The following is a 57,671-nucleotide window of genomic DNA, read 5'->3' as shown; positions in this document are numbered from 1 at the left end:
AACGCGCCGACCAGGACACCGGCCCGGCCGCGCCGTCGCCGGGGTGGCACGGCCGGGGGCGCCGTGGGCGGCGCGAGTGGCGCCGCCCACGGGTCGTACCGCAGGGCCGGGACCGCGGGCGCGGCCGGGGGTGGCTGCGCGGCGCCGTGTGCGGGCGGCCCGGCGACCGCTGGAGGGAGGTGGACGCCGTGCGCGGGAGTGGGCTGGGGGCGCTGCACCGGCGGTGCGGGCGCCCAGGGCCCGGGGCCGCCGTACGGCGGGGTGCCGTACGGGTCCGGGGCGTGCAGCGGACGCGCGGCGGCCGGCGGCTCGGCGGGCGCCGTGGCGTCCGCGGGGGCTGCGGCGTCCGCGGGGGCTGCGGCGTCCGCGGGGGCTGCGGCGTCCGGGCGGGCCGACGGTGGTGGGGCCGGCACCGGGTCGGCCTGCGGAGGCTGGGTGACCGGCCCGGTCCCGGTCCCGGGATCGGGATCGGGACCGCCCGGGCCGACCTGGACGGGCGGCGGCGCGGCGGGGGCTCCGGCGGTGGCCGGAGCCGGGCGGCTCCACCACCGGGGCGTGCGGGCGGTCGGCTTCCCCTCGGTCATGCGGAGGATTCAACCAGCCGGACGCGCGGAAGTCCTCCCGGCCCCGCGCATTCCTCGCCGCAACGGCCGCGCCGCACCACCGGGGGGTTGGGGTATGAGGGGGTTGCCGCTCACGGCCGTGACGCACGAGGCCCCGCCCGGGCGGAAGGCTCGGGCGAGCGCCGCCGCGCGCGCCGCGCGCGCCTGCCGGGCCGGTCACGGGCGAGGCCGTGGTCCGCCGGTTCGCCGGTTCGCCCGGGAGGACGAGGACCTGTCCGGCGGATCTTCTCGGCCCGCGACGACGGCTACGGCACCTCTCCCCCGTGGCCCTTCGGTCACGGGGGTGCCCCCACCGTTGTCGCATCGCGGTCGCATCGCGCGAGTACGACACGTACGAGCTGCGGTCCTCCGCCGTGCGAGGCGTCCCCTCGGTCCTGGCGGACCTGGGGAGACCCCCTGCACCAGACGACGCGGGCCGGCCGTCAAAGATCCGCCGGACAGGCCCTAAGGCCGGGGGCCGGCCATGGGGAGCGCGGGTGCGGGGGCGGGCGCCGGCTCGGCGTCCACTCCGGTCGGCGGCGCTTCCGGCACCACCCGGGGCGGCAGCGGGGCCCGCGTCAGCGACGGCGTGAAGACGGAGTACCCGGCCAGCGGGGCACGGCTGTGCGAGGCGGCGACCAGGGCGATCGGCGCCCGCATGGGCGTGGCGGCCAGGCTGCGGGCACCGCGCTCCGCGCTCAGCGTGGTGGCCGTGCGCCGGCGCGACTCGCCTGCTGCGGCGGCCGTGGTCGCGGCGGGCCGCGCCTGGTTGGCGGTCGAGGCCGTGCCCCGTTCGCCGGGGGCCTGGGTGGCACCGCTGAGCGTGGCGCCGCCGACCGTGCCGCTCAGGGCGAGCGCCGCCATGGAGAACGCGCCGGCCGCGGCGAACGCGAACCGCCGGCCCCGCGAGGCGGAACGGTCGAGGTCGTGGTCCCGGTGCGAGCGGGCGCCGTGGGCGGGAGCGAGCACGCTGGGCCCTGAACCGCCCGGCAGCGGGGCGAAGAGCAGCGGCGAGCGGCCCCCGCCGAGGCCGCCGGCCGGCGCGGTCAGGGGGGCGTCGCCACGGGAAAGGCCGCCGGGCCCGGAACCGCCGGGCATGCCGCCGGCGCCGCCTGCCGGGAGGCCCTGGAGACGGGCCAGCAGACCGTCGGACGGCGGCGGGGGAGCGGTGTCCGCGAAGACGCTCTTCAGCCTGCGCTGCGCGTCCGCCTCGGTCTTGCAGCTCCAGCACGTCGCGAGGTGCGACAGGACGCGCTCCCGCGCGTCGTGACCCAGCTCGCCGTCGACCAGCGCGGCGAGCCGGTCCCCGAGATGCTGCTCGACCGGCGTGAGCCCGTTGTCGCTGGAGTTCACCCGTGACCGACCCCCTCGGCCGCACCACCCGCCGGCACCGCCACGGCGGTCGTCGACACGGTCTGCGGCTCCGGCGCCCACGGCCCGGATTCCGTCGCCTCGCCCGGCTGCTCCGGCGGCTGCCCGGCCTGCTGCTCCGAACGCGCGGCCGGTGAACGGTGCTTGAGCGCCTTGCGCAGGTGCGAGCGTCCGCGGTGGATGCGGCTGCGCACGGTGCCCAGCTTCACGCCCAGCGTCGCGGCGATCTCCTCGTAGCTCAGCCCCTCGATGTCGCAGAGGACCACCGCGGCCCGGAACTCCGGGGCCAGGGTGTCCAGCGCCTGCTGCACGTCGGCGTCGAAGTGCGTGTCGTTGAAGTGCTGCTGCGGGGTGGGCTCGCGGCTCGGCAGCCGCTCCGCCGCGTCGTCGGCGAGGGCGTCGAACCGGATGCGCTGCTTCCGCCGCACCGTGTCCAGGAAGAGGTTGGTGGTGATGCGGTGCAGCCAGCCCTCGAAGGTGCCGGGCGTGTACGTCGACAGGGAACGGAAGACGCGGACGAAGACCTCCTGGGTGAGGTCCTCGGCGTCGTGCTGGTTGCCGGTGAGGCGGTAGGCCAGGCGGTAGACCCGTGCGCTGTGCGTGCTGACGATCTCCTCCCAGGAGGGAGGGGTCCAGGCCTGCGCATCCGCATCGGTGTCGAAGGTGGCGGTCTTGGCGGAGTCGGCGGCGGTGTGGACGCGGTCAGCGGTGTCGGTCACGGATTTCGGCTCGCCCGCCGGCCGACGAAAGCGCCTCAGCACTCCCAGGCCACCGCGCGCAGCCGCACCTCCCCTGTCGGCTCTGGTGGTGTCCAGTGGAGCCCCAACCATAGCCACCTCGCCCGTTAGCTCCGGATAAGCAGAATTGACCGGCTTTCGGTCCTGCTTCGCAGGTCTCTTTCCTCTCCCCACAACGCCCGGTCCCATCATCGGGTTCCCGGCCCAACGGATACAGTCACCGTTGCGTCGTCCACGGGGACAGGAGAGGGCCATTACCGGCAACCGGCAGACGAGCTGGGCGTTCGCCGACGCCTACGGCTCCGAGCTCGCCGAGAACGCGGAGAGCGCAGCCCTGGACTGGGCCCGCGAGCGCGCCCGCGACGCCGGCGTGCGCCCGGTTTCACAGGGCACGGGCGCCGCGCTCCGGCTGCTGGCGGCCACCGTGGACGCCAAGGCGGTCGCCGAGATCGGGACCGGGACCGGAGTCTCGGGCATCCACCTGCTGCGCGGGATGCGGCCGGACGGCGTCCTCACCACCGTCGACCTCGAACCGGAGCGGCAGACGTTCGCCCGGGAGGCGTTCCGCACCGCCGGCTTCGCCGGGAACCGGGCGCGCTTCATCCCCGGCCACGCCCTGGACGTGCTGCCCCGTCTCGCGGACGGCGGGTACGACCTGGTGTTCTGCGACGGAGCCCGGTCGGAGTACCCGGACTACCTGGGCGAATCGCTGCGCCTGCTGCGGCCGGGAGGGCTCCTCTGTTTCGAGGGCGTCTTCGCCGGCGGCAGCACCGTCGACTCCGGCGACCGGCGCCTCGAGGTCGAGCGGCTGCGCGAGCTGCTGCGGACGGTGCGGGAGAGCGTGGACCTGCTGCCGTCGCTGCTGCCGGTCGGCGACGGGCTGCTGTGTGCGGTGAAGCGGGCCTCCGGCCGCTAGTGCTGTGACCGGGAAGGTTCACCCGCTCGCGCCGCCCGGCACGGCGGCACCCGGAACCTCCGGCCGTACAGACGGCTCCGCCCCGGGGCCGCGCGGCGCGCGATGCTCCCGGGGCGGAACGGTGATGACTGGGTCAGCCGCAGACCTTCTTCAGCTCTTCGCCGAGCGCTACCGCTTCGTCGGGGGTCAGCTCGACGACGAGTCGCCCGCCGCCTTCGAGCGGAACGCGCATGACGATGCCCCGCCCCTCCTTGGTCACCTCGAGCGGGCCGTCGCCCGTCCGCGGCTTCATGGCCGCCATGCTCGTTCCCCTTCCTGAAACCAGCTCATCGTCAGCCGACGGCCTCTGCACAGGCACGTGTCACCGGCATCGAACACATTGCTTCTCCGCCATTATCCCGCATCGCACGACCCGATGACCAACTTCGGTCGGCAACCCTTCGGCAACGCGCCTACGCAAAACCACCCAATTCGGCGATCAGTCGCCCGGAATTCCGCCCTCTGTTCGCCGGGACCCCGCCTTTTGCCGTTCATCGGGCCGTACGAGTTTGACGCACGTCACATTCCGCGGAAGCCGCCGGGCATCGTTGCGCCTGTCGGAAGCCGGGTGCTCTGGGGGATGCTGTGCCCATGTCCGACACCGTGCTGTACGACGTGACCGAGGGACTCGCCACCGTCACCCTCAACCGCCCCGACGCGATGAACGCGCTCGACACCGCCACCAAGGAGGCCCTGCGCGACGGTCTGCGGCGGGCCGCGGACGACCCGGGCGTCCGTGCGGTGCTGCTGACCGGCAACGGGCGGGCGTTCTGCGTCGGGCAGGACCTGAAGGAGCACATCGGCGCCCTGCGCGACAAGGGCGGCGACGCCCTGACCACCGTCCACGACCACTACAACCCGATCACGCTGGCCCTCGCGGCCATGCCCAAGCCGGTCGTCGCCGGCGTGAACGGCGTCGCCGCGGGGGCGGGGGCGGGGTTCGCGTTCGCCGCGGACTACCGGATCGTGGCGGACACGGCCGCGTTCAACACCGCCTTCGCCGGGATCGCCCTGACCGCCGACTCCGGGATGTCCTGGACGCTGCCCCGCCTGGTGGGCCCCAGCCGCGCCCAGGACCTGCTGCTCTTCCCGCGGTCCGTGAAGGCCCCGGAGGCCCTGGAACTGGGCCTCGCCAACCGGGTCGTCCCGGCGGCCGAACTGGCCGACGAGGCGCGGGCCGTGGCGCGGAAGCTGGCCGAGGGGCCGACGGCGGCGTACGCGGCGATCAAGGAGTCGCTGGCGTACGGGGCGGAGCACTCCCTCGCCGAGACCCTGGAGAAGGAAGCGGAGCTGCAGATCCGTTCCGGGGGGACGGAGGACCACACCATCGCGGTGGAGGCGTTCGTCGCCAAGGAGACGCCGCGGTACGTCGGCCGCTGATCCCCCGCCGGGCTTCCGGGGACCTCGCCCGACGCGGGCCGGGAGCCCGGCCCGCGTCAGGCGGTTCCGCGGAAGGCGCAGTCGGCGAGGTGGTCGTCCACGAGGCCGCAGGCCTGCATCAGCGCGTACGCCGTGGTGGGGCCGACGAAGCGCAGGCCGCGCTTCTTCAGGGCCTTGGACAACGCGGTGGACTCGTCCGTCACGGCCGGCACGTCGCCGTGCACCTTCGGCGCCGGACGCCCCGCCGCCTCCGGCGCGAAGGACCACACCAGGGCGTCCAGCTCGCCCGGCTCCCACGCGGCGAGGACCTTCGCGTTGGCCGTCGTCGCCCGGATCTTGGCTCCGTTGCGGATGATGCCGGTGTCCGTGAGGAGCCGCGCCTCGTCCTCCTCGGTGAAGGCCGCGACCCGCGCGATGCGGAATCCGTCGAACGCCGCACGGAAGCCCTCGCGGCGGCGCAGGATCGTCAGCCAGGAGAGCCCCGACTGGAAGGCCTCGAGGCAGATCCGTTCGAAGAGGGCGTCGTCGCCGTGTACGGGACGGCCCCACTCGGTGTCGTGGTAGGCGACGTAGTCCTCCGCGGACAGTCCCCAGGGGCAGCGCAGGCGGCCGTCCGGGCCCGGCAGGGCCGCGCCGTCAGCGGCCATCGCCGTGCTCCTGCGCGCCCCGGCCGCCGGCGGCCTCGTGCTCCTCGCGTGCCTTGTCGAACAGCCCCCCGTGCCCGGAGGCGACCGCCTGCGCTCCCGCCAGCGCGGACTCCAGTTCCGCGATGCGCGCGTCACGCTCGGCGAGCTCCGCGCCGAGCCGGTCCAGCACGTCGTCGACGTCCTGCATGCGGTAACCACGGGCGGCGGTGGGCAGGCGCAGCGCGTCGACGTCGGCGCGGCCGACCGCGCGGGAAGCCGGCAACGGTTCGTGCAGGCGGTCCGGCGGCGCATCGGCCAGCCCGCCGCGCACCGCGTCCCCACGTCCGTCCCCGTCGAGGCTGCCCACCACGGCGAGCGTGATCGCGGCGATCACCACGACCAGCGAGATCAGCAGGAACCAGAACACGGCCATCTCCCCGAGGTTCTTCTTCGTCGCTCCGCGGCCGTTCCGCGGACCGTTGGCAACGATCGTCCCACGCCGCGCCGACAGCTACCCTCGGCGGCGGGTACCCGAGCGGTGACCTGCGGTGAGCCGGGGCACGCGGACGTGCGCGGCTCGGCCGGGACGAGAGGAGAGGATGGCGGATGCTGCGCCTGGGGACACGCGAGTTCGGCGAACACGAGCCGGTGATCATGGCGATCGTGAACCGTACGCCCGACTCGTTCTACGACCAGGGCGCCACCTTCCGCGACGGCCCGGCCCTGGACCGCGTGGAGCAGGCGGTGGCCGAGGGCGCCGCCGTCATCGACATCGGCGGGGTGAAGGCCGGCCCCGGCGACGACGTCACCGTCGCGGAGGAGGTGCGGCGCACCGCCGGTTTCGTGGCCGAGGTGCGACGGCGCCACCCGGACGTGGTGATCAGCGTCGACACCTGGCGGCACGAGGTCGGCGACGCCGTGTGCGCGGAGGGCGCCGACCTGCTCAACGACGCCTGGGGCGGCGTCGATCCGCTCCTGGCGGAGGTCGCCGCCCGGCACGGCGCCGGCCTGGTCTGCACGCACGCGGGCGGCGCGCGGCCGCGGACCCGCCCGCACCGGGTGACGTACGACGGCGACGGCGGAGTGATGGCCGACATCCTCCGCGTGACCCTCGGTCTCGCGGAGCGCGCCGTGGAGCTGGGAGTGCGGCGGGACGGCATCCTGATCGACCCCGGGCACGACTTCGGGAAGTCGACCCGGCACTCGCTGGAGGCCACGCGGCGGCTCGGCGAGATGGTCGGGACGGGCTGGCCGGTGCTGGTGTCCCTGTCGAACAAGGACTTCGTCGGGGAGACGCTGGACCGGCCGGTGAAGGAGCGGCTGACCGGGACGCTGGCCACGACGGCGGTCTCCGCGTGGCTCGGTGCGCAGATGTACCGGGTGCACGAGGTGGCGGAGACCCGGCAGGTCCTGGACATGGTGGCCTCCCTCGCCGGCCACCGCCCGCCCGCCGTGGCCCGCCGCGGGCTCGCCTGACGGCGTCCCGGCCGACCGCGGCGCCACAGCGCCGCCGTACCCGCACCCGTTGCCCGGCCCCGTGCCGTCGGCCGGGCGCGGACGGCCCTGCGGCGTGGCGCGGTGCCCGCCGGGCGAACGGCCTGGTCACCGGCGAGGCGTCACGCCGTCCGCCCGGGCGTACCGCGCCACGGGGCGCGCCGCGAGGCGCTACGCGCCGGCCTCCTTCGTGACGAGGGCGACCGCCTCGTCGACGTCGTCGGTCAGGTGGAAGAGGTCGAGGTCGTGCGGCGAGGCCTTGCCGCTGCCGATCAGGTGGTCGCGCACCCAGGCGACCAGCCCCGACCAGTACTCCGACCCGTACAGCACGATCGGGAAGCGGGTGACCTTGCGCGTCTGCACCAGGGTGAGCGCCTCGAACAGCTCGTCCAGGGTGCCGAGTCCGCCCGGCAGCACCACGAACCCCTGGGCGTACTTGACGAACATCGTCTTGCGGACGAAGAAGTAGCGGAAGTTCACGCCGATGTCGACGTACGGGTTGAGTCCCTGCTCGAACGGCAGCTCGATGCCGAGGCCGACGGAGGCCCCGCCGGCCTCCAGGGCGCCCTTGTTGGCGGCCTCCATGGCGCCGGGACCGCCTCCGGTGATGACCGCGAAACCCGCTTCGGCCAGCCCCCGGCCGAGCCGCACCCCGGCCTCGTACTCGGGCGAGTCCACCGGCGTGCGAGCGGAGCCGAAGACGCTGACCGCGGGGCCGAGTTCGGCGAGTGCGCCGAAGCCCTCGACGAACTCGGACTGGATGCGCATCACCCGCCACGGGTCCTTGTGGATGAAGTCCGAGTCGCCCGTGGTGTCCAGCAGACGCTGGTCCGTGGTGCCCGCCTGGACCTGACCGCGGCGGCGCACCACCGGGCCGAGGCGCTGCTCCTGCGGCCCGCGTTCCCGCCCGTCGCCCCCGGCGGACGACGGGGCGCGCCCGCCGCTGAACGACGCGCCGCCCCGGCCGCCGGGCGACGCCCGCGCGGCGGCGTCGGCCGCGTCGCGCGCGGCGTCCTCCACGTCACGGTCCTCGGCCCGGTCCTCGGCACGCTGCACGGCGCGCTCCGCGCCCCGCTCCGGCCCTCGCTCGGGACTGCCCATGTCGTGCTCCCTCCGCCTGCGGTGTTCCCGTTCAGCGTACGCAGTCGCAGGTGACACGCGGTGTCATTCCCGGTGACGCGCCGCCGTCGGGCTCCTGCCCGCTGCGGCGGTGTTCAGGCGGTGAGCCAGCTGCGCAGCCGCTCCTCGCAGTGCAGGATCAGGCGGGTGTCGACCCGTTCGTCCCGCTTGTGGGCCAGATTCGGGTCGCCGGGGCCGTAGTTCACCGCGGGCACGCCGAGCGCGCTGAACCGGGAGACGTCGGTCCAGCCGTACTTCGGGCGCGGCTCGCCGCCGACGGCCTGCAGGAACGCCCTCGCCGCCGGGTGGGAGAGACCGGGCAGCGCGGCTCCGGAGCTGTCCTCCACGGTCGGCTCCGCGACGCCGCAGCCGTCGAACACCTCGCGGACGTGGGCGAGTGCCTGCTCCTCGGAGAGATCGGGCGCGTAGCGGTAGTTGACCTTGACGGTGCACTCGTCCGGGATGACGTTGCCGGCGACGCCGCCCTCGATACCGACGGCGTTGAGCCCTTCGCGGTACTCCAGGCCGTCGATGACGACGCGGCGCGGCGTGTACGCGGCCAGCCGGTCCAGCACGGGCGCGGCGGCGTGGATCGCGTTCGCTCCGAGCCAGCTCCGCGCGGAGTGGGCCCGCTCGCCTCCGGTGCGCAGCGCCACCCGCAACGTGCCCTGACAGCCGCCCTCGACCTCGCCCTCGGAGGGTTCCAGCAGGACGGCGAAGTCGGCGGCCAGCCATTCCGGGTGGGCCTCGGCGACGTGCCCGAGTCCGTTGAGGTGGGCGGCGACCTCCTCGTTGTCGTAGAAGACGAAGGTCAGGTCCCGGTTGGGTGCGGGGACGGTGGCGGCGATGCGCAGTTGCACGGCCACGCCGGACTTCATGTCGCTGGTTCCGCAGCCCCACAGCACGCCGTCCTCGTCCAGCCGGGACGGGACGTTGTCCGCGAGGGGGACGGTGTCGATGTGGCCCGCCAGCACCACGCGTTCGGCGCGGCCGAGCGAGGTGCGGGCGACGACGTTGTTGCCGTACCGGTCGACCGTCAGGTGCGGCAGGGCGCGCAGCGCCTCCTCGACGGCGTCGGCGAGCGCTTTCTCGTCGCCGCTCACGGAGGGGAAGTCGACGAGCTGCGCGGTGAGCCGCGCGGCGTCCTGGTGCAGGTCGAGTGCGGTGGGCGACATGGCTCCCACTCTAATCTCCGGTGTCGGCGGTACCTTGGTCCGCGTGTCCGAGAAAGCCGAGTCCACCCCCGCCCCGGCGAAGTCACGCGGGCGTCGCGGCAGGTTCCTGCGCGTGCTGGCCGCCTGCCTGGTGCTCGCGGCGGTCGGCGGCTATCTGCTGACCCAGTACCTCACCTCCGGCTCGGGCCCGGCCCGCTGCACGGTGACGGCGGCGGGCGGAAGCGGCGACGGCGCCACGTACCGGATGCATCCCGAACAGGCGGCCAACGCGGCGACCATCGAGGCGGTCGCGTCGTCGCGCGGGCTGCCGGAGCGGGCGGTGACCATAGCCCTCGCCACGGCGATGCAGGAGTCGGGGCTGCGGAACATCGACCACGGGGACCGTGACTCGGTCGGGCTGTTCCAGCAGCGCCCGTCGCAGGGCTGGGGCAGCGTGCCGCAGATCATGGATCCCGTGTACGCGGCGGGGAAGTTCTACGAGCACCTGGTCGAGGTCCCCGGCTACTCGCGGCTGCCGCTGACCGTCGCGGCTCAGAAGGTCCAGCGCAGCGGCTTCCCCCAGGCGTACGCGAAGCACGAGGGGAACGCGTCACTGCTGACGGGCGCGCTGACCGGCCGCCACGCGGCCGCCCTCACCTGCACGATGGGGCCGGGCGGTCCGGACGAGCGGCCGGGCGACGCGGACCGGGTGCGGGAGAAGCTGGCGCGCGAGTTCGGGCCGGAGGTGCTCGGCGAGGACAGCGTCGCGGCCGGAACCGGCACGGGCGGCGGGCGCAGCGCCCCCGGATCGACCGCGGCGGACGGCGCACGGGCGGGTGAGACTCGGCGGGAGGTCGTGCTGCCCGCGTCCGCGTCCGAGCGGGGCTGGGAGCTGGCGCACTGGGCGGTGGCCCAGGCCGGTGAACTGCGCATCGCGGAGATCTCCTACGACGGGCGGGTGTGGAGCGCCGAGCGCGCCGAGGAGGGATGGCGTCCGGTCGAGGGGGACGCCGGAGCGCCGGACGCACGTGCCGCCGCCGTCACCCTGCGGGTCTCGCCCGGCACGACGTAGCCGTGCCGGATACCCCGAGCGGCCGCGGATCGCCGGAAGACGCACGGGGGCACGGACGTTCGGGCGGCCCCCCGCAGGAAGGAGCGGCAGGCGCCTGAATCACCGCTCCGGCGCTCCCGGACGGCGGGTGCGACGCATTCCCCTTTCCGGTGCGGCACAGGGGCTGTGACGTTTCCGCCGCATTCTTCACGCGACCCCGTATCGCCCTTTTCATCCGATACGGATAGTGCGACGCGTTACCAATCCTTTACCTGGTCCGGCCGCAACCTTCGGCCCTTCCGGCGCGATAGGCACTGCGTCCGGCCGGGCATCACCGCCCGTCCCGACCGTATGTGAAGAAGCAGCATCTTCTCCGTCAAAGGAGCATCATGTCCCTCCCCCTCACGCGCCGGATCGCTCGGGCCGCCCTTCTCACGGCAGCCGGTGCCGCTTCGGTCGTCGGCGCGGCCGGGTCCGCGAGCGCCGTCGACCTGCAGCAGGCCACCGACCTGGGCGGGCTGAGCAATCTGGACACCGCGGGTGTCACCGAGACCGCGGGTTCCACCGCCGGCACCGCCGCCGACCTGGCCGGTGAGGTGGGCGGCGACGCGCTGGAAGGCGGCATGCCCACCGGTCGCCTGGTGAGCGACGCCGGCGAGAGCGTGACCCCGCTCGCCGAGGAGGTCGTGGCGGACACGACGGAGACCGCGAACGGCGAGCTCGGCCAGACCGTGCAGCGGACCGCGCACGACGTGCTGCCGATGGAGGACCTGCAGAACGGCAGCCTGCCGACGCAGGGCCTCACCGGCGACGCCCTCTCCGGGGACGCCCTGTCGGGCGACGCGCTGGCAGGCGGTCTGACCGGCGACCTGCTGTCCGGTGGCGGCCTGCCCACCGACGGCCTGACCGGCGGCAACCTGACCGGTGGTGGCCTGCCGCTCGGCGGCGGCCTGCCCATCGGCTGATCCGCCTCACCCCGACGGGGAGCGGCCCCGGACCTGTGCTCAGGTCCGGGGCCGCTCGCCGTCAGCCGTCGCGGGGGATCGGCCCCCGCACCGGTTCAGCCACCGAGCCGGGCCACCGCGGCCCGTACCCGCGCGTCGGTGGCGGTGAGGGCCACCCGCACGAAGCGCTCGCCCGCCGCCCCGTAGAAGTCGCCCGGCGCCACCAGCACGCCACGTTCGGCCAGCGCGCCGACCGTGTCCCAGCACGGCTCGTCCCGCGTCGCCCACAGGTAGAGGGACGCCTCGCTGTGCTCGATGCGGAAGCCCGCCGCCGTCAGGGCCTCGCGCAGCGCCGTACGCCGGGCCGCATACCGTCCGCGCTGCTCGGCCACGTGCGCGTCGTCCTCCAGCGCCGCCGCGGCCGCGGCCTGCACGGGAGCCGGCGTCATCATGCCGCCGTGCTTGCGGATCGTCAGCAGCTCGCCCAGCACGTCGGCGTCTCCGGCCAGGAACGCCGCGCGGTAGCCGGCCATGTTGGACCGCTTGGAGAGCGAGTGGACGGCGACGATGCCCTCGTACGTCCCGCCGCACACGTCCGGGTGCAGCACCGAGACGGGTTCGGCCTCCCAGCCCAGCTCCAGGTAGCACTCGTCGCTGACCAGCAGCACCTCGTGCGCGCGCGCCCACTCCACGGCGGCGCGCAGCTCCGCGGCGGACAGCACCTTCCCGGTGGGGTTGGACGGCGAGTTGAGCCACAGCAGGCGCATCCCGCGCGGGTCCAGGTCGTCCGGCCGGTCGTCGTGCACCACGGGTTCGGCGCCGGACAGGCGGGCACCGACCTCGTACGTGGGGTAGGCCAGGCGCGGATGGGCGACGCGGTCGCCGGGGCCCAGCCCGAGCTGGGTGGGGAGCCAGGCGACGAGTTCCTTGGAGCCGACGACGGGCAGCACGTTCCGGTCGGTGAGCCCGCGGGCGCCGAGGCGGCGTTCGCACCAGCCGACGATGCCCTCGCGGTAGGCGGGGGTGCCCCACACGGTGGGGTAGCCGGGGCTGTCGGCGGCGTCGACGAGTGCCTGCCGCACGAGCGCCGGAACCGGGTCGACGGGAGTGCCGACCGACAGGTCCACGATGCCGTCGGGGTGCGCGGCGGCGGTCGCCTTGTACGGCTCCAGCCGGTCCCACGGGAAGACGGGGAGCCGCTCCGCCACGGGCGACGGCGCGGGGGCCCCGGCGGAGAGGGAGGCGGGGGCGGTCTCGGAGGACACGTTCGGCTGCTCACTTCCAGGCGGTGGGCTGACGGTACGGCCGTCCGACGGGACGCCGGACGGCCGTACTGGAAACACCCCGGTCCCGTACGGCTGGACCGTACGGGACCGGGTTCTGCTCGGGGCGCGGGGACCGTGCCGGTGGCCGGCCCCCAGGGGTGTCCGGTTCTCCGGTGCGGAGCGCCGTGCGGCCGGCGGGCCGCGTACGGGTCGTCACCGCACACCCCGGGGCGCGCACCCCGGCGGAGTCACTCGTCGTGGCTCTGCGGGGGCAGCGCGGCGATGACGGGGTGGTCCCGCTCGATGAGGCCGAGCTTCGAGGCGCCACCGGGCGAACCGAGCTCGTCGAAGAACTCGACGTTCGCCTTGTAGTAGTCCTTCCACTCCTCCGGAGTGTCGTCCTCGTAGAAGATCGCCTCGACCGGGCAGACCGGCTCGCAGGCCCCGCAGTCGACGCATTCGTCCGGGTGGATGTACAAGGACCGCTGGCCCTCGTAGATGCAGTCGACGGGGCACTCCTCGATGCAGGCCTTGTCCTTCAGGTCGACACAAGGCTCCGCGATGACGTAGGTCACGCTGTCGTTCCTCCTCGGTAGGGCTGGCGGCCCGTGGTACGGCTCCGCCGCAGGGCGCGCGGGAGCGCGGCGTCGTCGATGCCCACACCTAGTATCTCCGTTCCCGGCCACGAGACGAACAGGAGGGGCGGGTAGAGCTGTGGAATTCACTGGCGGCGGACGCCTGGAAGTCCGTATCACCCCGGATGACGTGGGGAAACGGGTGTCGGTGCGCAGTTTGACCGGTGACCGGGTACCCGGCGCGCGGTTCACCGACACCGTCGGCGTGCTCACCTCGTGGACGTCCGGTGTGCTGGAGATCACACGACGCGACGGCCGGATCGTCGCCCTGCCGGAGGACGACGTGGTGGCCGCCAAGACGGTGCCCGCCGCCCCGGCACGACGGCGCGGCGTCCCCGCGGCGGGGGCGCACGAACTCCAGCGGGTCGCCGCCCAGGGCTGGCCGGCCCTGGAGACGGAACGTCTCGGGGAGTGGACGCTGCGCGCCGCGCACGGATTCACCAGCCGCGCCAACTCGGTCCTCCCCATGGGGGACCCGGGCACCGGACTCGACGCGGCACTCGAACGAGTGACGCGCTGGTACGACGCCCGCGCACTGCCCGCGAAGATCCAGGTGACCACGGGCGACGTGGACGACGACCGCGCGCTCGCCCGGGCGCTGGACGAGCGCGGCTGGACGGCGGAACGGCATGCCGTGCTGCGCACCGGCGCACTCGCGCCGCTCGCCGACCGGGCCCCCGACCCGCGGGTGCGGCTGCACCGGACGCCGGGCGACGCGTGGCTGGGCGCCTACCGCCGGGCGGAGGGCGCGGCGGGGGACGCGGCCCTACGCGTGCTGTGCGGCGGGCCGTCGGTCTGGTTCGCCACCGTGCCGGGCGGGGCCTCCGGCGCGGGCGCGGAGGAACCGGGCACCGGTCCGGTGGCGATCGGCCGCTGCGTGGTGGCGGGCCGCTGGGCCGGCTTCGCCGCCGTCGAGGTGACCCCCGGGCACCGCCGGCAGGGCCTGGCCACGGTCGTGATGGCCGAACTGGCGCGCCGGGCACTGCGGGAGGGCGCCTCCGCCGCCTACCTGCAGGTCGAGACCGGCAACGCGGCGGCGCTGGCGCTCTACGACCGGCTGGGCTTCGCCGACCACCACGCCTACCACTACCGCCGCGCCCCGCAGAGGAGCACGCCATGACGGGCCCCGACGACCCCCGGCGCGCGGCGAACCGCGAACGGTTCCGGGCCGCGGCGGCGGACGAACGCCCGGACCTCGCCCTGCTCTGTCTGCTGATCGGCGCCGAGGCGGCCACACCGGAGCACGGCGGGGCGCGGCCCGACGGACCGGAGCACGGCGGAGCGGCCGTCGACGAGGCCCAGATCGAACTGGACCGGCTCGCCGGACTCCTCCCCGCCCGCCTGCGCGGCAGGGGCGGTGCGGGCTCCCCCGGCGGAGCGGCCGGCGCGGCGACGGGCGCGGCCGACCCGCGTGCGTGGGCCGAGGCGCTGCGCGAACTGCTCGGCGCACGCGAGGGCTTCCACGGCACCCCGGGCGACTACCGGCGGCTGGACTCCTCCCTGCTGCAGGCGGTCCTCCACCGGCGGCGCGGCCTGCCCATCCTGCTCTCCGTCGTGTGGACCGAGGTCGCGCGGCGCGCCGGCGCCCCGGTCTACGGCGTCGGCCTGCCCGGCCACTTCGTGGTGGGCTTCGGCGACCCGCTGGGCGACCATGTGCTGGCCGACCCGTACGCGGGGGGCGCCCTCCTCGGCGACCAGGACGTCGCGGAGATCGTCGCGCGGGCCACCGGATCCCCCGCGCCGGTGACGCCGGGGATGCTCCGCCCGGCGGGACCGCTGGACGTCGTGCTGCGCGTGCTGAACAACATCCGGGCCTGGGCGGCCGCCCGCCCGGAACAGTCGGCCGTGCAGCTGTGGGCGCTGGACCTGTCGCTGCTGCTCCCCCACCGCCCGCTGCGGCTGCGGCTGGAGCGGGCGCGGCTGCTGGTGGAGCGCGGCGAGTTCCGGGCCGGGGCGCGCGAGCTGGAGGCGTACGCGGACGTGGCCGGCGAGGTCGAACCGCAGAGCGCGGATGCCGTACGGCGGGAGGCGCGGGAGGCGCGTGCACGGCTGAACTGAACGGCACGCGCGGAACGTCGCTCCGACGGTCCCGCCCGCATTGCGACCCCCTGGGGGCGCCCGTAACGTCACGGTAACGGTGCGTATGTGACGGCTTACGCAGACGCCGGTGCTGCGGCTGCGCCCGGGATGTGGAGAACAGCATGCGTCGCGCCCGACTGGTCGCCGCCGCCTTCGCCGGCACGGTCTGCCTGACCACCCTGGCCCCCGCCGCGGCGGTCGCGGCCGAACCCGTGGCCGAGGTCAGCCCGCGCCGGGTGCACCCGGGCGGCACCGTGACGATCACCGTGACGTGCGGCAAGCACGACGAGCAGGTCGCGTACCTGACCGCGTACTCGCAGGCGTTCGCGGAGGGCGAGGCCAAGCTGCGGCTGCTGCCCCGCGGCGGTGACTACGGCAAGCCGACCTACCAGGGCCGGGCGCACATCGCGGGCGCACACGCGTTCTCCGGGTCGGTCGGCTCCGACGGCTCCGACGGCTCGTCGGGACGTGAGGAGTCCTCGGGCTCCTTCGAGTCCTCCGGCTCGTACGAGTACGGCTCCGAGGACACCTCCGGGTCCGAGGGTGCCTTCGACGCGGAGGGTTCGTACCAGCACGACTCCGAGGCCCCGGGTTCCGCGGGCTACGACGGGGACGGCTACGGCTCCGACGGCGCCGCCGGTAAGGGCACCCCGGGTTCCGGTGACTCCTACGACCCGGGCGCCGGCCGCCACGGGAAGTCCTGGGGCATCAACGGCAGTTGCCCCGACGGCAAGGACTTCACCACCAGTGTGTTCGTCGAACACAAGCCGCGCGGCGGTGCGCACGCGGGCCTGGGCGGCGGCCGCGACGAGGTGGACACCGCGGTGGTCGCCGCCGGGGGTGCGCTGCTGTCGCTCACCGTCGGCCTCGGGGTGTACGTGCTGCGGCGCCGCCGGTCCGGGGCCTGAGAGGCTCCGGACCGACGGCGGCGGCACGGCGTACGCCCGTCCGCGCCGGCTCGCCGGCAGCGGCTCAGCGGCTCCTGCTCACCGGCTGCGCGCGCCGGTCACCTCGGCCACACGCTTCTGCGGGGTCGGCGGTGCCGGTTCGCGCAGCGCGTCGACCATCGCGGACGCGGCGTGCTTCGGTTGCATCGGCACGGTGCCGGCGCCCCCGTCGATCACCACACCGTCGAAGGCGGACCCGTAGGTGGCCTCCAGTTTCTCGAGGTCGATCACCGGCTGCAGCGTCCCGCCCGAGGGGGCCTCCATGATGAGGAAGGTGCCGATGGTCTGCTGGCTGAACGGCACCTCGACGCCGCCGGCGCGCAGCCAGACCCAGCCCGACATGGCGTCCTCGCCGAAGCCCTCGACGGCGGCCCGGAGTTCCTGCTCGCCGATCTTCGGCTGCTGGGTGCTGACCGGCAGCGTCACCGGTGCGGAGCGTCCGGTCGCGGCACGCTCGCGGTAGGCGTCCTCGATCAGCGTCGCCGCCTTGCCGACCTCGACGGCCTCGTGCGGTTTGCCCGGTACGGCCTCGGGCTTGCCGCCGGTGAAGACGACCCGGCCGTCCTTCCCGCCGTTGCCGTGCAGACGCCCGACGGCAGACGTCAGCTTCTCGTCGTCGACCTTGACGTGCGCGTCCACCACCCGGGTTCCGCCGAACAGCGAGCCGATCACCGAGACCGGGTTGTAGTCACGGCCGGCCGCCGCTCGCACGGTCTCGTCGGTGTCGATGGTCAGGCCCAAGGTCTCGGGCTCGACCTTCTCCTCACGGCCGTCGACGACCAGCGGGATCGGGTCCGTCATCCGGCTCTCGAGCGCGGCGTCCAGCGTGTTCGTCGCATCCTGCTGGGTCTGGCCGCCGATGTCCACGCCCAGCACGGTGGTGCCGTTGGGCACGTCGGCGTGGTCCAGCAGCAGGCCCGCGCCGTAGGCGATCGCGACGACGCCGACCAGGCTGACGCCGGCGAGCACCAGCTTCGAACGCCCCTTGCGGCGGCCCCCGTCACGGTCCCGGTCGCCGCGGTCGCCGCGGTCGCCGCGGTCCGGGGCGACGTCGGGGTCGCCGTTGCTCCGGTCGTCCCGGTCGTCGTCGAAGAGTCCGTGGTCCACCGGGCGGGGGCCCGGCGCGTCGGGTGGGAACACGCTGTCGACGGAGGGCACCCGGGGGATGCCGCTGACGAGGGTGTCGCTGGTGATCCGGTCGTCCCCGCGCGGGCGGGGCGGCGCCGGCGGGGTCGGCCCCTGCGAGTAGAGCGCGGAGGTTGAGCCCTGACCGAGCCCGGAGCCGGTGCCGGGCGCGCCGGGGTCGGGCGCGCCGGGGTCGGGCGGGCCGACGTCCGGGCCCTTGGGGCGGCCCAGCGCGCCGGGGCCGCCTACGGTGCCCGGAGCCGGGCCGGGCGAGGAGCCGCCCGGGATCGGCCGTACGGGCATGTCGCCGGTCTGCGGGCCGGTGGTGCGGCCGGTCGGCGGGCCTGCGGGCGCACCGGGGTCGAATCCGGACGGCGGCCGGTCGAGGAAGTCGGACAGCGCGCCGTCCTGTGCCCCGCCCGAGCCGCGGGTCCCGCCGAGGCCGCCCACCGTGGGGAAGCCGTCGGGCGGGGTCGCCGTGCGGCCGTCCTCCGCTCCGGGGCGCTCCGCCACCGGCGGCTCGGGATCCGGCGCCGGACGCGGCGGCTTGCGCGGCGCGAACCAGTCACTCGTGCCGCGGGGTGCCTCGCCGGAACCAGAACCGGAACCAGAACCGGAACCGGGGTCGGCACCCCGACCGGAAGCACTGCCTGCACCCGTGCCCGAGGCGGCAGCGGACGCAGCCGCACCGCCCGGCGTCGAGGCCGGCCCGGAACCGGAACCACCCGTGGAGCCGGACGCGGCACGCGCGCCGGGGCCCGTCCGGTGCGACGGATCGCTGTCGGGGGCGTCGCCTCCGGCGGCCCCGGCGTCGTCACCCTCGCCGACCGTCTTGCGCATCACGACCGGCGGGATCGGGCGCGATCCCGGGATGTTGATGCGGATGCGGGTCGTCAGCGTCGTCTCGGTCTTCGGTTCGTCCGCGGGGGCCGGTGCGTCGCCGCCGGCCTCCGGCGCGTCGGACGGCCGGGACGGCGCGCCGTAGGGCTCGGTGCCCGGCGCGTACGGAGGGCCGCCGCGCCGGTGGGGCCCGGAGGACGAACTGTCAGTTTCACGGCTCAATGCAGGTTCTCCCGGTTGGATGCGCCGCCCTTACCGGCGTCGACCGCAATCGACGCCCGCGGCTCGCCGGCGCGCCCCACCTTACTGGGGACGTCCGGCGCCAGGCCCGTGCCCACCGAATCGGCACATCCGGCGCAGCGTCAGCTCTGCCGCGCGCCGCGACGTTCCGTCGGCCGGCGGGGAGGCGCAGGCAGCGAGATGGTGGCACACAACAGCGCGACGAGCATCCCGCCGAACAAATAGGCATATGAGCTGAATCCGGTGCCGAACAGGAAATCGCCCTCCGCACGCGAAGAGGTCAGCAGCATCGCGGCGACCAGCCAGCCCGCGGCGGGCACCATGGCCCCGACCTTCGTACGCGTCAGCTTGGCGCCGCCGCCGAACGCGCCCGCCGCGCCCGCCAGGGCGAGCAGCAGCCCGCCCGGGGACCAGCCGCCCTGTACCAGCGCTCCCGCCGTGCCGACCAGCGCACCCAGCACGAAGAGGAGGGCGTACGCCGCCCACCGGACCGGGCCCGGACGGGTCAGCGCTCCCTCACCGGGGTGGCCGGTCGCGCCGGCTCCCCCGGTGCTCATGCGATCTCCAGACCGGCGAACAGGTCGTCCCACGGCCCGCCTTCGGGCGCGGAGCGGTCGGCGAGTCGGTAGTGCTCGGCACCGAACAAGGGCTGGCCGAGGTCGTTCGACAGGGCGAAGAACGGGCCGTCCACGGCGATCTGCGTGGCGTGTGCGCGCATGGCCGCGTTCTTCGCCGCCAGGTAGCGCTCACCGCCCTCGACGACGACCGCGACCTGGCCGTCGTCGACGACCCCCGGCACGTCGTCGGGGGTGGCGATGCCGGGGAACGGCATCTCGCGGCCCTGTTCCCGCAGCCGGGCGAAGCCCGCCTCCACGGCGCCGCGTGCGACACAGTTCCAGTAGACCCGGGCCACGGTGTGCGGCGGTCCCAGGTCGGGGCGGAAGTCCTCGTGGCCGGCGAGTTCGGCGCCGCGGGTGGCGACGCGGTGCGCCTTGATGTGGTCGGGGTGGCCGTAGCCGCCGTTCGGGTCGTACGTCACGAGCACCTGCGGCCGCACCTCGCGGAGCACCGCGACCAGGTGCCCGGCGGCCTCGTCGAGCGGGGCCTGCCAGAAGCAGCCGGGCCGGTCGTTGGTCGCCAGGCCCATCATCCCGGAGTCCCGGTAGCGCCCCTCACCGCCGAGGAACCGGTGGTCCCGGACGCCCAGTTCCCGCATGGCGGCGGCGAGTTCACCGATGCGGTACGCGCCCAGGGTGTCGTCCCGGTCCGGGGCGAGGTGGGCCAGCTCCGGCGGGATCACCTCGCCCTCCTCGCCGAGGGTGCACGTCACCAGGGTGACGCGGGCGCCTTCGGCGGCGTACCGGGCCATGGTCGCGCCGTTGTTGATCGACTCGTCGTCCGGGTGCGCGTGCACCAGCAGCAGACGGCGCTCGGGAGCATCGGTCATGCCCCCGAGCCTACGACCCGGCGCCCGTCGTCGGCGCTCCCGCCCCGGAGAGGAGACGCCCGGGGAGCGCGGACGGCGTCAGAAACTGATGTCCCCGAGCATCCCGGCGACGTTCGAGGTGACCTGCTCGATGGTCGGCGCGATGGACGAGCTGGAGAGGTAGAAACCCAGCAGCATGCAGACCACCGCGTGCCCGGCCTTGAGGCCGGATTTCTTGACGAGCAGAACCACGATGATCGCCAGCAGCACCACCGCCGAAATCGAGAGTGCCACGGCGGTTCACCTCCCAAGTCGCGTGCGTCGGTTGCGGATGCACGGGCTACATACCCGGCACCGGTCATGCGCAAAGGATCATAACTATCGACCGGGGCGGCACGGCTCGTCGCACGGGTGCAAGACAGGGGCGCATATGCGATTTCGGCCAGCGCTCCCCCTAGGGGTGGCGCATAGGCTCGCCGTATGCCTACGACCTTTCCCCGGCAGCACGCCCGTACGGGCCGGTTCACCCTCGGGGTGCCCCGGGCCTTCACCGTCGCCCCGGACGGCACGCGCGTCGTGTTCCTCCGCAGCCGGAGCGGAACCGACCCTGCGCACGTGCTGTGGGTACGCGAGCCGGACGGCCGGGAGTACGCCGCAGCCGACCCGGCCGTGCTGCTCGGCGGCGCCGCCGAGGAGCTGTCGCCCGAGGAGCGGGCGCGGCGCGAACGGAGCCGGGAGACGTCCTCCGGCGTGGTCGCGTACGCCACGGACGCCGCGGTGGAACTGGCGGCGTTCGCCCTCTCCGGGCGCCTCTTCACGGCCGAGCTGCGGGCGGGCACGGCGCGAGAACTGCCCGCACCCGGCCCGGTGCTCGACCCGCGGCCCTCCCCGGACGGACGTCTGGTGGCGTACGTGACCGGTGGCGTGCTGCGCGTCGCCCCGGTGGACGGCGGCGAAGACCGTGCGGTGGCCACGCCCGAGTCGGAAACCGTGACCTACGGGCTGGCGGAGTACGCGGCGGCCGAGTCGATGCACCGCTACCGGGGGTTCTGGTGGTCGCCGGACAGCGACCGCCTGCTGGTGGCGCGGGCCGACGACGGGCCCGTGGGGCGCTGGTGGATCGCCGACCCGGCGAACCCGCACGAGCCGTCCGCAGAGCTGGCCTACCCGACGGCCGGGACGGCGCACGCCGAGGTGGGGCTGTGGCTCGTCGGCACCGACGGCGGGCGGCGCACCGAGGTGCGCTGGGACCGCGAGCGCTACCCCTATCTCGCTCGCGTGCACTGGTCGGCCTGCGGGCCGCCGGTGATCCAGGTGCAGGCCCGTGACCAGCGCAGTCAGCTCTACCTGTCCGTCGACACCACCTCCGGCGCCACCTCGGAGCTGTACGCGGAGGAGGACCCGACATGGCTGGAACTCTTCGCCGGATGCCCCGCCTGGACGCCGTGCGGACGGCTGCTGCGCATCGCGGACGCCGACGGCGCGCGGCGCCTGTTCGCGGGCGAGGTGCCGCTCTCCCCGGCCGGCCTGCACGTCCGCACCGTCCTGGACATCGGTGAGCACGACGTCCTGGTCGCGGCCTCCGCGGCGGGCGACACCGGGCGTTCCGACCCGGGCGACATCGGCGTCCACCGCATCCCGTTCGACGGCGACCGCGACGGCGGGGGCGGGGGCCTACGGCGGCTGGCGGTGGACACCGGCCCGCACGTCGCCTCGGCGGTCCGCGGCGGCGACACCGTCGTCCTCACCTCGGCCGCCCTCGACCACCACGGCAACCGGGTGCACGTGCTCCGGCTGCGGGAGGACGGCACCCTCGAGGAGCGGGGCACCGTCCCCTCCCTCGCCGAAGAGCCCGTGCTCACGGCCGCCCCGCTGCTGGCGCACGTCGGCAAGCGGGAGATCCCGACCGCGCTGCTGCTGCCCACCGGCCACCGGCACGGCGACGGGCCGCTGCCCGTCCTGCTCGATCCGTACGGCGGCCCGCACGGCCAGCGGGTCACCGCGGCCCGGAACGCGTACCTGACCTCGCAGTGGTTCGCCGACCAGGGGTTCGCCGTGGTCGTCGCCGACGGCCGCGGCACCCCCGGCCACTCCCCCGCCTGGGAGAAGGCGATCTCCCGGCAGGTCCTGGACGTCGTGCTGGAGGACCAGATCGACGCCCTGTACGCGCTGGCGGAGGCCCGCCCGTCGCTGCTGGACCTGAGCCGGGTGGGCATCCGCGGCTGGTCGTTCGGCGGCTGGCTCGCGGCCATGGCGGTGCTGCGCCGCCCCGACGTCTTCCACACCGCCGTCGCCGGCGCCCCGGTCACCGACCAGCGGCTCTACGAGGCGCACTACATCGAGCGGTACTACGGCACGCCGCAGGACGACCCGGAGGTCTACCGGCACAACTCCGCGGTCGCCGACGACGGTCTGGTCGAGCCGGCCGGGCCGCACCGCCCGCTGCTGCTCGTGCACGGCCTCGCGGACGACAACGTGGTCGCCGCCCACACGCTGCGGCTGTCCTCGGCCCTGCTGGCCGCGGGACGCCCGCACGAGGTCCTGCCGCTGTCCGGCGTCACCCACATGACCCCGCAGGAACAGGTCGCCGAGAACCTGCTGCTGTTCCAGGTGGCGTTCCTGAAGCGGACCCTCGGCATGGACTGACCGGCGCCCGGACGCGACCGGCACCGGACGCGACCGTGCCCGCCACGACCAGGTCGTGGCGGGCACGGGTCAGCGGATGTGTGACGGCGTCACGGCATCTTCTTCGGGGTCTCCGTCTCGGCGCGCTCCTCGACCATCTCGCGCTCCTCCTCCGGAGTCACCAACTCGTCGGTCCGGCGCCGGGCGCCCCCGCCGGTCATCACGACGTCCTCGCCATGGGCGAGGATGGTGGGCTCCTCCGGGAAGTGGCACGCGGTCAGGTGACCGTCGTGGTTCCCGGAGATCTGCACCAGCGGCGGCTCGTCGGTGGCGCACTTGTCCTGCGCCTTCCAGCAGCGGGTGCGGAAGCGGCAGCCCGACGGCGGGTCGATGGGCGACGGTACGTCGCCGGCCAGGCGGATCCGCTCGCGCTGCTCCTCCTCATCCTCGTCCAGCCGTGCCTCCGGCACCGCGGAGAGCAGTGCGTGGGTGTACGGGTGGCGGGGCCGGTTGTAGATCGACTCGCGGTCGCCCACCTCGACGATCTTGCCGAGGTACATCACGGCGACCCGCTGTGAGAAGTGCCGCACCACGGCGAGGTCGTGCGCGATGAAGAGGAAGGCGATGCCCATCTCCCGCTGCACCTTCTGCAGCAGGTTCACCACCTGGGCCTGGATGGACACGTCGAGCGCCGAGACCGGCTCGTCGGCGACGATCAGCTTCGGCTCGAGTGCCAGCGCGCGGGCGACACCGATGCGCTGCCGCTGGCCGCCGGAGAACTCGTGCGGGAAGCGCTGGTAGTGCTCGGGGTTGAGACCGACGGTCTCCAGCAGCTCCCGGACGCGCTTCTCGCGGCCGCCGGGCGGGTTGATCCCGTTGACCTCCATCGGGCCGCCGATGATGGTGCCCACGGTGTGCCGGGGGTTCAGCGACGACTGCGGGTCCTGGAAGATCATCTGGATCTCGGACCGGATCGGCGCCATCTGGCGTCGCGAGTAGTTCGCGATGTCCGTGCCCTGGTAACGGATCTCGCCGGCGGTGGAGTCGAGCAGCCGGGTCAGCAGGCGGCCCGTGGTGGACTTGCCGCAGCCGGACTCGCCCACCAGGCCGAAGCTCTCGCCCTCGTGCACGGTGAGGTCGACGCCGTCGACGGCCTGGACGTGGCCGACGGTGCGCCGGATGGGGAAGCCGCCCTTGATCGGGAAGTGCTTCTTCAGTCCCTTGACTTCCAGCAGGGGCGCGCCGGTCTGTGGCGCCGCGCCCTCCGTCTTCGTCAGGGTGAGTTCCTCGCTCATGTTCCGTTCTCCCTAGACCAGCCGCGGCTTGATCTGCTCGACGAAGAAGGTCTGCTTCTGCTCCGGCGTCAGGTGGCAGGCCGCGCCGCGTCCCTCGGGGAGCGGCGGCCGGTCCGCGGTGCAGGAGGCACCGGTGACGTGGCCCTGGAAGTCGCACCGGGGGTTGAAGTGGCAGCCGGGCGGCGGGTTGAGCAGGCTCGGCGGCGTGCCCTCGATCGGGACGAGCTCCTCGTCCACGTTCGAGGTGATGCGCGGCATCGAGCTGAGCAGGCCCCAGGTGTAGGGGTGCTGCGGCGCCCGCAGCACCTCCGCGGTGGTGCCCCGTTCCACGGCCCGGCCGCCGTACATCACCATGATGTCGTCCGCGACGTTGGCGATGACGCCCAGGTCGTGGGTGATGAAGACGATCGCCGAGCCGAACTCCTCCTGGAGCTCGTTGAGCAGGTCGAGGATCTGCGCCTGGACGGTCACGTCCAGCGCGGTGGTCGGCTCGTCCGCGATCAGCAGGTCGGGGTTGCAGACCAGGGCCATCGCGATCATGGCGCGCTGGCGCATGCCGCCGCTGAACTGGTGCGGGTAGTCGTCGACGCGGACCTTGGGGTTGGGGATGCCGACCTTGTGCAGCATCTCGATGGCCCGCTCGCGGGCCTCCTTCTTCCCCGCGCCCAGGTGCTTGCGGTACGGCTCCATGATCTGCCGGCCCACCGTGTAGTACGGCGACAGCGCCGTCAGCGGGTCCTGGAAGATCATGGCCATCTTGTTGCCGCGCAGCTTCTCCAGGTCCTTCTCGCGCGCGCCGGTCAGCTCCTGCCCTTCGAGCAGGATCTCGCCGGTGATCTCGGTGCTGACCGGGTTGTGCAGGCCCAGCACCGCCAGGTTGGTCACCGACTTGCCGGAGCCCGACTCGCCCACGATGCCCAGGGTCTTGCCCCGCTCGAGGTCGAAGGACAGGCCGTCCACGGCCTTGACGATGCCGCCCTCGGTGCTGAACCGGATGCGCAGGTCGCGGACGGAGAGGAACGAGTCCGCCCCGGTCGGGGGCGTGCTGTCCGCGGTTTTGGTGAGAGTGGTCACGGGTCGATCTCCTAGGCGAGGCGCACGCGCGGGTCGATGAACCCGTACACGAAGTCCACGAGGATGTTGAGCAGCAGGATGAAGGCGGAGGCGAACAGCATGACGCCCATGGTCATGGGCAGGTCCTTGTTGTTCACCGAGTCCACCACGAGGCGTCCGAGACCGGCGAGGCTGAACGTCGTCTCCGTCACGATGGCACCGCCGAGCAGGGCTCCGAGGTCGATGCCGAGGATGGTGACGATCGGGGTCAGCGAGCCGCGCCAGGCGTAGCGGAAGAACACGTACTTCCCGGACATGCCCTTGGCCCGGGCCGTCCGGACGTGGTCCTCCTGCAACTGCTCGATGAGCGTGGAGCGGGACATACGTGTGTAGTTCGCGGTGAAGATCAGCGACATCACGAACCACGGGATCAGCAGGCCGATGAACCAGCCGCCGAGGTTCTCCGTGAACGGCACGTACTCGGGGGCCGGCAGCAGGCCGGTGCTGTAGACCAGGAGTCCGACCACGATCGGGCCGATGAAGTAGATCTGCAGCGAGCTGAGCACCAGCGACGCGGAGCTGAAGGACTTGTCGATCAGCGTGCCCTTCTTGCGGGCGGCGATCATGCCGGCGCCGATGCCGAGGGTCAGGAAGACCACCAGGCCGCCGAGGGTCAGCGAGACGGTCAGCGGGAGGCGGTCGATGATCGTGTCCCAGACCATGCGCTGGTCGTTGAAGGAGACTCCGAAGCACGGAGCGTCGCAGTGGCCGACGTCGAAGCTGCGGCCGGCGACGATGCCCTTCATGAACTCCCAGAACTGCACGGGGATGGGCTGGTCGAGCCCCATCTGCTTCTCGATCAGGGCGACGTTCTCCGGCGTGCAGTTCTTGCCGCAGGCCAGCAGGGCCGGGTTCTGCGGGATCGCGAAGAAGATGAAGAACGTGAACGCACTGATGAGGAAGAGAATCACGAGGCCGCCGACCGATCGGCGGAGAAAGAATTTAAGCATGTTGGTTCGCTGCTCTCGGCGCGGCGGCTACGACGGTGAAACGTGGGCTGAACACCCGGGCGGGTTCCCGGGGGCCTGAGGCCCCCGGGAACCCGTGGTGAGGTGCTGTTACTGCTTGACGTACACCTGGTTCACGTTGATGTAGCTCCGGACGGTGCTGAACTTCGCGCCGCCGATCTTCGAGCCGTGAATCTGGATCGTCTTGGTGTAGTAGAGCGGGACGGCCGGGTTGACGTTCTCCACGATGTGGTGGTGGAGCTTGACCCACTCCTCGTTGGCCTTCTCCGGGTCCTTGATCTTCAGGATCCGGTCGATCTCCTTGTTGGTCTTCGGGTCGTCGATGTGCGAGTAGTTCGACGCGCCGTCGGCGATCACGTCACCGTCGTAGACCGGCGGGATGACCGTGGAGGGCGAGGACCAGTCCTGGCCCCAGCCGGTCATGTAGACGTGGAAGGGGTTGTCGACCTTGCCCATCTGCTCGTACCAGGTCTGGGAGTTGACCGCCTTCTTCTGGACGTTGAAACCGGCCTCCTCGAGCGCCTTGGCGATCACGACCGACTGCTTCTGCCGGATGTCGGTGTTGGCGAAGGCGTAGACCAGCTCCATGTTCTCCTTGCCGGCCTCCTTCAGGAGCTTCCGGGCCTTGTCCGGCTGACCCTTCGGGTTGTCCAGGCGACCGTAGGGGTCGTACTCCGGCTCGTGGCCGGGGAGCGTCGGCGCGAACAGGTTGCCGGCGGTGGCACCCGCGTACTCGCCGCCCTCGGGGGCGAAGATGGCCGGACCGGGCAGCGCGTAGGTGATGGCGTCGCGGACCTTCTTGTCCTTGATGCGCTTCATGTTCATGTTCAGCTGCCAGACGTAGGGCTGGTAGCCGGCGACGCTGCGGTCCTTGGCGTTGGTGACCACGTCGCGGAGCTGGGCCGCGGAGACGGCACCGCTGAACTGGAGCGCGCGCTTGGCCTCGCCCTTGTCCGCGAGGATGCGGCGGGTCTGGTCCGCGTCATCGTGGTTGAACGTGAACTTCCACTTGTCCGGGTAGGCGCGGCGGATCGGGTCGGTCTCCGCGTCCCAGTGCTCGTTGCGGACGAGCGTCATCGACTTGCCCGGCTTGTAGTCGCCGATCTTGTACGGACCCAGCGCCTTCGGGTTCTGGTCGTACTTCTTCTGCGTGTCGTCGTCCTCGGGAACGATCGCGTAGCCGGCCATCGCGAGCGCCTGCGGCAGGTCGTTCTGCGGCGCGTCGAACTTGAAGATGATCGTCTTGTCGTCCGGCGTCTCGATGACGCTGTCCGGCAGGTGGTCACCCTTGTACGGACCGTCCGGGAGGGCCTTGCGGTAGTCGTCGCCGGACAGCCACTTCTGGATGAAGGTCGGGCCGTCGAAGATGACCTCGGCGTACAGGCGCTCGAAGGTGTGGCGGACGTCCGCGGACGTGATCGTGTCGCCGTCCTGGTCCTTGACGCCGTCCTTCAGCGTGTACGTCCAGGTCTTGCCGCCGTCGGACACCTCACCGGCACTGGTGGCGAGGTCGCCCACGATGGTCTTCGACCCGTCGTCGTTCTCCTTGGTCGCGGTGAGACCACGGTGGATCAGCACGGCCAGGTTGCCGGCGTCGCTGACGTAGATCTGGCCGGGGTCCAGGTGGGTGAAGTCCGTCTGCTGGTAGACACGGACGGTCCCGCCCTTGGAGGAACCCTCGACCTCGTCGGCAGGGCCCTGCGAGGCGGCGGCGTCCGCATAGGTGACCGGCTGCGACTGCGCCTCGATGTCGCCGAAGTCGGTGTCCTTCTCCGGGTCGCTGGCGGGAGAACCGCCGCTGCATCCGGTGAGAATCAGTGAGCCTGCCGCCAGGGCGACTGCGGCTCCGCGCACTCTGCGCGATCGGATGAAACGCATGATGCCGAATACACCTGCCTGTCAGTTGGGATCCATCTACTGCCGGGTCGCAGCCGGTCAACCGGATGCGGGGGTGACAGCCCCCCGGAGGACGTCGATCAACGTCCGGACTTGGGGTCGAAGGCGTCCCGCACGGAGTCGCCGAGGAGGTTGAACGCCAGGACGAAGATCACCATGGCGATACCGGGGAAGAACATGTACGCGGGGTCGTACTGGTAGTAGTCCGCGGCCGCGGCGAACATCCGGCCCCAGTCGGGTGTCGGCTCGACATAGCCCACACCCACGTAGGAGAGGAACGCGACGGTCAGGATCGCCGAGGGCAGCATGTAGGTGGCCTGCACCAGGATCGGCGTCATCAGGTTCGGCAGCAGTTCCTTGCGGATGATCCGCCACGGGGAGGCGCCGGAGACCTTCGCGGCCTCGACGAACTCGCGCTCGCGGAGGGTCAGGGCCGAGCTGCGCACCAGGCGCGCCATGCCCATCCAGCCGAGCACCGCCAGCACGACGACGATCGCGCAGAACTGCACGTAGACCGGCGTCTCCTTGGTGGGCGGCACGAACAGTGCGAGCACCACCGGCATGGTGGCGATCAGGGTCAGCTGACCCGGCAGCGCCATCATGAAGTCGGTGATCCGGCCGAGCCAGTAGTCGACCCTGCCGCCGAAGTAGCCGCTGATCAGGCCGATCAGGATGCCCAGCAGGACCATCGGGATGGTGCAGACGAGCGCCGTGAAGAGCGAGGTGCGCATGCCGTACAGCAGCTGGGTGAAGACGTCGCGGCCCAACTGCGGCTCCAGGCCGAACCAGAAGTCGCCGGAGATGCCGCCGTTCGCACCGGCCGGGTACCCGAAGGCGTCCAGCAGCCCCGGGGTGTCCTGTCCGTACAGGTCGTACGGGTTCTTGCCGTAGACCATCGAGATCACCGGAGCCAGTGCGGCGACCACGAAGAAGGAGATCACCACGCATGCGGAGATCACGCCGGTGCGGTCGCGCTTGAAGCGCCGCCACATCAGCTGGCCGGGAGAGAGGCTCTGCTCGCCGCTCTGGCCGGCCGCATCCTTGCTCAGGCTCACTTCGCCGGTACCGGGGGTGTCGGTCTCGACGGAGGGCGCCTGGGTTGGACTTGTCATCGCGTGTTAGCCCCCGCGTTAGTGGTACTTCGCTGAACCCGTCTGAGTGGCACCGGGGTGCGCCTGGGGTTGAGCGGACTTTTGCAAGTGAATAAGTGCTCAGTCAAGAGGTGTTGGGGTTGGCTTATGAGCCCGGGGTGCATCTTGAGCGAAGATTGCGCAGATTGACGTCCCAGCGTGCTTGACAAAGGGCGATCGTAGTAGACAAAAACGGACGAACCTACGCGAAACGCGTTCACCATCTCGCAACGTGGCCGTCGCCACGCCGATATACGAACGTGGAGAACTGAACTCCGTACAGGCGTCTCCACAGTCTCTCCTGTTTCGCGACACGGATTCGGTCTTTCGCCTGCTCAGGCTACGCGGGTAGACCTCACCACCCGATCGGCGGCCGATGCGCGATCGAACAGAGGCAACGACGGACGCACACAGGCACACCTCGACGGCCCGGGGGCCGGCGAGGTGACTCGCCGGCCCCCGGGCCGTCGTACGGGCGTGCCGGGGCGCCTCCCGGCGCCCCGCGTCAGCGCTTGGCGCGGGAGGCCGTGCGGGCGCGCTCCTTCTGGTCCAGGACGACCTTGCGGATGCGCACCGTCTCCGGCGTCACCTCGATGCACTCGTCCTCACGGCAGAACTCCAGCGACTGCTCCAGGGAGAGCTTCCGCGGCGGCACCAGGTTCTCCGTGGTGTCCGCGGAGGCGGCGCGCATGTTGGTGAGCTTCTTCTCCTTGGTGATGTTGACGTCCATGTCGTCGGCGCGGGAGTTCTCGCCGACGAGCATGCCCTCGTACACCTCGGTGCCGGGCTCGATGAAGATCGTGCCGCGCTCCTGGAGGTTCATCATCGCGAACGGGGTCGCCTTGCCCGCCCGGTCCGCGACCAGCGAGCCACTGCTGCGCGTGCGCAGATCCCCGAACCACGGCTCGTGGCCCTCCGAGATGGAGTGCGCGATGCCGGTGCCGCGGGTCTCGGTCAGGAACTCGGTACGGAAGCCGATCAGGCCGCGCGACGGCACCAGGAACTCCATCCGGATCCAGCCGGACCCGTGGTTGGTCATGGTCTCCATGCGGCCCTTGCGGGAGGCCATCAGCTGGGTGATGGCCCCGAGGTGCTCCTCGGGCGAGTCGATCGTCATCCGCTCGACGGGCTCGTGGAGCTTGCCGTCGATCTCCCGGGTGACCACCTCGGGCTTGCCGACGGTCAGCTCGAAGCCCTCCCGGCGCATGGTCTCCACCAGGATGGCCAGCGCCAGCTCGCCACGGCCCTGCACCTCCCAGGCGTCCGGACGCTCGGTGGGCAGCACGCGGAGCGAGACGTTACCGATCAGCTCGCGGTCCAGGCGGTCCTTCACCAGCCGCGCGGTGACCTTGTGGCCCTTGCCGCCCTTGCCGACGAGCGGCGAGGTGTTGGTGCCGATGGTCATGGAGATGGCCGGCTCGTCCACGGTGATCAGCGGCAGCGCCACCGGGTTCTCCGCGTCGGCGAGGGTCTCGCCGATCATGATCTCCGGGATGCCGGCCACCGCGCAGATGTCGCCCGGGCCGGCCTTCTCCGCGGGCTTGCGGGTCAGCGCGTCCGTCATCATCAATTCGCTGATGCGCACGTTCTGGACCGTTCCGTCGCGCTTCATCCAGGCCACCGTCTGGCCCTTGCGCAGCTCGCCGTTCTTCACCCGGAGCAGCGCGATGCGGCCGAGGAAGTTGTCCGCGTCGAGGTTGGTGACGTGCGCCTGGAGCGGCGCGTCCTCCTCGTACGTGGGGGCGGGCACCGTCTCCAGCAGCGTGGTGAAGAACGGCTCCAGGCTGTCGCTGTCGGCGGGCACGGTGCCGTCGTCCGGCTGGGTCAGCGAGGCCACGCCGTCCCGGGCGCAGGCGTACACGATCGGGAACTCGATCTGGTCCTCGTCGGCGTCCAGGTCGAGGAACAGGTCGTAGGTCTCGTCGACGACCGCGGAGATGCGGGCGTCGGACCGGTCGGTCTTGTTGATGCACAGGATGACCGGCAACCGCGCCTGGAGTGCCTTGCGCAGCACGAAGCGGGTCTGCGGGAGCGGGCCCTCGGAGGCGTCCACCAGCAGCACGACGGCGTCGACCATGGACAGGCCGCGCTCCACCTCGCCGCCGAAGTCGGCGTGGCCCGGGGTGTCGATGATGTTGATGACGACCGGGTCGCCGCCCTTGCGGTGGTACTTCACGGCGGTGTTCTTGGCGAGAATGGTGATGCCCTTCTCGCGCTCCAGGTCGTTCGAGTCCATCACCCGGTCGTCGACCGACTCGAGCTGGTGCGCAGCGAACGCCCCCGCCTGCTTGAGCATGGCGTCGACCAGGGTCGTCTTGCCGTGGTCGACGTGGGCGACGATGGCGACGTTACGAATATCGTGGCGGGTGGGCATGCGTGGGCGCTTCTCCCGGAGTCGTGGATGACGGCGCGACCGATCCGGTCTGCGCGGTCGCCGGGCTCATCACTGTGCTGTGCGCCGCGGCCTCTTTACCGCCCCATGGTACGGGCCGGGCGCCTCGCCGCCGCCCCCGGGTCTCGACGTGCGGACGCGCGTGTGCTAGCACCCGACGCGGCGTCCGGACGCACGGCACGGCCGCCTCGCCGTCCACCCGGGGTGACCGGGCGGGCGAGGCGGCCGTACGGACGAGGCGGCTTACTCCGTGCGGCCGATGTCCTGGTAGCGCGGGGTCTGGAAGCCGTACGCGCCGATGTTGGCCAGGTCCTCGCGGACCGCGACGAGCTGGGGGCGCTGGTACAGCGGCACCGAGCCGGCGGCCGCCCAGATGCGGGAGTCGGCGCGGCTCAGCAGATCCTGGCGCTCCTCCCGGTCCAGCTCGCCGACGGCCGCGGCGAAGAGCTGGTCGATGCGGTCGGTCCCGACCCGGGTGTAGTTCTGGCGCACGGTGAGGGAGCCGTTCCCCGCCGGGACGGGCTTGGCGAAGATCGGTCCGGCGTCGGTCGCGGGGAACGCGCTGGCCGGCCACGCGTACAGGGCCAGGTCGAAGTCGCCGGACGCGATGTGGTCGCGGAACAGGCTCTCGTCCTCGACCCGCTCGATGCGCGTGCGGATGCCGACCTCGGCGAGCTGGTCCGAGATCTGCTCGGCCGTCGCGCGGGTGGGGGCGGTGCCGGGGCCGTCCGGGACCAGGAAGCGCAGGGCCAGCGGGTTGCCGCCCTTGGTGCGGACGGCGGCGGCACGGCCGGCGTCCAGCGCCTTCGTCTCGTCGGCGCGCTGCTCGGCCCGGTCACCGTCGCGGTTCTTCCCTTCCTCGTCCCCCTTCTCCTTGGCGTCGACCGGGGCGTCCGGGTCGTCGCCCGTGGCGGGGGCTCCGCTCTCCCAGCCCGCGTCGGCGAGCAGGGCCTGCGCGGACTCGAGGTCGCGGCCGCCGAGAGCGGCGCTGTTGTCCTGGTAGCCGGCCTGGTCGCGCATCCGCAGGTGGCTGCCGAGCGCCTGGGCCGGCAGCCCCAGGCCGGCCAGCGCCTTCTCTGCGAGCGCCCCCCGGTCCAGGGTCCGGGCGAGGGCGCGGCGCACCCGTTCGTCGCCGAGCGGGCCGGAGGCGCCGTTCAGGGCGAGCTGGGTGTAGGCGGGGGCGAGGGCGCGGCGCACGTCGTACGTCCCGAGGTCGCCGGTCTTCTTCCGGGAACCCTTCCGGGGCTTTCCGGCGGTCTTGCCGTCGGCCCTCTCCTTGCCGCGGGGTTTGGCGTCGGTGGTGTGGACGCCGTCGATGCGCTCGGCGAGCTTCGGGGTGACCTCGGCGACGTCGACCTTCCCGGCGGCGAGCGCCGCGCCGCGTTCGCCGCGCGGCACGACCGTGAGCGCGATCCGGTCCAGCTTCGCCGCGTCGCCCCACCAGGCGTCGTTGCGCACGAGGGTGACCCGGTCGTCCTTCTTCCCGAACGGCTTCACGGCGAAGGGCCCGCCGGACGCGGGCAGCCGGGTGCGTGCCTTCTCGTTGAAGCCGTCGGGGCTGCCCATCACCGACTTCGGGTAGAGCGGCGTGAACAGCGACTCCCAGTCGGCATACGGCTTCTTGAAGGTGACCTCGACCTGGCGGGGGGTGTCGCCCGCCGCCACCTTCGCGATCCGGTCGTAGCCGGCGTTGCGGGCCGTCCAGTAGGCGCTGTCGCCACCGCCGAGCGCCTTCCACTGGGCACGGAAGTCGGCGGCGGAGAGGGCACGGCCGTCGCTCCAGCGTGCGTCCTCGGCGAGGGTGTAGACGACCGTCTGCCGGGGTTCGGTCCCGGTGACCTCGGCGGATTCGAGGTAGTCGCCGTTCCGCTGGGGGCGGCCCCGGCTGTCCAACGTGAACAGGGCGGGCAGCACGGCTTCCGCGATGCGGGTGGTGGCACCGGTGGCGTCGGGCTGGAAGACGTTCAGTGTGGTGGGCATCGCGTCGACGGCCCAGCGCAGCGTTCCTCCGTCGGTGACGTCGTCGCGGGAGACGGCGCGGACGTCCCGGGCGGCTCCGCTGTCGCCCTGCGGGGCGTCGTCTCCGCCCGAGGTGCACGCGGCGAGCGGCAGCAGCAGGCCGCCGGCGGCGAGTACGGCCGCGCAGCGCCGCGCGGCGGTGTCGATGGCTGGTGCGGCTGGCATCGCGGGAACCTCCGGGGCGCGCGGACGCCGCCCCGGGTGGGCCGGCGGATCGTCGCAGGTGGACCGTGTGGTGCACGGGCTCGGTACGCACCCACTGAAAGCGACCGGACGCGGTGCGGCATCCGGGCAGGTCCATCCGTGTGCCGACGCCACCCGCCCGGCGCACACGTCCGCGGGCGCCCGCCCTGACGAGAAGCGGGTGTAATCTGAATTACATGATTACCCAGCAAGAGCGTGAGAAGCTGCGCGGCTGGTTCGCCGGCCGCCTGCCGGACGAGGTGTACGAGGAACTGCTCGACGTGACGGTGGACCGCGAGGAGATCACCGTCGTCGGGCGGATCACCGGGCCCAGGCTCGCCGACGACGTCTCGCCGGAGGAGCGGGAGGCTGCGGCGGAAGGCCGGCTCAACGAGTTCCGGGAACGCACCCGGGAGGCCCGGATGGCCGTGGCCCGCGAGGCCGAACGCCGGTTCGGGCGCAAGGTCTCCTGGGGCGCCCGGTGCGGCGACCTGGAGGTGGTGTTCACCAACGTCTCGGCGCCGGTGATGTCACGCCTGCGCCAGCCCGAGCGTCAGGTGCTCGACGTGCTGATCGCGGGTGGCGTGGCCCGGAGCCGCAGCGAGGCGCTCGCCTGGTGCGTGCGCCAGGTCCACGCCAACGCCGCCGACTGGTTCTCCGAACTCGCGGACTCGCTGGAGCACGTACGCCGGGTCCGCGACCGCGGCCCGCACACCCGGACCGCCGACTGACCGTCGGTGGACCGCACGGAGCGACCGCCGGGCCGTCCGCGGCCCAGGGGCCCCGCCGGCCGCTGACGGCAGTTCAGAACTCGGAGGTGTCCAGCTCGATCGCCAGCGGTTCCGGCAGGGTGAGGGTCTTGGCGAAGGCCGTCTCCTCGAGGTGGGTGTACCGGCCGTCCAGCGGCTCGGAGTAGACCCTGACCGTGCCGGCCTGCCTGTCGACGAGGAGATAGAGGGGGACGCCCGCAGCCGCGTATCCCCTGAGCTTCCCGGCGCGGTCCTTCTCCGCCGTGGACGTGGACGTCACCTCGCCGACGAGCAGCACGGGGGCGGGGTCGTGGTACTCCTCCTGGTCGACGAACGCCCCCTTGGGCGCCACGACCAGGTCGGGAATCACCTTGCCCGTCACCGAAGCCCCGGGGACGTTCAGCCCGAGGCCGGTGTAGCGCCCCAGTTTCCGGCGTTGGTCGCGCACCTGTCCGGTCAGCTCCGAAACGATCTCCTCATGCTCACCGTTCGCCGGTGGGGTCACGTGGATCTCCCCCTCGATCAACTCCACGCGCCACCCCTCGGGAGCGGCCGTGCTGATGGAGTCGAAGGCTTCTTCCACGGACCGGGCCATCGGATCGTCCATACGGTCATCCTCGTCAGCGCACGTCGTACGCTCCGGGACGGTCAGCACCATGGCGGGCCTCCTCCTGTTCACGGAGCGACGTTCTCACCCTAAGCGAGCCGACCACCACGAGAACGGACCTCGTTCACTCGAACGCGTGAGCGGATACGTTTCTGCTGGTCAACTCGACTCCGCACTCCGTTCAGGCGAACCGTTCAGGCGTTGCCGACCGCCTTCTCCGCCGCACGCTGGAACTCGCCGAGGTCGTAGTGGGCGAGGACGGAGTCGAGGTTGGTGAGCGCGCCCAGATGCTCCACGAAGCCGCGCGGGTTGTACTCGATCTGGAGCGCCACCCGCGTCCGCGTGTCGCTGACGTGGTGGAAAGTGACCACGCCGGCGTGCTCGACACCGCCCGTCGTGCGCCAGGCGATCCGCTCGTGGGGGATCACCTCGGTGAGTTCGGCGGTGAACGCCTTGTCCGCGCCGGGCAGGGCGAGCCACCACGAGAAGGTGCGGTCGTCGATGCGCGCGACCTTCTGCACGTGGCTGAGGAACTCCGGCCAGCGCGTCACGTCGCTCCACAGCGCCCAGGTCACCGCCACCGGAGCGTCGACGTCCACGGTCTCCACGAGGGAGGACGACACGTCTCTCCACCTCTTTCCCATGTGTACGAAGGGGAGTTGGCACCCCGCGTACCCCGCCGCGCCGCTTTCATGACCGGGCGGTGCGGCTCGCGCGTCAGCGCCGGGGGCGCACACCCCCCTGCGGCGAACGCGCCCCCCACACGCGGGCAACCCTCCACCGGCCCGGTGTGTCCGACAAGACGGAAGAAGCGGACAGATGATGTTCTTCACGTTGCCCGTCCGCAGCGTGGAACGCGTGCGCCTGCCGCGTGCGCGCTCCGCCGACCCGTCAGACCGAAGCAAGGGGGACACCTCGATGCGTGCACGAAAGACCGCGATCGCCGCCACCGCCTGTGCGCTGGCGCTGCTGCCGGCGGCCTCCGCCGTCGCCGGTACCGGACCCGCGCCGGACAAGCAGCGCAAGGCCGCGTCCACCGCGCCCTCCGCCGCCGGCAACCCGCTGAGCGCCCGCGCCCAGGCGGCCGGCGTCTGCACCGACGCGTACGAGATCGGCACCGCCGGATACATCGTCCGCGACGGGCAGCGGATCGGCTCCGTCAAGCAGTTCTACTCGCCGTCCTGCGGGGAGAACTACGGCTACCTGTGGGTGTGGCAGAGCTTCCGCGCCTCGCACGGCGACTACTACGTCTCGGTCGGCGTCTACAGCTACAGCCGCGACGAGTTCGTCGGCAAGCGCACCTGGCTGAACACCAACGGGAAGGAGTACTGGTCCAACCCGGCCGACACCACCTCGGAGTGCACCGCCGCCGTCGGCTCGCTCCGCGCCGCGGGCGACCCGCTGGCCGGCCAGGCCGCGAGCTCCAAGCGCTGCTGACACCGCACCGCCTGGCAGCAGCGGGGCGCCGGTCCCCCGAACCGGCGCCCCCTCGCCGCTCTTCCGGCCCCGCCCCACCCGTCAGCCGGCGGCGGTCGTAGACGCTCTCCGTGCCGTCCGCCGAGACGACGGATCCCCGCTCGATCCTCGCGCTGTCTGCCGTCGTCGCCATGGCCCGCTCCCGACAGAAATCGGAGGCACCGGGCGGTGCCCTGTGGTGAGGTTCCCCGGTACGGACGGCACCGGGCCCGGAACGCCATCGCTCCGGGCGCAAGGACGGGAGAGTGACGTGGCAGGAGCACTGGAAGGGCGGGTCGCGCTGGTCGCCGGGGCGACGCGCGGAGCCGGGCGGGGCACCGCCGTGGAGCTGGGCGCGGCCGGGGCGACGGTGTACGTCACCGGGCGGACCACGCGCGAGCGGCGGTCGGAGTACGACCGGCCGGAGACCATCGAGGACACCGCCGACCTGGTCACCGAAGCAGGGGGCCACGGCATCGCCGTGCCCACGGACCACCTCGACCCGGCGCAGGTGCGCACGCTGGTGGAGCGGATCGAGTCCGAGCAGGGCCGGCTGGACGTGCTGGTCAACGACATCTGGGGCGGCGAGAAGCTCTTCGACTGGGACGCCCCGGTCTGGGAGCACGACCTGGACGCCGGCCTGCGCCTGCTGCGCCTCGCCGTCGAGACGCACGCGATCACCAGCCACCACGCGCTGCCGCTGCTGCTGCGGAACCCGGGCGGTCTGGTGGTCGAGATGACCGACGGCACCGCCGAGTACAACGCCCGGAACTACCGGGTGTCGTTCTTCTACGACCTCGCCAAGTCGTCCGTGCTGCGCATGGCGTTCGGACTGAGCCGCGAGCTGGGCCCGCGGGGGGCGACGGCGGTGGCGCTCACCCCGGGATGGATGCGGTCGGAGCTCATGCTCGACGCGTTCGGCGTCGCCGAGGAGAACTGGCGGGAGGCGCTCGCGGATCAGCCGCACTTCGCGATCTCCGAGACCCCGCGTTTCGTGGGCCGTGCGGTGGCGGCGCTTGCCGCGGACCCGGAGGTGGCGCGCTGGAACGGCGACTCGCTCTCCAGCGGAGGGCTGGCGCGGGAGTACGGCTTCACCGATCTCGACGGCAGCCGTCCGGACGCCTGGCGCTACCTGGTCGAGGTGCAGGACCCCGGCAGGCCGGCGGACGTCACGGGCTACCGCTGAGGGGCGCCCGAGCCGCCCCGGACGCCTCACTCGAACGGGTCGCTCGCGTACCCCGCAGAGCGAATCCCCGTCCGCGCTCTTCACAACGCGTGTGTGACGTAGAACACTCTGGCGGACCAGCCGAGCCACCCGCACCGAAGCGGAGGTGCCCCAGCACATGACCCTGCAGGACGACATGACCAGCGTCCAGCGTTGCCTGGACGATCTCACCCGTTGTGTGACCCGCCTGGAACAACAGGTCGGCAGCGGACTGGAGATGAGGCGGGTACGCAGCGACGCCGAGCACCTGCGGGAATCCCTGGCGCTGCTCCGGGCCGCCACCGGCGGCACGGAGGCGTCACCCGCTCCGCGTCCCGAGATGGTGACCATCCCCGACGCGCCGTACGACGCAGCGCTGTGGACGGACGCGGAGGACGAGGGGCTCGGCGCACGGGACCGGCACGCGCCCTGATACCCGGCCGCGCCGGGTGCACGCCGCGTTGACGCCGGCGTGACCCCGGCGCGCGCCGGCGCGTTGGCCACCCGCCCGGCCCACCGCCGTGCCCGGCCGCGCGCCGCCGCGTCCCCCGCGCAACCGCCCGCCACCCTCCCCTCGACGGAGTCGACCCTTGGCCACCGGAACCACACACCCCACCGAGCCCACGGGGCCGGACAGCCCCGGACCCCGTTCCGCGCCCGGCGGCGTCACCGACGCCCCCGGGCGCGCCGCGATTCCGCAGCGCCACCTGCGCGTGGACCGCTGGTGGCTGCCGCCGGCCGCCACCGCCGCCGGCCTGCTGGCGTTCATCGTCTACTCGACGTGGCGCGCCTTCGCGAACGCCGACTACTACGCGGCGCCGTACGTCTCGCCGTTCTACTCGCCCTGCCTGGCGGAGAGCTGCGTGCCCATGAAGGGCGGCCCGAACTGGGAGATCTTCGGCAGCTGGTGGGGGCTGTCGCCCGCGCTGCTGATCCTGATCTTCCCGCTCGGCTTCCGGCTGACGTGCTACTACTACCGCAAGGCGTACTACCGCGGCTTCTGGGCGTCGCCGCCGGCCTGCGCGGTCGCGGAGCCCCACGCGAAGTACAGCGGCGAGACCCGCTTCCCGCTGATCCTCCAGAACCTGCACCGGTACTTCTTCTACGCCGCGCTGCTGGTCGCCGTCATCCTCACCTGGGACACCGCGCTCGCCTTCCGCAACGCGGACTACGAGTGGGGCCACATGGGCCTGGGCACCCTGGTGTTCGTCGCGAACATCGTGCTCATCTGGCTCTACACCCTCTCCTGCCACTCCTGTCGGCACATCATCGGCGGGCGGCTCAAGCACTTCTCCAAGCACCCGGTGCGGTACCGCATGTGGGGCTGGGTCGGGAAGCTCAACGCCCGCCACATGCTGCTCGCCTGGGCGTCGCTGATCAGCGTGGCGCTGGCGGACCTGTACGTGTACCTGCTGGCCATCGGGGCGTTCGACGACCCGCGGTTCTTCTGATTCGAGAGGACAGCGAAGAAAAGATGACGCAAGTCGAACGCCAGCAGTGGGACGTGGTGATCGTCGGCGCCGGCGGCGCCGGGCTGCGCGCCGCCATCGAGGCGCGTGAACAGGGCATGCGGACGGCGGTGATCTGCAAGTCGCTGTTCGGCAAGGCGCACACGGTCATGGCCGAGGGCGGCATCGCCGCCAGCATGGGCAACGTCAACTCCGGCGACAACTGGCAGGTCCACTTCCGCGACACGATGCGCGGCGGCAAGTTCCTCAACCAGTGGCGGATGGCCGAACTGCACGCCAAGGAGGCCCCGGACCGCGTCTGGGAGCTGGAGACCTGGGGCGCGCTCTTCGACCGCACCAAGGACGGGAAGATCTCCCAGCGGAACTTCGGCGGCCACGAGTACCCGCGCCTCGCGCACGTCGGCGACCGTACGGGCCTGGAGCTGATCCGCACCCTCCAGCAGAAGATCGTGTCGCTCCAGCAGGAGGACTTCGAGGAGTCCGGCGACTACGAGGCCCGGCTGAAGGTCTTCCAGGAGTGCACGGTCACCCGCGTGCTCAAGGACGGCTCCGCCGACAACAGGGTGGCCGGCACCTTCTGCTACGCACGCGAGTCCGGCCGGTTCTTCGTGCTGGAGTCTCCCGCGGTGGTGCTGGCCACCGGGGGCATCGGCAAGTCGTTCAAGGTGACGTCCAACTCCTGGGAGTACACCGGCGACGGCCACGCGCTGGCGCTGCTGGCCGGTGCTTCGCTGATCAACATGGAGTTCGTGCAGTTCCATCCCACGGGGATGGTCTGGCCGCCTTCGGTGAAGGGCATCCTGGTCACCGAGTCCGTGCGCGGCGACGGCGGCGTGCTGAAGAACTCCGACGGCAAGCGCTTCATGTTCGACTACGTGCCGGACGTCTTCAAGGACAAGTACGCCACCTCCGAGGAGGAGGCGGACGGCTGGTACACCGACCCGGACAAGAACCGGCGCCCGCCCGAGCTGCTCCCCCGCGACGAGGTGGCCCGCGCCATCAACTCCGAGGTCAAGGCCGGACGCGGCACCCCGCACGGCGGCGTCTTCCTCGACGTCTCCACCCGCATGCCGGCCGAGGAGATCCAGCGGCGGCTGCCGTCGATGCACCACCAGTTCAAGGAGCTGGCGGACGTCGACATCACCGCACAGCCGATGGAGGTCGGCCCCACCTGCCACTACGTCATGGGCGGCGTGGACGTCGACCCCGACACCGGCGAGGCGACCGGCGTGCCCGGGCTGTACGCCGCGGGCGAGGTGTCCGGCGGCATGCACGGCTCCAACCGGCTGGGCGGCAACTCCCTCTCCGACCTGCTGGTCTTCGGCCGCCGGGCGGGCCTGTACGCGGCCGAGCACGCCCGGGGCATCGCCCCGGACGCCCGTCCGGTGGTGGACGACGCCGAGATCGACGCGGCGGCGGCGGAGGCACTCCGGCCGTTCAGCGCCGAGGAGACGGCCTCCGGCGAGACGGGCGAGAATCCGTACACCATCCACCAGGAACTCCAGCAGGCGATGAACGACCTGGTCGGCATCATCCGCCGGGGCGAGGAGATGGCGCAGGCGCTCCAGCGGCTCGGCGAGCTGCGGCTGCGCGCGGCCCGCGCGGGCGTGGAGGGGCACCGCCAGTTCAACCCGGGCTGGCACCTGGCCATCGACCTGCGGAACATGCTGCTGGTCAGCGAGTGCGTGGCGCGTGCCGCGCTGGAACGCACCGAGTCGCGCGGCGGCCACACGCGCGACGACCACCCGGACATGGTCCACGACTGGCGGAAGGTCAACCTCGTCTGCTCGCTGGCGGACGACGACGAGGGGCCGGGGCAGATCGCGCTGCGCCGCCGCGACATGCCGCCGATCCGTGCGGATCTGCTGGGGCTCTTCGAGAAGGAGGAGCTGATCAAGTACCTGACGGACGAGGAGCTGACCGACCAGTGAGCAGCACGAGCGGCACCACCAGCGGAGCCATGGCCGACGGTCCGGACCGCGCCCCGGACGACGACCGGGAGCGCGAGCCGGCGATCGCCGGCGAGAGCGACGCGGGTGCGATGGGCGAGGCCACCCAGGCGCCGGGCGGCGGTGGCCTGAAGGACGCCGGGGGCGGCGAGCCGCGTGACGGCCGCGCCCCGTCCACCGGCGGCACGTCCGCAAGCAGCAGCTACCAGGCGCACTTCCGGGTGTGGCGCGGCGACACCGAGGGCGGCGGTCTGGAGGACTTCACCGTCGAGGTGCACGAGGGAGAGGTCGTCCTCGACATCATCCACCGGCTCCAGGCCACCCAGGCGCCCGACCTCGCCGTGCGCTGGAACTGCAAGGCGGGCAAGTGCGGTTCGTGCAGCGCGGAGATCAACGGCAGGCCGCGGCTGCTGTGCATGACGCGGATGTCGGTCTTCAGCCCGGCCGACACCATCACGGTCACGCCGATGCGCACCTTCCCGGTGATCCGCGACCTGGTCACGGACGTGTCCTTCAACTACACCAAGGCCCGCGAGGTGCCGTCCTTCGTGCCGCCGAAGGGTGTGGCGCCGGGCGAGTACCGGATGCAGCAGGAGGACGTCGCGCGGTCGCAGGAGTTCCGCAAGTGCATCGAGTGCTTCCTGTGCCAGGACACCTGCCACGTGGTGCGTGACCACGAGGAGAACAAGGAGTCCTTCGCGGGCCCCCGCTTCCTCATGCGGATCGCCGAACTCGACATGCACCCGCTGGACGCCGCCGAGGAGAACGGCCTGGACCGCAAGACCACCGCGCAGGACGAGCACGGCCTCGGCTACTGCAACATCACCAAGTGCTGCACGGAGGTGTGCCCGGAGGGCATCAAGATCACCGACAACGCCCTGATCCCGCTCAAGGAGCGGGCCGCGGACCGCAAGTACGACCCCCTGGTCTGGCTCGGGAACAAGATCCGCCGTCGTTAGGGCGTGCCGTCCGGCGGGCCCCGGGCCCGCCGGACGGGACCAGGGGGACGGGGTCCGTGGAGGAACCCCGGCGCCGATGCGACGGCTTGGTGACCGAAGCGTGGAAGGTCACGCCGAACCGCCCGATGCGGCGGTGATCTGCGTCACGATGAGGCGACCGCCGGGCCTGCCGGGTCCGTCGGTCCGGCCCCACCCCCACGTCCGGGGCCGGTGCGCAACTTCCCCCCACAGGAAGGAAGCACCCTCATGTCGTTGCTTTCCCGCACGAGCCGCCGCTCCGGCATCGCGGTGGCGACCGGAGCCGCAGGCTGTCTCACGGCCCTGAGCGTGGTCGCCCCGGCGTCCGCCGCCACGGCGCCTCCCACGGTCGAGCGGGCCCCGGCGTCGCAGCAGCAGGCCGCCGGTCTCACCCCCGGCCAGATGCTCAACCGCGCGGACTCCTGGCTGACGGCCAACAACGGTTCCCAGGTGCCCTACAGCCAGACCCAGACGTGGTCCGACGGGTACCGCCAGGACTGCTCGGGATACGTCTCGATGACGCTGGGCCTGTCGAAGCCCGGTCCCAACACGGTCGGACTCGCCGGCAGCCGGGACCTCACCACACCGATCAAGCTCAAGAACCTGAAACCCGGTGACCTGCTCATCGACGCGGACGGCTCGAACACCACACGTCACGTGGTGATCTTCGAGAAGTGGACGGACGCCTCGCACAGCGCCTACTCCGCCTACGAGCAGCGTGGCGGGCACGGCACGGACCACCGCGTGCTCGACTACGGTCTCGGCGCGGGCAGCGAGTACAAGCCCTACCGTCCGGTGAAGCTCGCCGGCGTCGCCCCCTAGGACCTGTCCGGCGGGAACCGCTGCCGGTCACGAGCAGGCAGTACGGCACGAGCGTGGCGGGGCGGCCGGGCGGCGAGGACCGACTCCCGGCCGCCCCGCCACGCCGTCTCCGGCCGCCGGGCGGGCCGGAGGGGAGCCCGCCCGGACGGAGCCGGCGCGCCTTGCCCGGCGCGGAGGGAGCGACGTAGCCTGAGCGCTCTTTCGTCAGAGCAAGCAGGGGAGCGTCGTTCCAGTGAGTGCTCCCACCGTGTACGACGTCGCCGAGCAGGCCGGCGTCTCGATCGCCACCGTCTCCCGCGTCTACCGCAACCCGGAGTCCGTGCGGGCCGGCACCCGCGCCAAGGTGATGGCCGCCGCCCGCACCCTCGGCTACGTCCCCAGCGGGAGCGCCCGCGGCCTCGCCAGCCGCACGACGCGCGTGCTGGGACTGTGCTTCCCGGACTACGCCGATCCCGATGCCGAGGACCCGGACGGGGAGTCCGACGGCGCCCCCGACGGGTCGGAGCTGATGCTGTACTCCGACGAGATCATCCGCGGCATGGAACGGGCCGCACGGCGCCGGGGGTACGCCCTGCTGATCGCCGCCTCGCTCGCCGAGGGTCCCGAGAACCTGGTCGCGGAGGTCGCCGGCCGCGTCGACGGGTTCGCCGTGCTGTCCCAGACGGTGCCGGTCGAGGAGCTGGAGGTGATCGCCCGGCGGCTGCCGGTCGTGATGCTCGCCGGTCCGCGCGAGGACGCCTCACTGGACCACCTCGACCACATCGAGGTGGCGAACCGCGACGGGGAGCTGGCGCTGACCCGGCACCTGATCGCCGACCACGGGCTGCGGCGGCTGGCGTTCGTCGGCAGCACCCCGGACTCGCCCGACGGCGAAGCGCGCTTCCGCGGTTTCCAGGCGGCGCACCGGGAGGCCGGCCTGCCGGTGCCCGAGCGGCCGAACGTCCGGGCGGAGCTGACGCAGGCGGAGGGACACCGGGCCGTCGGCGAGCTGCTCGCCGTGGGGAGCGCCGGCGAGCGCCCGGAGGGCATCGTCTTCGCCAACGACCAGATGGCCGTGGGCGCCCTGACCGCGCTGCGACGACGCGGGGTGCGCGTGCCGGAGGACCTGGCCGTGGTGGGGTTCGACGGGATTCCGCTCGGCCGGCTGGTGACCCCGGCGCTGACGACGGTGCGGCAGCCGATGCGGCGGCTGGGCGAGAAGGCCGTGGAACTGCTGGTGGCGCGCCTGGAGGACCGCAAGGCGGAGCCGGTGTCCGTGGTGCTCCCGGTGTCGGTGATCCGGCGGAGAAGCTGCGGCTGCGACGACGGAAGCTCGGATTCCGTTACCTATTCGTAATACACGGGGACCTTGCGACCCGACCGCCCGGACGAGTTATGTATGCGCTTACAAGCGCTCCACCCCCCACACCCCCCGCCAGCGTCCCCACAACGCCGGGCCCGCCAGCTCCCGCTCCAAGCCCTCAGGAGGAGCCGATGAAGCTCATCCCCCGTCTTCCCACGGCGTCCCGTCCACGCACCACCCTGGCGGCCGTCACCGCCGCGAGCGCGCTGCTGCTGACCGCCTGCGGCGGCAGCGGCGGCGACGGCGAGCAGAAGGCCGCGGACGAGAAGCAGACCCTCACCGTCTGGGGCATGGGCGAGGAGGGCAAGCACCTGCAGACGCTCGGCGAGGAGTTCGAGAAGGAGAACCCGAACATCACCGTCGAGGTCACCCCGATCGGCTGGGACGTGGTGCACCAGAAGCTGATCTCCGCCGTCGCGGCGGGCGAGCTGCCGGACATGGCGCAGATGGGCAGCACCATGATGGGCGAGTTCATCGCACTGGACGCGCTGGAGCCCGTGGACACCCGGACCTTCCAGAAGTCCGACTTCTTCCCCGCGGCCTGGGAGGGGAACGTCAAGGACGGCGAGACGTACGGCGTCCCCTGGTACGTGGACACCCGCGTGCTGTACTACCGCACCGACCTGGCGGAGAAGGCCGGGATCGACGAGGCTCCCGAGACGTGGGAGGACATGAGCTCCCTGGCCTCCGGCTACAAGGAGAAGGCCGGCACCCAGTGGGGCGCCTACCTCCAGCCGTCCAACACCGGCGCGTGGCAGACGTTCGTACCGTTCCTCTTCTCCGCCGGCGGCTCGCTGCTCGGCGAGGACGACAAGCCCGCCCTGAACTCCCCCGAGACCGTCGAGGCGCTCACCGAGTACGGCGCCTACGCCGAGAAGGGCCTCTCCGCCAAGAGCGTGCCGCCGGGCTTCGACCCGGTGAAGACCTTCGGCAACGACCGCACGCCGATGTTCGTCTCCGGACCGTGGATCGTGAATCTGCTGAACGAGCAGCAGCCGCAGATCAAGGGCGACTGGGCGGCCGTGCCGCTGCCGGCCGGCCCCGAGGGCGGCAAGTCCTGGGTCGGCGGCTCCAGCCTGGTGACCTTCGCCGACAGCGGGCACAAGGCCGCCGCCGAGAAGTTCACCGCCTACCTGACCAGCACGAAGGAACAGGCCGACTGGTACGAGATGTCCAGCTCGCTGCCCGCGAACCAGGCCGCCTGGGACGAGCCGGAGGTCTCCGGCACCAAGGGCCTCGACGTCTTCCGCACCCAGCTGGAGAATTCCGAGCCCATCCCGCCGATGGAGAAGTGGGAGGAGTTCGCCGCGAAGGTCGACGAGGCCGTCTCCCGCGTCACCCAGAAGGGCGAGGACCCGAAGAAGGCCGCCGCCTGGCTCCAGCAGGCCACCGAGGGCCTGGCGGGCTGAGGCCGATGTCCGCGACCACCGCCTCCGGGCCGCCCGGCACCACCGGCCCCACCCCCCGGCGCACGGCGAAGCAGCCGACCGCGCCGGGGGCGGGGCGGGGGCCGCGGCGCCCCCGGCGCGACAGGCTCAGCATGCAGAACCTCGCCGGGTGGCTCTTCTCCACGCCGTTCCTGGCGGTCTTCGGGACGTTCATGGCGTTCCCGATCCTCGCGACCCTCGCGATGAGCTTCACCAGCTTCGGGCTGCGGGACGTCACCGACCCGTTCGGTGCGGAGTTCATCGGCCTGGAGAACTACACCCGGCTCTTCGAGGACGAGAAGTTCACCACGGCGCTGTTCAACACCGCCTACTTCGTCGTCCTCGGGGTGCCGCTGACCGTGGGGACCGGGCTCGCCGCCGCCGTCCTGCTCAACTCCGGGGTCGAGCGGATGCGCACGTTCTTCCGCGTCGGCTTCTACGCGCCAGTGGTGACCAGCATCGTCGCCGTCGCGGTGGTGTGGCGCTTCGTACTCGACCCGGCCGACGGCCTGATCGCCGGCCTGGCCGCCGAAGTCGGGCTGGACGGGCCGAATTTCCTCGGCTCCGAGATCCTCGCCATGCCCTCGCTGATCGTGATGGCGGTGTGGCGCAACCTCGGGACCGCGATGGTCCTGTTCCTCGCGGGCCTCCAGGCCATCCCCACCGAGGTGCGGGAGGCGGCACGCATCGACGGCGCCGGCATCTGGCAGGAGTTCCGCCGCATCACCGTGCCGCTGCTGCGCCCGACCATGCTCTACGTGTCGGTCATGACCTCGATCGCCTTCCTCAACGTCTTCGAGGAGCCGTTCGTGATGACCGACGGCGGCCCGGGCGACAGCACGCTCACCGTGTCGCTGCACATGTACCAGGAGGGCTTCGACTTCTTCCACATGGGCTATGCCAGCTCCATGGCGTACGTGCTGTTCACCGTGATCCTCGCGATCACGCTGCTCCAGCTCCGTCTGCTGAGGGACAGGACGCGATGACCACCACCGCACCCGGCGCATCCGCCGGACATCAGGCGGCCCGTCGACGCCGCAACGCCGCCCGCCTGCGCAGAGGACTCGTCTACGCCGGGCTCACGGCCGGGGTGGTGGCGATGCTGGCGCCGTTCGTCTGGATGGTGCTGTCCGCCTTCAAGACCGACCGTGAACTGGGCGCCAGCCCCACCGTCTGGATTCCCACGCAGTGGACACTCGAGCACTTCCGGGAACTGCTCGACCTGCTCGACATGGGGCTGCACTTCTTCAACTCCACCCTTGTGGCGGTGGCGGTGACGGTCTGCAACCTGGTCTTCTGCTCGATGCTCGGCTACGCGCTGGCCAAGCTGAACTTCCTCGGCCGGGGCCCGGTGTTCGCGGTCGTGCTGGGCGCGCTGATGGTGCCCAGCACGCTCATGCTCATGCCGATGTTCGTGATGATGAGCAGGATGGGCCTGATCGACAGCTACGCGGCACTGATCCTGCCGTTCGCGGCCGGCGCCTTCGGGGTCTTCCTGATGCGGCAGTTCATGCTGTCGGTGCCGGACGAACTGCTGGAGGCAGCGCGGATCGACGGGGCGAGCGAGTGGTACATCTTCTGGCGCATCGCGATGCCGCTGGTCAAGCCCGCGCTGGCGACACTGACCATCTTCACCTTCCTCGGCTCCTGGAACAACTTCCTCTGGCCGCTGGTCGCGACCAACGACCCCGACCGGTACACCCTGCCGGTGGCCCTGGCCACCTTCGCCATCGACCCGACGAAGGCGGACGGCTCCAACGGCGTGCTGATGGCCGGCGCGTTCCTGGTGGTGCTGCCGGTGCTGCTGGTCTTCGTCGTGCTCCAGCGGTACTTCACCCAGGGCATCGCCACCGCCGGACTCAAGTAGCCGTCCGGAGGCGGTCACCCGCACGCGTCCGTCCCACCGTCCCGTCCCGTCTCGTCCCCTGACGTCCCGTCTCGTCCCGTCCCCTCTCGTCCCGACCCGCGTCCCGTTCCTTCCCGGGACATACGCCCATCGCGCATCGTGGGGCCTGAGCACGGCCGCGATGTAAGCGCATCCATGGAGGTTCCCCCACATGACCGAGAAGAACGCCCGCCTCGACTGGGAGCAGCGCATCGGCCTCCCGAGCGACCGGCCGCTGACCGGCACCGCCGACCTGCCCGCCCCCACCGGGCTGCGCTCCCAGGACGGCACCGGACACGTGCTGCTGGACTGGCAGCCGGTGCCGGGCGCGCTCGGCTACCTGGTGTACCGCTCGGCCTCGGTCGACGGCCCGTACGAACCGCTCGACCACCTGGGCGGCGACGTCCTGGCCGTGCCACACCCGCCGTACGCGGACACCCTGGCCGAAGCCGGCCGCGGCCACTGGTACAAGGTCGCCTCCTGGACCGACGCCGGCCCCGGCCCGATGACCGAGAACCCCGTCTCCGGCTGCCCCGTCGCGCCCGGCACCGCCCCCGCGCGGGTGACCGTCACCGCGGACGCCGCCGCCCCCACCGAGCCGCTGCCCGGGGTGTGGAACCGGATGATCGGCGCCGAGCACCTGTCGATGCTCACCTGGCCGGAGGGCCCCGGCCCCGGCGGCTCCGACGTCGCCGCCGAGTACGCGCGGGCGCTCGGCATCGTCCGCGACGAACTGGGCGTCCGCACGGTCCGCGCGCACGGCACGTTCCTGCCGGAGTGCGTCCAGGTGCGCGAGGACGGCTCGTTCGACTTCTCCGGCCTGGACGAGGTGTACGACCGCTTCCTGGCCACCGGCCTGAAACCGGTCGTCGAACTCTCCTTCATGCCCGCCGAGCTGGCCGCGGAGCCGGACTACACCGTTTTCGAGTACCGGGGCATCGCCTCCGTCCCGCGCAACTGGGAGCGCTGGGCGGCGCTCTGCGGCGACCTCACCCGGCACCTGCGCGAACGGTACGGCGCCGACGAGGTGGCGACCTGGGAGTTCGAGGTCTGGAACGAGGCCAACCTCGAGGTGTTCTGGAACGGCACGCAGGAGCAGTACCACCTGCTGTACGAGAAGGCCGTGCGCGCCATCAAGGCCGTCGACCCGCGCATCCCCGTCGGCGGCCCCTCCTCGGCGGCGGCCGGCTGGGTCGGCCCGCTGCTGGAGTACTGCCGCGAGCACGACGTGCCGATCGACTTCGTCTCCACCCACACCTACGGCAACGCCCCGCTCGACTTCCGCCCGCAGACCCGGTCGTTCGCCGAGGCCACCGGCAAGCCGGAACCGGAGATCCTGTGGACCGAATGGGGCGTCACCCCGACCCACTTCCACCGGGTCAGCGACTCCGTCTTCGCCGCCCCCTTCGTGCTGCGCGGCATGAAGAGCGCGCTGGCCTCCACCGACTGCCTGGCCTACTGGGTGGCCACCGACCACTTCGAGGAGCTGGGCCGCCCGCCGCAGCTCTTCCACGGCGGCTTCGGCCTGCTGACGGTCGGCAACCTGCGCAAGCCGCGCTTCTGGGCCCTCGACCTGCTGAACCGGCTCGCCGGCGGGCGGATGCCGGTGGACGTCGCGGGCGACGGCGCCGGCGCGCTGACCGAGGCCCTCGCCACCCGCGCCGACGACACGTCCACGGTCGACGTCCTGGTGTGGAACGGCACCCTGGACCAGTCGAAGATCGACGGCGCCCGGGCACTGGACCGCACGGCGACGGTGCGCGTCACCGGACTCGCGCCGGGTGCCTCGTACGCGGTGGGCGTACGGGCGGTGGACCAGCAGCACGGCAACCTCAAGGCGCTGTGGGACGAGCTGAACGAGACCGGCGCCGACTGGCCCGACGAGCAGCAGTGGACGCGGCTGCGGGAGGCAGACCGGCTGCCCGAGGAGTCGCTGCCCGCCGTGACGGCCGACGGCGACGGCACCGTCGAGGTGACCGTCGACCTGCCGATGCCCGGCATCCGGGCGCTGCGCCTGACCCGGGCCTGAGCCCGGCATGAGGCGCCCCGCATGACGTCCGGGGCCCGGCCCTGACACCGGGCCCCGGTCTCCCCTCCCCCTCCCCCACCCCCACCCGCACACCGAAGGAGTCGCACACCGTGGAACGACGTACCTTCCTCGGCGCCGGAGCGGGCGCCACGGCGGCGCTCGCGCTGGCCGCCCCCGTCGCAGCGAACAGCGCCCCCGCCGTCCCCGCAGGGGCACCGTCCGGCCGGGACACCGAGGCGCTGCTGCGCCGCTGGTTCCGGGACACCTACCGGTCCCTGGACGCCATGTACACCGACTTCGGTCTCACCACCGACAAGATCGACGTGAGCGGCGACGCGCCGGTGCAGAGCCCCAACACCTCGCCCACCAACATCGGCTGCGGCCTGTGGGCCACGGTCGCCGCCGCCCGCCTCGGCGTCGTCGACGGGGACGCGATGCGCCGCCGCCTGAGGCGCACGGTCGCCGCCGTGGAGCGGCTGGAACGGGCCCACGGCTTCTGGCTCAACTGGTACGACGCACACACCGGCGAGGTGCTCACCGAGTGGCCGGAGACGGGCGACCCGGTCCGCCCGTTCCTGTCGTCGGTGGACAACGCCTGGCTGGTCACCGGGCTGCGCATCGCCGCCGACGCCGACCCGGCCCTGCGGCCGCGCGTCCGGGCTCTGCTGGCCGACGCGGACTGGTCGTTCTACTACACGCCTTTCGACGCCGACGACCCGGTGCAGCACCCGGGCCAGCTCAAGGGCGGCTACTGGACCGACGACGACACCTACACCGGCCACTGGTACGGCGCGCTCAACACCGAGCCCCGCATGGCCAGTTACCTCGGCATCGCCGACGGCACGGTGCCCGGCGAGCACTACTGGCACGTCTTCCGCACCCTGCTGCCCGGCATGGGCCAGGAGCAGGAGCCGGCCGGCGAGTGGGCGGAGGTCGACGGCTTCCGCGTGTGGCGCGGCCACTACACCTACCGCGGGAAGAAGATCGTGCCGTCCTGGGGCGGGTCGATGTTCGAGGCGCTGATGGTGCCGCTGTTCGTGCCCGAGGGCGAGTGGTCGCCGCACTCGTGGGGCGTCAACCACCGGCGGCACGTGTGGAGCCAGATCGAGCACGGGCTGCGCGAGGAGGACTACGGCTACTGGGGCTTCTCCCCCGCCAACGTCCCGGCCGGCGGGTACAGCGAGTACGGGGTCGACGCCGTCGGCATGCAGACGGAGGGCTACACCTCCAAGGGCGTCGTCACGCCGCACGCCTCCTTCCTCGCCATGCCGTTCGCCCGCGGGCACGCCGTCGCCAACCTGCTGCGCATCGAACGGGACTTCGGCGCGTACCACGACGGGCTCGGCTTCCGCGACTCCGTCGACGTACGCGACGGCACGGTCAGCGGCGCGATGCTCGCCCTCGACCAGGGCATGATCGCCGCCGCGCTGGCGCAGGTGCTCCGGCCCGGCACGCTGCAGCGCCCGTTCCGGCGGGGCGGCTTCGCCCGGCGCGTGCGGCCCCTGCTGCGCCGGGAGGACTTCGGCATAGCGTAGGTCCGCCCGGGCCCCGCCCCGCCTCTCGCCCCGCACGGAACGGAGTACGTGTGCCCTCCACCGCCCAGCCGCCCAACCTGCTGCTGTTCATGACCGACGACCACGCGGTGCCGGCCATCGGCGCGTACGGCAGCGCGTTGTGCCGTACCCCGGCGGTCGACCGGCTGGCGACGGAGGGCATGCGCTTCGACAACACCTTCTGCACCAACGCGATCTGCACTCCCGCGCGCGCGACGCTGCTCACCGGCACCTACGGTCACGTCAACGGCATGACCTCACTGCAGGCGCCGGACCACGTCTTCGACGCGACGCAGCCGTCGTTCCCCGAGATGCTCCAGGCCGCCGGCTACCAGACGGCCCTCATCGGCAAGTGGCATCTCGGGCACGGCGGCGACAGCGACCCGCGCGGCTTCGACCACTGGGAGATCCTCCCCGAACACGGCGTCTACCACGACCCGACGTTCCTCACGGCGGACGGCTCACACACGTACCAGGGGTACGTCACGGACGTCATCACCGACCTGGCGCTGCGATGGCTGGACCGGCGTGACAGGGACCGGCCGTTCGCCCTGCTCGTGCAGCACAAGGCGCCGCACCGCGCGTTCGAGCCCGCGGAGCGGCACCTGCGGCTGTACGAGGACCGGGACATGCCGGTACCCGCCACCCTGCACGACGACTACGGCGGCGGGCGTGTCCCCGAGGCCGCCGAGGCGCGGATGCGGATGTCCGACCTCCAGGACTTCGACCTCAAGGCCCCGGTACCGGAGGGGCTTTCGGAGCGGGAGGAACGGGAGTGGCGCTACCAGCGCTACATCAAGGACTACCTGCGGGTCGTCGCCGCCCTGGACGAGAACGTGGGCCGGGTGCTGCACTACCTCGACGTCGCGGGGCTGGAGGACGGGACGGCCGTGGCGTACACCTCCGACCACGGGTTCTTCCTCGGGGAGCACGGCTGGTTCGACAAGCGCTTCATGTACGACCCGTCCCTGCGGATTCCGCTGGTGGTGCGGTGGCCCGGAGTGGTCGCGCCGGGAACGGTGAACGACGACCTCGTGGCCAACATCGACTTCGCGCCGACACTGCTGGACCTGGCCGGCGTGGACGCGCACCCGCGGATGCAGGGGCGCAGCATCCGCCCGCTGCTGGAGGGGCACACCCCGGCCGACTGGCGGTCGTCGGTGTACTACCGGTACTGGATGCACATGGACCGGGACCACGGCGTCCCCGCCAGCTACGGCGTGCGTACGGCCACGCACAAGCTGATCCACTATCCGGGGCACGGCTCCGGCGCCTCCGGAGCGCGGGACGTTCCGCGGGAGCCGGCGTGGGAGCTGTTCGACCTGGAGGCCGACCCGGACGAGCTGCGCAACGTGTACGCCGACGCCGGGTACACGGAGGTGCGGCGCGCGCTGGAGGCGGAGCTGTCGGCGCTCCAGCGGCGGTACGGCGACGCCCCCGGCTGAGCCGGGGGACGTACGGGGAGGGCTCGCCCTGGGCAGGGCATCGCTCGGCTCGGCCGCGCGGAGGATTTGGCGCGGACGCCCGCCGCCGGGAACATGTGCGAAGACCCGCGTGGACACAGAGCGGCGTGGACGGAGACCGGCGTGGACGGAGAGGCACACAGCGTGAGCGACCCCGCACCCCGCGCATGCTGCGCGCCCGCCCGCCAGGGTGCGCCCCCCGCCGAAACTCCCCACGCCGCGGCGCCGTCGCCCGGCGCGCCCGGCGACGGGCCCCGCAGCGTGCCGGAGCCGCACGGCGGGTGGCGCTCCCTCGACGGCGGTCCCTTCCTCATGGGCTCCGCCGACGGGCCCTACCCCGCCGACGGCGAGGGCCCCGTCCGCGAGGTCGCCGTCTCCCCGTTCTCCCTGGCCGCCACCGCCGTCACCGTCGCCGAGTTCGCCGCCTTCACGGAGGCCACCGGCCACACCACGGACGCCGAACGGTTCGGCTGGTCGTTCGTCTTCGCCGGGTTCCTGCCGCGGGACGCCGCGCCCACCCGCGGCGCCGCGGCCACACCCTGGTGGCGCCAGGTGTTCGGCGCGGACTGGAACCACCCCGAGGGCCCCGGCACGGACACCGCCGCCCGCCGCGACCATCCCGTGGTGCACGTCAGCCACGCCGACGCCGTCGCGTACTGCGCCTGGGCGGGCGTACGCCTTCCCACCGAGGCCGAGTGGGAGTCCGCGGCGCGCGGCGGCCTGGAGCAGCAGCCGTTCCCGTGGGGCGCCGAGCGCGACCCGGGCGGGGAGCCGCGCATGAACATCTGGCGCGGCACCTTCCCCGACCGGAACACCGCCGCGGACGGTTACGCCGCCACCTGCCCGGTCGACGCGTTCGAGGCGAACGCGTTCGGGCTGTGGAACATGACCGGCAACGTGTGGGAGTGGTGCGCCGACTGGTTCAGCCCCGGCTTCCACAAGCGGGGCCCGCGCACGGACCCGGCCGGGCCCCCCGTGGGGCAGGCCCGGGTGCTGCGCGGCGGCTCGCACCTGTGCCACGAGTCGTACTGCCTGCGCTACCGCACGTCCGCGCGGATGGGGAACACGCCGGACAGCTCCAGCGGCAACACCGGTTTCCGCGTGGCACGCTGAACCCGCGTCGCCGACCGTCCGCGTGCTCATCCCCTGCGACTTCCCGGCGACTTCCGGCGGTACGACGTCCGTCGGGCCGTCCTCCGTCAGAGGTCGTACCAACGGCGTGTCCGCACGCCGGGGTGCAGATCACCGCAGGCTGACTACGCTGCCGCACGAGTGGCCGGTCGTCGAGAACCCGAGGTGTGGCAATGAGACGTCGTCAGTTCCTGGGCGCAGCGGGTGCGGTGGGTGGCCTGGCCGCGGTGCCGGGCGCGCTGAGCCTCACGGGGGCGTCGCCGGCGGGGGCGGCACCGGCCCCGTCCGGAGTGCCCGGTCCGCCCACCGTCACACCCGACGACCTGCGGTTCCGCCCGCGGACCCTGCGCCCCGGCAGTCCGCAACGCGCGGGCCTGCTGGCCGAGCACGTCGCACGGATCACGCCGACGGCCGCCGAGTTCATGGCCCCCGGCCCGGGACGTCCCGAACCGTCCCATCCCGGCTTCGTGGTCCTCGCCGCGCGGCACGGCGTGGTCGTGGAGCACGAGGCGCGCGGTCACGCGCTGCGCTACGCGAGCTGGGACGCGGAGGCGGGCGCGCCGGTCGAACTGCCGCGCGAGGACTGGGTCGACATGCGTCCCGACACGCTCTTCGACATGGCCTCCGTGTCGAAGCTGTACACCTCGGTCGTGCTGACGATCCTCGCCGAACGCGGCGACCTCGACCTCTCCGCGCCGGTGTCGCGGTACCTGCCCGACTTCGCGGCCGCCGACCCGGCGAAGGCGCCGGTCACCGTCGAGATGCTGCTGACGCACACCTCCGGCATGAAGGCGTGGATGAGCCTCGCCGACTACCCGGACAACGCGGCGCGGATGGCGGCGATCTACGCCCAGCCGCTGGACTTCGAACCGGGCAGCGACTACACGTACTCCGACCTGAACCTGATCACCGCCGGACGGATCGTGGAGGAGCTGACCGGCAAGGGCCTGGACACCCTGGTCGCCGAGCTGATCACCCGGCCGCTGGGTCTGCGCGACACCGGCTACAACCCGCCGGCCGCCAAGCTGGACCGCGTCGCGGCGACCGAGTACCAGCCGTGGACGGACCGCGGCATGGTGCGCGGCACCGTGCACGACGAGAACGCGTACTACCTGGGCGGCGTCGCCGGCCACGCCGGGGTGTTCTCCACCGCCGCCGACATGGCGGTGTTCGGGCAGATGGTGCTGAACGGCGGCACGTACGGCGGCACCCGGCTGCTCCGGGAGGACACCGTCCGGTCGATGCTGACCAACCGGAACGGGCGGTTCGGCGGCGGCGCGGCACGCGGTCTGGGCTGGCAGCTGGACCAGCGCTTCTACATGGACTGCCTCAGCTCGCCGGTCGCCTTCGGGCACACCGGATACACCGGCACCTGCCTGGTGGGCGATCCGCTCGAGGGCATGCTGTACGTGCTGCTCACCAACCGGGTCCATCCGACCCGCGAGTGGGGCACGACCAGTTCCTACCGGCGGCAGCCCGCCCGCCGGCTGGGACGCGCGCTGCCGGTGCGTCCGCCGGTCGGCCGGTACGCCTGGTTCTCCGGGCAGGGGGACGAGGCGACCGCCACCCTGGAGGTGCCGCTGCGCCGTCCGGTGCGCGACGACGCGTCGCTGAGCTTCCGGCTCTGGTACGACACCGAGGCCAGCGACGTGTGCACGGTGGAGGCGACCACGGCCGCCGACCCGGGCGACGCGGACTGGCAGCCGGTGCGGCTGGAGCTGCGGGCCGGCGACGACCACAGGTGGGCGGCGGACGACGGCGCGTTCTCCGGTTTCGCGGCGCGCCGCCGGCTGCGCGGACGGGCCGAGCTGCCGGACGGGGTGACCGCGGTGCGCTGGCGGTACGTCACGGACTCGCTCTACCAGGGACGGGGGGTCTACGTGGACGAAATCCGGGTGCTCGACGGGCACCGGCCGGTGTTCCTGTCCGTCCGGCCGTGGGACAACGACCGCATCCGGGCGGAGGGCTGGACCGAATCCGCGGACTGATCCCCGCCCGTCCCGCCCCGCTCCGGCGGCGGGCGGGCCCTCCGGAACCGTCCGGGCCCGGCCGGGGTGTGCTCAGAACAGGCTGAGCAGCGCTTCGGTCGGGTCCTTCGGCTTGCTGTCCCCGTCGGGCAGCGCCATCTCGAACCACACCGTCTTGCCGTGCGGTGTGCGCCGGCTGCCCCACGCCTGGCTGAGCAGCTGCACGAGCTGGAGTCCGCGGCCGCCCTCGTCGGTGGCGCGGGCGCGGCGGCGGCGCGGCTGGACCAGGCCGGAGTCCCAGACCTCGCAGACCAGGGTGCGGTCCAGCAGCAGCCGCAGGCGTATCTCGCCCTCGCCGTGCCGCAGCGCGTTGGTGACGAGTTCGCTGACGAGCAGTTCGGTGGTGTCGGCGAGTTCGTTGAGGCCCCAGCCGGCGAGCTGCTCGACAGCCATGTCCCGGGCGCGGGCGACGGACTGCGGCTCGGGTTCGAGGTACCAGTCGCCCACCGACCCGGCGGGCAGGCCGTGCACCCGGGCGACCAGCAACGCGATGTCGTCCTCGCCGTGGTGCACGTCCAGGTCGCCGAGCACCCGGTCGGCCACGTCCTCCAGGGCCTTGGGCGGACTGGCCAGAGCCCGGCGCAGCGCGTTGAGGCCCTCGTCCAGCGGATGGTCGCGGGACTCGACGAGGCCGTCGGTGTACAGCGCGAACAGCGCGCCGTCCGGCAGTTCCACCTCCACCTGTTCGAACGGCTCGCCGCCGACGCCGAGCGGCACGCCCTTGGGGACCTCCAGCAGCAGCGCCCCGGCGTCCGGGTCGTCGGCGTCCGGCTCCAGCAGGACGGGCGGCAGGTGGCCGGCGTTGGCGAACGTGCAGCGCCGGGTGACCGGGTCGTAGACGGCGTAGGCGCAGGTGGCGAGGTAGACCTCGGCGAGGTCGTCGGCGCTGTTGCTGTGCTGCCAGCGGGCGCGACGGCGCCGGCTGTCGCTGGGTGCGGCACCGAGCCCCTGGGCGATCTCGTCGAGGGCGCCGAGCACTTCGGCCGGTTCGGTGTCGAGCAGCGCCAGCGTGCGCACGGCGGTGCGGAGTTCGCCCATGGCGACGGCGGCGCGCAGACCGCGGCCCATCACGTCGCCGACGACCAACGCGGTGCGGTGTCCGGGGAGTTCGATGACGTCGAACCAGTCGCCGCCGACCTCGGTGGCCGGATTGCCCGGCAAGTAGCGGCACGCGATGTCGAGCCCCGCCGCCTCCGGGTTGCCCGGTGGGAGCAGGCTGCGCTGGAGGATGAGCGCCCGCTCGTGCTCGCGCCGGTAGAGGCGGGCGTTGTCGAGGAACACCGCGGCGCGGGCGGCGAGTTCGGCGGCCAGCGCAGCGTCGCGTTCGCCGAATGCGCCGCTGCCCTTCGCGCGGGAGAAGTGCGCGAGGCCGAGGACCCGTTCCCGGGCGACCATCGGCACCGCCAGCGTGGACTGCACCACGGCGCCGAACTGCACCGGCACGGAACCGTCGTCGCGGCCGGTGACCCGCTGCACGCGGCCGGTGCGCAGCGCCTCCGCCCCGGCGGAGTCGACGGCGTAGCAGTGCGTGGAGCCGACGGAGACCGGACCGGCGTCCGCGTCGCCGGCGTCGGAGGGCAGGGGCAGCGGCGCGTCGGAGACGGAGCTGGCGAAGGCGACCCGGCGGAGTTCGCCGGTGCCCTCGTTGGCGCCGGCCGCGGGCGGTTCGTCGCCGATCAGCACGGCCTGGTACAGGTCGACGGACGCCAGGTCGCAGAACTGCGGCACGGCGACGTCCAGGAGTTCGCGGGCCGTGGTCTCCAGGTCGAGGGTGTTGCCGATGCGCGCTCCGGCGGCGTTCAGCAGCGCCAGGGCGCGCCGTACGTCGTCGGGCTTGCCTGCCGCCTCGACTGGGATGTCACTCAACGCCGCCCCTTCCCTCACCGGTGTCCGCCCGGGTCGGAGCATTGTCGCAGGTCCGTGCCCACGCGCCATACCCTTCCCGGTCACTGCACGCGTTCTTCCGGTTTT

General features: G+C 72.6%; 49 protein-coding genes and 1 pseudogene (1 of these 50 cut by a window edge). 26 read left to right on the top strand and 24 right to left on the bottom strand.

Annotated features, from left to right (window positions below; all coding sequences use genetic code 11):
• The 3 genes from RM572_RS04300 to sigE all read right to left on the bottom strand — a co-directional run.
• Positions 1-584 carry the start of a S1C family serine protease gene (locus RM572_RS04300; protein ID WP_311671921.1) on the bottom strand. It extends 1,087 nt beyond the left edge of the window, so 584 of the gene's 1,671 nt are visible here — the first part of the coding sequence; its start codon is at positions 582-584; its stop codon lies beyond the left edge, outside the window.
• A gap of 483 nt (positions 585-1,067) precedes the next feature.
• Positions 1,068-1,955: a hypothetical protein gene (locus RM572_RS04295; RefSeq protein WP_311671920.1), complete on the bottom strand. Its 888-nt coding sequence runs from the start codon at positions 1,953-1,955 to the stop codon at positions 1,068-1,070.
• Positions 1,952-2,803, bottom strand: a complete 852-nt coding sequence (gene sigE, locus RM572_RS04290) for an RNA polymerase sigma factor SigE (protein WP_311671919.1) — start codon at positions 2,801-2,803, stop codon at positions 1,952-1,954. Before sigE ends, RM572_RS04295 begins: the two co-directional genes overlap by 4 nt.
• Before the next feature lie 130 nt (positions 2,804-2,933).
• Here sigE and RM572_RS04285 point away from each other — a divergent pair, with 130 nt between their 5' ends.
• Positions 2,934-3,626, top strand: a complete 693-nt coding sequence (locus tag RM572_RS04285) for an O-methyltransferase (protein WP_311671918.1) — start codon at positions 2,934-2,936, stop codon at positions 3,624-3,626.
• Positions 3,627-3,759: 133 nt separating this feature from the next.
• Here the strand turns inward: RM572_RS04285 and RM572_RS04280 are convergent, their stop codons facing one another.
• Positions 3,760-3,927, bottom strand: a complete 168-nt coding sequence (locus RM572_RS04280) for a DUF3117 domain-containing protein (RefSeq protein WP_106965600.1) — start codon at positions 3,925-3,927, stop codon at positions 3,760-3,762.
• A gap of 329 nt (positions 3,928-4,256) precedes the next feature.
• On the opposite strand from RM572_RS04280, the gene chcB reads away from it, so the two are divergent.
• Positions 4,257-5,045 (top strand): 2-cyclohexenylcarbonyl CoA isomerase, encoded by a 789-nt coding sequence (chcB, locus tag RM572_RS04275; RefSeq protein WP_311671917.1) that lies wholly within the window; start codon positions 4,257-4,259, stop codon positions 5,043-5,045.
• 56 nt (positions 5,046-5,101) lie between these two features.
• Here chcB and RM572_RS04270 read toward each other — a convergent pair whose 3' ends face one another.
• A complete protein-coding gene (locus RM572_RS04270) occupies positions 5,102-5,692 on the bottom strand; it encodes a DNA-3-methyladenine glycosylase I (protein WP_311671916.1) in 591 nt (196 codons plus the stop codon).
• The gene (locus RM572_RS04265) at positions 5,682-6,104 is read right to left on the bottom strand and encodes a DivIVA domain-containing protein (RefSeq protein ID WP_027764475.1); all 423 of its coding nucleotides are present in this window, start codon (positions 6,102-6,104) and stop codon (positions 5,682-5,684) included. Before RM572_RS04265 ends, RM572_RS04270 begins: the two co-directional genes overlap by 11 nt.
• 173 nt (positions 6,105-6,277) lie before the next feature.
• Between RM572_RS04265 and folP the strand changes: the two genes are divergently transcribed.
• Complete coding sequence (gene folP / locus RM572_RS04260; protein ID WP_311671915.1) at positions 6,278-7,147, top strand: dihydropteroate synthase; 870 nt, start codon at positions 6,278-6,280, stop codon at positions 7,145-7,147.
• 189 nt (positions 7,148-7,336) lie between these two features.
• Here folP and RM572_RS04255 read toward each other — a convergent pair whose 3' ends face one another.
• On the bottom strand, positions 7,337-8,266 hold the full coding sequence (locus tag RM572_RS04255; protein WP_311671914.1) for an LOG family protein: 930 nt from the start codon (positions 8,264-8,266) through the stop codon (positions 7,337-7,339).
• Between the two features lie 113 nt (positions 8,267-8,379).
• Positions 8,380-9,459, bottom strand: a complete 1,080-nt coding sequence (gene dapE, locus RM572_RS04250) for a succinyl-diaminopimelate desuccinylase (protein ID WP_311671913.1) — start codon at positions 9,457-9,459, stop codon at positions 8,380-8,382.
• A 34-nt stretch (positions 9,460-9,493) separates the two neighbouring features.
• Between dapE and RM572_RS04245 the strand changes: the two genes are divergently transcribed.
• On the top strand, positions 9,494-10,510 hold the full coding sequence (locus RM572_RS04245) for a heavy metal transporter (protein WP_449657208.1): 1,017 nt from the start codon (positions 9,494-9,496) through the stop codon (positions 10,508-10,510).
• Positions 10,511-10,878: 368 nt separating this feature from the next.
• Positions 10,879-11,454: an ATP-binding protein gene (locus RM572_RS04240; protein ID WP_311671912.1), complete on the top strand. Its 576-nt coding sequence runs from the start codon at positions 10,879-10,881 to the stop codon at positions 11,452-11,454.
• A gap of 95 nt (positions 11,455-11,549) precedes the next feature.
• Here RM572_RS04240 and dapC read toward each other — a convergent pair whose 3' ends face one another.
• Together dapC and fdxA are read right to left on the bottom strand one after the other, a co-directional pair.
• The gene (dapC, locus tag RM572_RS04235) at positions 11,550-12,698 is read right to left on the bottom strand and encodes a succinyldiaminopimelate transaminase (protein WP_311671911.1); all 1,149 of its coding nucleotides are present in this window, start codon (positions 12,696-12,698) and stop codon (positions 11,550-11,552) included.
• Between the two features lie 248 nt (positions 12,699-12,946).
• The gene (fdxA, locus tag RM572_RS04230) at positions 12,947-13,273 is read right to left on the bottom strand and encodes a ferredoxin (RefSeq protein ID WP_027764481.1); all 327 of its coding nucleotides are present in this window, start codon (positions 13,271-13,273) and stop codon (positions 12,947-12,949) included.
• Positions 13,274-13,412: 139 nt separating this feature from the next.
• Here fdxA and RM572_RS04225 point away from each other — a divergent pair, with 139 nt between their 5' ends.
• From RM572_RS04225 to RM572_RS04215, 3 genes are all read left to right on the top strand, one after another.
• Complete coding sequence (locus RM572_RS04225) at positions 13,413-14,453, top strand: GNAT family N-acetyltransferase (RefSeq protein WP_311671909.1); 1,041 nt, start codon at positions 13,413-13,415, stop codon at positions 14,451-14,453.
• Complete coding sequence (locus RM572_RS04220; protein WP_311671908.1) at positions 14,450-15,391, top strand: transglutaminase-like domain-containing protein; 942 nt, start codon at positions 14,450-14,452, stop codon at positions 15,389-15,391. The genes RM572_RS04225 and RM572_RS04220 overlap by 4 nt, the downstream gene beginning before the upstream one ends.
• A gap of 143 nt (positions 15,392-15,534) precedes the next feature.
• Positions 15,535-16,320 carry a hypothetical protein gene (locus tag RM572_RS04215; RefSeq protein ID WP_311671907.1) on the top strand — a complete coding sequence of 262 codons (786 nt, stop codon included), beginning with the start codon at positions 15,535-15,537 and terminating at the stop codon, positions 16,318-16,320.
• Positions 16,321-16,398: 78 nt separating this feature from the next.
• On the opposite strand, the gene RM572_RS04210 is transcribed toward RM572_RS04215, so the two are convergent.
• The 4 genes from RM572_RS04210 to RM572_RS04195 all read right to left on the bottom strand — a co-directional run bounded on the left by RM572_RS04210 (position 16,399) and on the right by RM572_RS04195 (position 20,284).
• Positions 16,399-18,546 (bottom strand): peptidoglycan binding domain-containing protein, encoded by a 2,148-nt coding sequence (locus RM572_RS04210; RefSeq protein ID WP_311671906.1) that lies wholly within the window; start codon positions 18,544-18,546, stop codon positions 16,399-16,401.
• Between the two features lie 140 nt (positions 18,547-18,686).
• A complete protein-coding gene (locus RM572_RS04205; RefSeq protein WP_311671905.1) occupies positions 18,687-19,121 on the bottom strand; it encodes a DUF6113 family protein in 435 nt (144 codons plus the stop codon).
• Positions 19,118-20,011: an N-acetyl-1-D-myo-inositol-2-amino-2-deoxy-alpha-D-glucopyranoside deacetylase gene (mshB, locus tag RM572_RS04200; protein ID WP_311671904.1), complete on the bottom strand. Its 894-nt coding sequence runs from the start codon at positions 20,009-20,011 to the stop codon at positions 19,118-19,120. Before mshB ends, RM572_RS04205 begins: the two co-directional genes overlap by 4 nt.
• 78 nt (positions 20,012-20,089) lie before the next feature.
• Positions 20,090-20,284 carry a hypothetical protein gene (locus RM572_RS04195; protein WP_023527854.1) on the bottom strand — a complete coding sequence of 65 codons (195 nt, stop codon included), beginning with the start codon at positions 20,282-20,284 and terminating at the stop codon, positions 20,090-20,092.
• Positions 20,285-20,470: 186 nt separating this feature from the next.
• Here RM572_RS04195 and RM572_RS04190 point away from each other — a divergent pair, with 186 nt between their 5' ends.
• Positions 20,471-22,636, top strand: a complete 2,166-nt coding sequence (locus tag RM572_RS04190) for a prolyl oligopeptidase family serine peptidase (protein ID WP_311671903.1) — start codon at positions 20,471-20,473, stop codon at positions 22,634-22,636.
• Positions 22,637-22,725: 89 nt separating this feature from the next.
• Here the strand turns inward: RM572_RS04190 and RM572_RS04185 are convergent, their stop codons facing one another.
• The 7 genes from RM572_RS04185 to RM572_RS04155 form a co-directional block, all read right to left on the bottom strand.
• Positions 22,726-23,910, bottom strand: a complete 1,185-nt coding sequence (locus tag RM572_RS04185) for an ABC transporter ATP-binding protein (protein ID WP_311671902.1) — start codon at positions 23,908-23,910, stop codon at positions 22,726-22,728.
• 12 nt (positions 23,911-23,922) lie between these two features.
• The gene (locus RM572_RS04180) at positions 23,923-24,984 is read right to left on the bottom strand and encodes an ABC transporter ATP-binding protein (RefSeq protein ID WP_311671901.1); all 1,062 of its coding nucleotides are present in this window, start codon (positions 24,982-24,984) and stop codon (positions 23,923-23,925) included.
• Positions 24,985-24,995: 11 nt separating this feature from the next.
• A complete protein-coding gene (locus RM572_RS04175) occupies positions 24,996-25,973 on the bottom strand; it encodes an ABC transporter permease (protein WP_136182548.1) in 978 nt (325 codons plus the stop codon).
• Positions 25,974-26,081: 108 nt separating this feature from the next.
• The gene (locus RM572_RS04170) at positions 26,082-27,869 is read right to left on the bottom strand and encodes an ABC transporter substrate-binding protein (protein WP_311671899.1); all 1,788 of its coding nucleotides are present in this window, start codon (positions 27,867-27,869) and stop codon (positions 26,082-26,084) included.
• Between the two features lie 98 nt (positions 27,870-27,967).
• The gene (locus RM572_RS04165; protein WP_311671898.1) at positions 27,968-28,999 is read right to left on the bottom strand and encodes an ABC transporter permease; all 1,032 of its coding nucleotides are present in this window, start codon (positions 28,997-28,999) and stop codon (positions 27,968-27,970) included.
• A 523-nt stretch (positions 29,000-29,522) separates the two neighbouring features.
• On the bottom strand, positions 29,523-31,391 hold the full coding sequence (gene typA, locus RM572_RS04160) for a translational GTPase TypA (protein ID WP_311671897.1): 1,869 nt from the start codon (positions 31,389-31,391) through the stop codon (positions 29,523-29,525).
• Positions 31,392-31,652: 261 nt separating this feature from the next.
• Entirely contained in the window at positions 31,653-33,593 is a 1,941-nt protein-coding gene (locus RM572_RS04155) for an ABC transporter family substrate-binding protein (RefSeq protein ID WP_311671896.1), read from the bottom strand.
• Between the two features lie 215 nt (positions 33,594-33,808).
• On the opposite strand from RM572_RS04155, the gene RM572_RS04150 reads away from it, so the two are divergent.
• Positions 33,809-34,342, top strand: coding sequence for a hypothetical protein (locus tag RM572_RS04150; RefSeq protein ID WP_311671895.1), 534 nt, complete (start codon positions 33,809-33,811; stop codon positions 34,340-34,342).
• A 73-nt stretch (positions 34,343-34,415) separates the two neighbouring features.
• On the opposite strand, the gene RM572_RS04145 is transcribed toward RM572_RS04150, so the two are convergent.
• Both RM572_RS04145 and RM572_RS04140 read right to left on the bottom strand, forming a co-directional pair.
• Positions 34,416-34,967 (bottom strand): Uma2 family endonuclease, encoded by a 552-nt coding sequence (locus tag RM572_RS04145; protein WP_311671894.1) that lies wholly within the window; start codon positions 34,965-34,967, stop codon positions 34,416-34,418.
• Between the two features lie 194 nt (positions 34,968-35,161).
• The gene (locus RM572_RS04140; RefSeq protein WP_311671893.1) at positions 35,162-35,590 is read right to left on the bottom strand and encodes an SRPBCC family protein; all 429 of its coding nucleotides are present in this window, start codon (positions 35,588-35,590) and stop codon (positions 35,162-35,164) included.
• 295 nt (positions 35,591-35,885) lie between these two features.
• On the opposite strand from RM572_RS04140, the gene RM572_RS04135 reads away from it, so the two are divergent.
• The 16 genes and pseudogenes from RM572_RS04135 (at position 35,886) to RM572_RS04060 (ending at position 55,661) form a co-directional block, all read left to right on the top strand.
• Complete coding sequence (locus RM572_RS04135) at positions 35,886-36,404, top strand: hypothetical protein (RefSeq protein WP_311671892.1); 519 nt, start codon at positions 35,886-35,888, stop codon at positions 36,402-36,404.
• Between the two features lie 289 nt (positions 36,405-36,693).
• Positions 36,694-37,608: an SDR family oxidoreductase gene (locus RM572_RS04130; protein WP_311671891.1), complete on the top strand. Its 915-nt coding sequence runs from the start codon at positions 36,694-36,696 to the stop codon at positions 37,606-37,608.
• A 157-nt stretch (positions 37,609-37,765) separates the two neighbouring features.
• The gene (locus tag RM572_RS04125) at positions 37,766-38,059 is read left to right on the top strand and encodes a hypothetical protein (protein WP_027764499.1); all 294 of its coding nucleotides are present in this window, start codon (positions 37,766-37,768) and stop codon (positions 38,057-38,059) included.
• Positions 38,060-38,216: 157 nt separating this feature from the next.
• Entirely contained in the window at positions 38,217-39,077 is an 861-nt protein-coding gene (locus tag RM572_RS04120; RefSeq protein ID WP_027764500.1) for a hypothetical protein, read from the top strand.
• Between the two features lie 23 nt (positions 39,078-39,100).
• A complete protein-coding gene (locus RM572_RS04115; RefSeq protein WP_311671890.1) occupies positions 39,101-41,026 on the top strand; it encodes a fumarate reductase/succinate dehydrogenase flavoprotein subunit in 1,926 nt (641 codons plus the stop codon).
• Positions 41,027-41,241: 215 nt separating this feature from the next.
• Positions 41,242-42,003 (top strand): annotated as a pseudogene (locus tag RM572_RS04110) (succinate dehydrogenase/fumarate reductase iron-sulfur subunit); the annotation flags it as partial.
• 246 nt (positions 42,004-42,249) lie between these two features.
• The gene (locus RM572_RS04105; protein ID WP_311671889.1) at positions 42,250-42,843 is read left to right on the top strand and encodes a hypothetical protein; all 594 of its coding nucleotides are present in this window, start codon (positions 42,250-42,252) and stop codon (positions 42,841-42,843) included.
• A 232-nt stretch (positions 42,844-43,075) separates the two neighbouring features.
• The gene (locus tag RM572_RS04100; protein WP_311671888.1) at positions 43,076-44,179 is read left to right on the top strand and encodes a LacI family DNA-binding transcriptional regulator; all 1,104 of its coding nucleotides are present in this window, start codon (positions 43,076-43,078) and stop codon (positions 44,177-44,179) included.
• 137 nt (positions 44,180-44,316) lie between these two features.
• Positions 44,317-45,594 (top strand): sugar ABC transporter substrate-binding protein, encoded by a 1,278-nt coding sequence (locus RM572_RS04095; RefSeq protein ID WP_311671887.1) that lies wholly within the window; start codon positions 44,317-44,319, stop codon positions 45,592-45,594.
• A 131-nt stretch (positions 45,595-45,725) separates the two neighbouring features.
• Positions 45,726-46,598 (top strand): carbohydrate ABC transporter permease, encoded by an 873-nt coding sequence (locus RM572_RS04090; protein WP_247597881.1) that lies wholly within the window; start codon positions 45,726-45,728, stop codon positions 46,596-46,598.
• The gene (locus RM572_RS04085) at positions 46,595-47,479 is read left to right on the top strand and encodes a carbohydrate ABC transporter permease (protein ID WP_051308497.1); all 885 of its coding nucleotides are present in this window, start codon (positions 46,595-46,597) and stop codon (positions 47,477-47,479) included. The genes RM572_RS04090 and RM572_RS04085 overlap by 4 nt, the downstream gene beginning before the upstream one ends.
• A 190-nt stretch (positions 47,480-47,669) precedes the next feature.
• Positions 47,670-49,526 (top strand): GH39 family glycosyl hydrolase, encoded by a 1,857-nt coding sequence (locus RM572_RS04080; protein WP_311671886.1) that lies wholly within the window; start codon positions 47,670-47,672, stop codon positions 49,524-49,526.
• A gap of 110 nt (positions 49,527-49,636) precedes the next feature.
• Positions 49,637-51,061 (top strand): glucoamylase family protein, encoded by a 1,425-nt coding sequence (locus RM572_RS04075; RefSeq protein ID WP_311671885.1) that lies wholly within the window; start codon positions 49,637-49,639, stop codon positions 51,059-51,061.
• Between the two features lie 50 nt (positions 51,062-51,111).
• A complete protein-coding gene (locus RM572_RS04070; protein ID WP_311671884.1) occupies positions 51,112-52,524 on the top strand; it encodes a sulfatase family protein in 1,413 nt (470 codons plus the stop codon).
• A gap of 162 nt (positions 52,525-52,686) precedes the next feature.
• Entirely contained in the window at positions 52,687-53,655 is a 969-nt protein-coding gene (locus tag RM572_RS04065) for a formylglycine-generating enzyme family protein (RefSeq protein ID WP_311671883.1), read from the top strand.
• Between the two features lie 191 nt (positions 53,656-53,846).
• The gene (locus RM572_RS04060; protein ID WP_311671882.1) at positions 53,847-55,661 is read left to right on the top strand and encodes a serine hydrolase; all 1,815 of its coding nucleotides are present in this window, start codon (positions 53,847-53,849) and stop codon (positions 55,659-55,661) included.
• Between the two features lie 72 nt (positions 55,662-55,733).
• On the opposite strand, the gene RM572_RS04055 is transcribed toward RM572_RS04060, so the two are convergent.
• A complete protein-coding gene (locus tag RM572_RS04055; RefSeq protein WP_311671881.1) occupies positions 55,734-57,566 on the bottom strand; it encodes an ATP-binding SpoIIE family protein phosphatase in 1,833 nt (610 codons plus the stop codon).
• Positions 57,567-57,671: the final 105 nt, after the last annotated feature.

The sequence above is a fragment of the Streptomyces hazeniae genome (assembly GCF_031845485.1).
In the GTDB taxonomy this organism is placed as follows: domain Bacteria; phylum Actinomycetota; class Actinomycetes; order Streptomycetales; family Streptomycetaceae; genus Streptomyces; species Streptomyces hazeniae.
This window is presented reverse-complemented; position numbering and strand designations above follow the sequence as displayed.

Bases quoted from the DNA above. Each gene is read 5' to 3' on its own strand.
- RM572_RS04255 (WP_311671914.1), bottom strand. From the start codon at position 8,266: ATGGGCAGTCCCGAGCGAGGGCCGGAGCGGGGCGCGGAGCGCGCCGTG.
- RM572_RS04185 (WP_311671902.1), bottom strand. From the start codon at position 23,910: ATGAGCGAGGAACTCACCCTGACGAAGACGGAGGGCGCGGCGCCACAG.
- chcB (WP_311671917.1), top strand. From the start codon at position 4,257: ATGTCCGACACCGTGCTGTACGACGTGACCGAGGGACTCGCCACCGTC.
- RM572_RS04165 (WP_311671898.1), bottom strand. From the start codon at position 28,999: ATGACAAGTCCAACCCAGGCGCCCTCCGTCGAGACCGACACCCCCGGT.
- RM572_RS04220 (WP_311671908.1), top strand. From the start codon at position 14,450: ATGACGGGCCCCGACGACCCCCGGCGCGCGGCGAACCGCGAACGGTTC.
- RM572_RS04150 (WP_311671895.1), top strand. From the start codon at position 33,809: ATGATTACCCAGCAAGAGCGTGAGAAGCTGCGCGGCTGGTTCGCCGGC.
- RM572_RS04080 (WP_311671886.1), top strand. From the start codon at position 47,670: ATGACCGAGAAGAACGCCCGCCTCGACTGGGAGCAGCGCATCGGCCTC.
- mshB (WP_311671904.1), bottom strand. From the start codon at position 20,011: ATGACCGATGCTCCCGAGCGCCGTCTGCTGCTGGTGCACGCGCACCCG.
- RM572_RS04270 (WP_311671916.1), bottom strand. From the start codon at position 5,692: ATGGCCGCTGACGGCGCGGCCCTGCCGGGCCCGGACGGCCGCCTGCGC.
- RM572_RS04280 (WP_106965600.1), bottom strand. From the start codon at position 3,927: ATGGCGGCCATGAAGCCGCGGACGGGCGACGGCCCGCTCGAGGTGACC.
- RM572_RS04125 (WP_027764499.1), top strand. From the start codon at position 37,766: ATGACCCTGCAGGACGACATGACCAGCGTCCAGCGTTGCCTGGACGAT.
- dapE (WP_311671913.1), bottom strand. From the start codon at position 9,459: ATGTCGCCCACCGCACTCGACCTGCACCAGGACGCCGCGCGGCTCACC.
- RM572_RS04090 (WP_247597881.1), top strand. From the start codon at position 45,726: ATGCAGAACCTCGCCGGGTGGCTCTTCTCCACGCCGTTCCTGGCGGTC.
- typA (WP_311671897.1), bottom strand. From the start codon at position 31,391: ATGCCCACCCGCCACGATATTCGTAACGTCGCCATCGTCGCCCACGTC.
- RM572_RS04095 (WP_311671887.1), top strand. From the start codon at position 44,317: ATGAAGCTCATCCCCCGTCTTCCCACGGCGTCCCGTCCACGCACCACC.
- RM572_RS04155 (WP_311671896.1), bottom strand. From the start codon at position 33,593: ATGCCAGCCGCACCAGCCATCGACACCGCCGCGCGGCGCTGCGCGGCC.
- RM572_RS04170 (WP_311671899.1), bottom strand. From the start codon at position 27,869: ATGCGTTTCATCCGATCGCGCAGAGTGCGCGGAGCCGCAGTCGCCCTG.
- RM572_RS04215 (WP_311671907.1), top strand. From the start codon at position 15,535: ATGCGTCGCGCCCGACTGGTCGCCGCCGCCTTCGCCGGCACGGTCTGC.
- RM572_RS04240 (WP_311671912.1), top strand. From the start codon at position 10,879: ATGTCCCTCCCCCTCACGCGCCGGATCGCTCGGGCCGCCCTTCTCACG.
- RM572_RS04175 (WP_136182548.1), bottom strand. From the start codon at position 25,973: ATGCTTAAATTCTTTCTCCGCCGATCGGTCGGCGGCCTCGTGATTCTC.
- RM572_RS04205 (WP_311671905.1), bottom strand. From the start codon at position 19,121: ATGAGCACCGGGGGAGCCGGCGCGACCGGCCACCCCGGTGAGGGAGCG.
- RM572_RS04145 (WP_311671894.1), bottom strand. From the start codon at position 34,967: ATGGACGATCCGATGGCCCGGTCCGTGGAAGAAGCCTTCGACTCCATC.
- sigE (WP_311671919.1), bottom strand. From the start codon at position 2,803: ATGGTTGGGGCTCCACTGGACACCACCAGAGCCGACAGGGGAGGTGCG.
- RM572_RS04085 (WP_051308497.1), top strand. From the start codon at position 46,595: ATGACCACCACCGCACCCGGCGCATCCGCCGGACATCAGGCGGCCCGT.
- RM572_RS04135 (WP_311671892.1), top strand. From the start codon at position 35,886: ATGCGTGCACGAAAGACCGCGATCGCCGCCACCGCCTGTGCGCTGGCG.
- RM572_RS04060 (WP_311671882.1), top strand. From the start codon at position 53,847: ATGAGACGTCGTCAGTTCCTGGGCGCAGCGGGTGCGGTGGGTGGCCTG.
- RM572_RS04265 (WP_027764475.1), bottom strand. From the start codon at position 6,104: ATGGCCGTGTTCTGGTTCCTGCTGATCTCGCTGGTCGTGGTGATCGCC.
- RM572_RS04105 (WP_311671889.1), top strand. From the start codon at position 42,250: ATGTCGTTGCTTTCCCGCACGAGCCGCCGCTCCGGCATCGCGGTGGCG.
- folP (WP_311671915.1), top strand. From the start codon at position 6,278: ATGCTGCGCCTGGGGACACGCGAGTTCGGCGAACACGAGCCGGTGATC.
- RM572_RS04190 (WP_311671903.1), top strand. From the start codon at position 20,471: ATGCCTACGACCTTTCCCCGGCAGCACGCCCGTACGGGCCGGTTCACC.
- RM572_RS04115 (WP_311671890.1), top strand. From the start codon at position 39,101: ATGACGCAAGTCGAACGCCAGCAGTGGGACGTGGTGATCGTCGGCGCC.